The organism is Streptomyces sp. XY431 (assembly GCF_001279805.1).
GTDB classification, from domain to species: Bacteria; Actinomycetota; Actinomycetes; order Streptomycetales; family Streptomycetaceae; genus Kitasatospora; species Kitasatospora purpeofusca.
In genome coordinates this window covers 1-52,245 of sequence record NZ_LGDO01000369.1, presented here as the reverse complement: position 1 = coordinate 52,245, position 52,245 = coordinate 1, and the positions used below count along the sequence as shown (strand labels likewise).

The following is a 52,245-nucleotide window of genomic DNA, read 5'->3' as shown; positions in this document are numbered from 1 at the left end:
CCCCCCCCCCCCGCCCCTCCCCCCCCGCGCCGGATCAGCCCCCGGGCCCGCGCCTCCCGCACCGCCGCCGTCCGCGACTCCACGCCCAACTTGGTGTAGATGTGCACCAGATGCGACTTCACCGTGGCCAGGCTCAGGTGCAGCCGCCCGCCGATCGCCTGATTGGTCAGCCCGTCCGCGACCAGCCCCAGCACCTCCGTCTCCCGCGCGCTCAGCGCCGCCGCGGGCGTCCGCATCCGCTCCAGCAGCCGGTCCGCCACCGTGGGCGCCAGCGCCGGCCGGCCCGCCGCCGCCGACCGCACCGCCCGGGCCAGCTCCTCCGGCGGCGCGTCCTTCAGCAGGTACCCGGTCGCCCCGGCCTCCAGCGCCGGCAGCGTGTCCGCGTCCGTGTCGTAGGTGGTCACCACCAGGACCCTCGGCGCCCCCGCACCCCGGGCCGTGATCGCCGCCGTGGCCTGTGCGCCGTTCATCGCCGCCCCCGGCCCGAACTGCAGGTCCATCAGCACCACGTCCACCGCCACCTCCGCCGCCAGCTCGACCGCCCGCTCGGCGGTGGCGGCCTCCGCCACGATCGCGAAGTCCGGCTCGCTCTCCAGGACGGCCCGCAGCCCGGCCCGGACCACCGGGTGGTCGTCGGCGAGCAGCAGCCGGATCACCGCCCCGGTCACGAGGTCCCCTCCTTCGGGTCGCCCGCGTCCCCGGGCACCGGCAGCAGCACCGCGAGCGCCGTGCCCTCCCCCGGCGCGGACTCCACCGCGAAGGTCCCGCCCAGCGCCCGGGCCCGGGCCCGCATCGACGGCAGCCCGTAGCCGCCGTCCCCGCCACCGGTGGCGGTCCGCGTCCGCACGGCCTCCGGGTCGAACCCCGCACCGTCGTCCACCACGTCCAGCGCCACCTCGCCCGCCATGAAGCTGAGCGTCACCTCGGCATGGGCCGCCCCGGCGTGCCGCACCGTGTTGCCGAGCGCGGACTGCGCGATCCGTAGCAGCGCCACCTCGTGCGGCACCGGCAGCGGCACCCGCTCCCCCGACACGTGCAGCCGCACCGGCAGTCCGCCGCGCACCGACGTCGTGGCGCACAGCCGCTCCAGCGCCACCGGCAGGGTGTCGCTCTCCAGCGCCGGCGGGGTGAGCGCGCGCACGAAGCGGCGGGCCTCGTCGAGGTTGTCCTGCGCGGCCTGCCGGGCCTGCTCCACGTACTCGCCGGCGGCCTCCGTGCGCTCCGGCAGCGCGCGCTGCGCGGCCCGCAGCAGCAGCTGGATGCTGGTGAGGCTCTGCGCCAGGGTGTCGTGGATCTCCCGGGCCAGCCGCTCCCGCTCGGCGAGGACCCCGGCCGCGTGGTGGGCGGCGGCGAGGTCGGCGCGGGTGGCCGTCAGTTCGTCGATGAGCCGGCGGCGCTCCTCGCTCTCCCGGTAGAGCGCCTGGTAGCCGAACACGGTCGCGACGGCCACGGCGGCACCCAGCAGCGGCCCGATCGCCGGCGCGAGGCCGACGGTGTGCTGATGGGCGGAGTAGGCGACGATCGCCGCGACGGCGGTGAGCCCCACCGCCGCGACCCCGGCCCGCCGGCCGAGCAGGTGCAGCTCCAGGAAGTACAGCGGGAACGCCAGCCAGACCCCGTCCGGGGTGGCCACCAGCACGCCCGCCCAGGTGACGCCGAGCAGCGCCAGCCAGAGCGCGGCGGCCCGGCGGGAGCGGCCGACGGCGCCGATCAGCGGACCGGCCGCGTAGACGGCGGCCATCGCGGTGGCGGCGGCCGTGACCGCCGCCGGGTCCCCGTCGCGCCCGGCCAGGGCCCGGACCACGGCGAGCGCGAGCAGGCCCGCCACCAGCAGGTGCAGGCAGACCCGGAGCACGCGGGCGACGGGGGTGGTTCGAGGTCGATCGGTCGCCATCCGTCCAGCCTAGGGTCCGTGCCGCCGACCGGCATCAATCGAAAGGTTGAACTCCGCTTCCGCCCTTCGAAGCCGAGGATGCAATCCCCGGTGCGATGCCCGGAGGGCCGCCGTTCGGCCACTCTCGTCAGTGTCGCAGCGGATCGGACGAAAGGACTCGCGGTGTTCGTCGCCTGGAGGGATCTGGGGTTCGCCAAGGGGCGGTTCGCCCTGATGGGAACCGTCATCGTGCTGATCACCGTGCTGGTCGGCCTACTGTCGGGGCTGACCGCCGGACTCGGCCGGCAGAACACCTCGGCCATCACCGGCCTGCCCGCCGACCACCTGGCCTTCGGCCGCCCCGCCGACGGCCGGAAGCTGTCCTTCACCGACTCCCAGGTCACCCCCGAGCAGTGGCAGGGCTGGGCCCGGACGCCCGGCGTGACCGACGCGCAGCCGCTCGGCATCGCCACCACCAAGGCGGCCGCCGGACCGCGCACCGCCGCGCTCTCCGTCCTCGGCGTCCCCGACGGCTCCTCGCTGGCCCCGCAGGGCGACTCCCTGGCCCCGGGCCGGGCGGTGCTGTCGCGGACCGCCGCGAAGGACCTCGGCGGGCTGCGCCCCGGCGACGCCTTCACCGTCGCGGGCCACCCGCTGACCGTCGCGGCCGTCGCCGGGGACGCCTCCTACAGCCACACCCCGGTCGTCTGGACGACCCTGGCCGACTGGCAGTCGGCCGCCCCCGGCGGGGCCGGGCACGCCACCGTGGTCGCACTGACCACCGCGAAGGGCGCCGACCTGGCCGCCGCCGACACCGCCCTCGGCACCGAGACCCGCGGCCGGACCGACGCGCTCGCCGCGATCGGCTCCTACACCTCGGAGAACGGCTCGCTGCAGCTGATGCGGGGCTTCCTGTTCGCCATCTCGGCACTGGTGATCGGCGCCTTCTTCACCGTCTGGACGATCCAGCGCAGCGGCGACATCGCCGTTCTGAAGGCCCTCGGCGCCTCCACCCGCTACCTGCTGCGCGACGCGCTCGGCCAGGCCGTCCTGCTGCTGCTCCTGGGCACCGCGCTCGGCACCGCGCTCGCGGTCGGCGTCGGTGCGCTGATCGGCTCCGCCGTCCCGTTCGTCCTGGACGCCCCGACGGTGCTGCTGCCCGCCGCCGTCATGATCGCGCTCGGCGCGGTCGGCGCGGCCCTGTCCGTCCGCCGCATCACCTCCGTCGACCCGCTGACCGCCCTGGGGAGTGCCCGATGACCCTGCACCTCGACCGCGTCACCCTCACCTACCCGGACGGCGACGGCCGGCTGACCGCCCTCGACGAGGTGTCGCTGACCGTGCCGAAGGGCACCCTCACCGCCGTGGTCGGCCCGTCCGGCTCGGGCAAGTCCAGCCTGCTGGCGGTCGCCGCGACCCTGATCGCCCCGGACTCCGGACGGGTGGTGGTGGACGGCACCGACACCGCCGGGCTGGACCGCGCCGGGCTGACCGCGCTGCGGCGGCACCGGATCGGCATCGTCTTCCAGCAGCCCAACCTGCTGCCCGCGCTGACCGCCGCCGAACAGCTCCAGGTGATGGCCCACCTGGACGGCCGCTCCCCGCGCGGCGCGCTGCCCCGCGCCCTGGAACTCCTGGCCGCCGTCGGCCTGCGCGACCTGGCCGGCCGCCGCCCGCACCAGCTCTCCGGCGGTCAGCGCCAGCGCGTCAACATCGCCCGCGCACTGATGAACGACCCCACCGTGCTGCTGGTCGACGAGCCCACCAGCGCCCTCGACCACGAACGCGGCGCCGCCGTCCTCGACCTGCTGACCACCCTCACCCACCGCCGCGCCACCGCCACCGTCCTGGTCACCCACGACCGCAGCCACCTGACCGCGGTCGACCAGGTGGCCGAGGTCCATGACGGCAGGCTCACGGTGCCGGCGGCGGTGTGAGCTACTTCTTGGCGGCCAGCACCTCGTCCACCGAGAGCGTCACCGCCGCACCGATCGACTCCGGCAGCGCGAACGACTGCCCGGGGTGGTGGACGGCGTGCACCCGGTACTCGCCGTCCTGGGGGTCGGTGAGCACCATCACCCGCTGATTCGTCCGATCCACAATGACGTACACCGGAACGCCCGCCGATGCATACGCCGCGGGCTTCCGCTTCAGGTCGTCGCTGAGGTTGGAGGAGGTCACCTCCACCACGAGGCGGAAAATGGCCGGATCGTAGCTGTTGTACTCGATGAGCTTGTCGTCACTGTTCGCATCGACGATCGCCAGATCAGGAATGGCGAAGTCCGAGGGTCCATCGGGCAACCAGATTCCGATGCCCTGGAACACCTCAGTGTCACCATCATCGAGACCTGCTGCGAGAAAGACCCGGTCGAGCCTTTTGACCGAGCGACCGTGCTTCATGTTCGGCGACGGCGTCACGACGATCTGGCTCCCGATGATCTCGACCCGGTAGCCGGCGAACTGGTCGGAGATCAGCTCGGCGACTTCGAGCAGGGTGGGCTGCTCGAACGGTTCTTCCACTGCGGCGGCGGACACGGAATCCTCCTTGCTGCCGATGTCGGGAACATCATCGTAGGACCCGGGATCGACACCCCACCCGATCACGGGGATTCCCCCGAACGGGTGGTTTACCCCCGGGCGCGCAGGCGGAGCCCAGTACGGGACTCCTCCTCGGCCGCCTCCTCCTGGCCCTCCGCCCACAGCGAGCGGACGTGGCTGAGGTGGCGGGTCATGCAGGACTCCGCGGCCGGACCGTCGCCGGCGATCATCAGGTCCAGCAGCTCCAGGTGCTCCTCCGCCGAGGAGACCAGCTCGCCGCGCTCGGCCAGCCGGTTGAGGCCGTAGAGGCGGGAGCGCTTGCGCAGGTCGCCGACGACCTCGACCAGACGGGAGTTGCCGGCCAGGCCGAGCAGGTCGAGGTGGAACTGGCGGTCGGCCTCCAGGTAGCCGATGAGGTCCTGCTTGCCGGCCGCGACGACGATCGCCTCGGCCTGCGGCCGCAGCGCCTCCAGCTGCTCGGGGGTGGCGGTGCGGGCCACCCGGCCGACGGTCGGGACCTCGATCAGGGCGCGGATCTCGGTGAAGTCGTCGAGGTCCCGCTCGGTGAGCTCGGTGACCCGGAAGCCCTTGTTGCGGACGGCCTCGACCAGGCCCTCACGGGCGAGGTCCAGCATGGCCTCGCGGACGGGGGTGGCGGAGACGCCGAAGTCGGCGGCCAGGGCGGGCGCGGAGTAGACGACCCCGGGGCGCAGCTCGCCGGAGATCAGGGCGGCTCGCAGGGCGTGGGCGACCTGGTCGCGCAGCCGCTCCTGGACGGAGATCAGGGTGCGGGGTTTGAGGTCGGCCATGGTGTTCCTCCGGTGAGTGCAGAACACCAGCGTACAATGTCACGTTACGTTGAGTGTGCAACATTCCGTGATTTCGAACGACCAGTCAGCGCACGGCATCCATGGTCGGACCCCATGGTGGCAGGACCGCCGCCCGCTGACAACGGTCGGCGGCCCAACTCTTCATCCGGTCCCCTCACTCCCCCTTGAACAAACGGACCAGACCGGTCGCACTGGACCCTCCGTACCCGGCCCCGACCGCCGCCCGGAAGGTGTCGGCGAGCAGCCGCGGCAGCGCCCCGTCCACCCCGGAGGCCTCGACGGTGTGCAGGACGTGCTCGATGCTCGCGAGCGCCATGGTCAGCCGGTCGACGTCGCCCTCGTGGTTCCCGGCGGCGATCCGGGGCGCGTAGAAGGCGAGGAAGCCGGGCATCGAGGCGGCCGTCGACGTGGCGTAGGGCAGGAACTCGTCCGCCGGGATGCCGTTGGCCTCCGCGACGGCGGTGGCGTGCAGGTAGGCGGTCAGCGAGGTCCAGAAGAGGTCCATCTGGATCTGGTAGTAGAGCTGCGCCAGCCCCGGGTCGTCACCCCGGTAGTCGGCGCCGGTGAGCACCTCCAGGGCGGCGCGGTGCCGCCGGAACAGCTCGACCGGGCCGCTGTAGAAGGTGGACGACTCCGGCCGCCCGATGCCGGACGGCGGGACCTGCACCCCACCGGTGAGGTGCCCGGCACCCCGCTCGGCCAGCCAGCGGGCGGCCTCCCGGGCCCGGTCGGGGGTGTCCGAGCCGAGGTTGACCACGACCTTCCCGGCCAGCTCCGCCTCGGCGGCGGCCAGGACCGCGAACACCGCGTCGTAGTCGGTCAGGCTCAGCACGACCAGTTCGGCGGCCGCGACCGCCGCGGCCGCGTCCGGCGCGAGCACGGCGCCCCGGGCGACCAGGTCGTCGGCCCGGCCGGGGCTCCGGTTCCAGAGCGTCACGGCGTACCCGGCGTCCAGGTAGGCGCCGGCCATCGCCCGGCCCATCGGGCCGAGCCCGATCAGGGTGACGGACGGCCTGGTGTTCTCCTGCTGCTTGCCGTTCTCCTGCTGCTTGGTGCTCTCCTGCTGGGCGACAGACATGGGGATCCCCTCCGAAGGCGACTAGAACGAACGCTCTATCCAGGGAATGAAGCTAGCACAGCACTGGAACGAACGCTCTATCCAATCGACCGGCTAGACTCTCCCCCGTGAAGACGACCACCACCGGCACCCGGGAGCGGATCGTCCGGGCCACCTCCCGGCTGCTCCAGCGCCAGGGGTACGAGGGCACCGGCATCAAGCAGATCTCCCGCGAGGCGGAGGCCACCCTCGGCTCCGTCTACCACTTCTTCCCGGGCGGGAAGCAGGAACTGGCCGCCGCGGCGATCCGCCACGGCGACCAGGAGTTCGCGGAGCTGCTGCGCGAGGGGCTGGACAGTGCCGCCGACCCCGCCGAGGCGGTCACCGCCTGCACCCGGCTGCTCGCCGAGGCCCTGCGCGCGTCCGACTGGCAGGACGGCTGCCCGATCACCACCACCGCGCTGGAGACGGTCGGCCGGGCGCCGGTCATCGAGGAGGCCGTCACCGCGGCGTTCGCGCACTGGCGCGCCGTCGTCGAGGAGAAGCTGCACGGCGGCGGCATCGGCCTCACGGACGCCCGCGAGCTCGCCGCCACCGTCATCAACACCCTGGAGGGCGCCGAACTCGCCGCCCAGGTCGCCCGCAGCGAGGAGCCGCTCCACCTCACCGGCCGCCACCTGGCCCGGCTGATCAACACCTACCGGCCGCAGCCGACGCCCGCCCCCGCCACCGCTACCGCTACCGGCCCCGCCATCCCCTGACCGGAACGCAAAAAAGCGGCCGGCGTGGCGGGGGATCCCTTCCCACCACGCCGACCGCAACTCCGGCCGACACATCAACGACCAATCCCCGTCCGAGGTAACGGACTTGGGGACGGGTACCGACACAGCGCCGAGCGCCGGTACCCGATTGGCCGGGCCCCACAGCAGACCTGTGCCGACCGGAAGCCCTACCGGCCCGCCCCGCGCCGGTGCACCTCGGCCGCGACCGCGAGGTCCTGCCAGGCCATCCCGACGCTCTTGAAGAACCTCGGCCGGTCGGCCGGCACCGGAGCCTCGCCCCGCACCAGCTCGGCCAGGTTCCACAGCGGGTCTGCACCGGTCACACCCGCCATCAGCAGGTCGCCGGCCTCCCGCAGCGCGGCGGCCCGGGCCTCCACGTACAGCGCGGACCGGCCGACCAGCACCTCGTCCACCTCGCGGGCGTCCACCTCGTGCGAACCGACCGCGGCCACCGCCGCGTGGTCCGGCACCAGCGCGCCGTCGAACAGCGGCGAACGCGCGGTGGTGCAGCAGACCACCAGGTCCGCACCCGCCACCGCGGCCGGGGTGCCGACGGCGGCCTCCAGGCCGAGCCCCCGGGCGTACCGGACCAGTGCCTCGGCCGGCTCCGCGCTGCGGGCGACCACGGTCACCCGGGTCAGCCGGCGGACGGCGAGCAGGGCGTCCAGGTGCCCGTACGCCTGCGGGCCCGAGCCGAACAGCACCAGGTGCTCGGCCTCCGGCACGGCCAGCCGGTCCAGCGCGACGGCCGTGACCGCCGGGGTGCGCAGCGAGGTGAGCGCGATGCCGTCGAGCAGCGCGACCGGCTGCAGGGTCGGACCGTCCAGCAGCAGGTAGCTGCCGGTGATCCGGGGCAGCCCGACGGCGGAATTGGCCGGCGCGACACCGGCGATCTTCACCCCGACGAAGGCCGTGGAGGCGGCCGGCATCATCAGCAGCTCCCCGGCCGGCACCGGGATCGCCGAGCGGGCGGGGACGGTCTCCGGGTCGAGCCCGTCGAGCAGCACCCCCTCGATCGCCCGCGCCGCCTCCTCCGGCGTCAGGTCGACCGCGCCGGCCGGCAGCACCGCCGGCCCGGCGGTCGGCCCGACGGCCGGGGCGGCGGCGGGGGCAGAGCCCGGCGTGGCGGGCCGGAGCGGCTCAGCCGCCACGCCGGGCGGTTCCGGGGCGGTCCGCAGGTCGCCGCTCACAGCAGGAATCCCGCGCCGAGCGTGTCCTGCGGGTCGAGCACGAAGCGGTGCTCGCCGGTGCGGTGCGCGGTGCCGGTCACCTCGGTGACCACACCGTCGCCCCACGGGTCGCCGCCGGGCAGCACCCGCCCGCCGAAGACCGTGCCGACGATCGACTCGTGCCGCAGCTCCGCACCGGGGGCGAGCCGCCCCTCGGCGGCCAGCACGGCCAGCCGGGCCGAGCTGCCGGAGCCGCACGGCGAGCGGTCGATCTGGCCGTCCGCGAAGACGGTGACGTTGCGCTGGTTCAGCGTGCCGTCCACCGACGGGAGCTCGTCGAACAGGATGACGCCGTAGACACCGGACAGCCGCGGGTCCACCGGGTGCCGCACCGCCGGGGAGTCGGCCAGGGCGGCCCGGATCTCCCGGCCGGCCGCGGTGAGCTCGGGCAGCTGCTCGAGGGTCACCGAGAGCCCGAGGGCCGCGGCCGGCACCGAGACGTAGCAGGCGCCGGAGTGGGCGACGGCCACCTCGACGGTGCCGCGCGAGGTCTCGACCGGGAGCTTCAGCTCGCTCACCCAGGAGGGCACGTTGCGGAAGGTCACCCCGGTGGTCCGCCCGGCGGCCCGGTTGACCAGCGCGGTGACCCGGCCGGACGGCACGTCGATCCGGACCCGGGCGACGCCGTAGTCCGGCGCGGCGACCAGTCCGGAGTCGACCGCCCAGGCGCCGAGCGCGATGGTGCCGTGGCCGCAGGCCGTCGAGTAGCCGTCCTTGTGCCAGAACAGCACGCCGAGGTCGGCCTCGTCGTCGTCCGGCGGCACCAGGAAGCCGCCGTACATGCCGGCGTGGCCGCGCGGCTCACGGGTGAGCAGCTGCCGGATGCCGTCCAGCGGGCCCGGCCGGGGCGCGGTGGCGGTGCCGCCGGCCCCGATCGCGATCGCCCGCCGCTCGGCGACGCTGTCACCGGGGATGACGGGCGCGCCGCCGACGACGATCCGGAACGGCTCGCCGGCCGTGTGGTAGTCGACCGTGTCGACCTGCACCGCCGCGGGCGCCTCCCGGTCGGGGAGGGCCGTCGTCATCAGGCGCCTCCGCCCGGCAGCAGGGTGACGGTGCGGCTCTGGGTGTAGAAGTCCAGCGCGGCCTGCCCCTGCTCGCGGGCACCGTGGCTGGCGCCCTTGGCACCGCCGAACGGCAGGTGGAAGTCGACGCCGCTGGAGGGCGCGTTGACCCGGATCATGCCGGCGTTCAGACGGTCGGCGGTGGCGAGCGCCGCGTCCAGGTCCCGGGTGTGCACCGAGGCGGACAGCGTGTACGGGGTGTTGTTGGCGAGCGCGATCGCCTCGTCCAGGTCGGCCGCCGCGTGCAGCACGGCGATCGGGCCGAAGAACTCCTCGCGGCTCAGCGGGTGCTCGTCCGGGACACCGGCGACCAGGGTCGGCTCCAGGTACCAGCCGTCCCGGGCGGGCGCGCCGCCCCCGGTCAGCACCTCGGCGCCGGCCTCCCGGGCGGAGTCGACGGCCGCGGTGATCTCGTCCCGGGTGGCCTCGTTGATGACCGGCCCGCAGGAGGTGCCGTCGACCTGGCCGAGCGCCTTGACCAGGGCGGCCCGCAGCGGCTCGTAGGCTTCGCCGACCGCGACCACCCGGCTGGTGGCGGTGCACTTCTGCCCCGCGTAGCCGGCGATCGCGTTGGCGAGGTGGGCGGCGGCCTGGTCGATGTCGGCGTCCGGCAGGACGATCGCGGTGTTCAGCCCGCCGAGCTCGGCCTGGACGGGGATGCCGCGGTCCGTGGCGGTGCGGACGACCTGGCGGCCGACCCCGGTGGAGCCGGTGAAGGAGACCACGTCGGCCGCGCCGACCAGGGTGCCGCCCTCGGCACCGCCGCCCGGCAGCACGGTGAAGACATCGGCCGGCAGCCCGGCCTCGGCGACCAGCTCGGCCAGCCGGCGGGCGCAGCCGATCGCCTCCGAGGAGGGCTTGAGCACCACGGTGTTGCCGACGGCCAGCGCCGGGGCGGCCTTCCAGGTGGGGATCGCCAGCGGGAAGTTCCACGGCGTGACCAGACCGGCCACCCCGTACGGGCGGCGGCGGGTGAGCAGCAGGCCGGGCCCGCCGGCGGTCTCGTGCACCTCGCCGGAGGCGGCGAACGGCGCCTGCGCGTAGTAGCGCCAGATCGCGACGGTGCGGGCGACCTCGCCGCGCGCCTCGGCGATCGGCTTGCCGACCTCGCGGACGACCAGCTCGGCCAGCTCCTCGGCGTGCGCCTCGACGACCGCGGCGATCCGGGTGAGCGCGGCCGAGCGGCCGCCGGCGCCGGCGGCGAGCCAGCCGGGCTGGGCGGCGCGGGCACGGGCGACGGTGGCCAGGACGGCCTCGGCACCGGGGGCGGGCGCCTCGGCGACGAGGTCCGCGGGGTCGGCGGGGTTGTACGAACGGATCGTCACTGCAGGCAGCCCTTCGGGGGTTCGACGGGTTTTCGGAGCGGGTCGGATGGCAGGCCCCGCGGCGGTCGGCCGGCCCCGGGACGGGGGGCCGGCCGGCCGCGGGGCCGGGGCGGAGCAGGAAGCCGGCCGGAGCGGGAAGCCGGCCGGAGCGGGAAGCCCGGAGCGGCAGGCCGGGTCAGAGCAGGAAGCCGGCCGGGAACGGGTCGCTGGGGTCGAGGAAGTACTGGGCGGTGCCGGTGATCCAGGCCCGCCCGGTGACGGTCGGCACGACGGCCGTCCGCCCGCCCACCTCGGTCTCCTCCACCAGCCGCCCGATGAAGGTGGTCCCGATGAAGGAGTCGTTGCGGAAGTCCCGGTCCAGCGGCAGCTCGCCGCGCGCGTGCAGCTGGGCCATCCGGGCCGAAGTGCCGGTGCCGCAGGGCGAGCGGTCGAACCAGCCGGGGTGGATGGCCATCGCGTGCCGGGAGTGCTCGGCGGTCGAACCGGGGGCCAGTAGCTGCACGTGGTGGCAGCTGTGGATGGACGGGTTCTCCGGGTGCACCGGCCGGTCCGGGCTCGCGTTGATGGCGTCCATCAGGGCGAGGCCCGCGTCCAGGATCTCCTGCTTGCGCTCCCGCTCGAACGGCAGGCCGAACTCCGCGAGCGGCAGGATCGCGTAGAAGTTGCCGCCGTACGCCAGGTCGTAGGTCACCGTGCCGTAGCCCGGGACCTCGATCTTGCGGTCCAGCGCCTCCGAGTAGGACGGCACGTTGCGGATGGTGACCGCCGTGGCGGCACCGTTCTCGACCGCGACGTCCGCGACCACCAGGCCCGCCGGAGTGTCCAGCCGGACGGTGGTGACCGGCTCGACGACCGGCACCATGCCGGTCTCGACCAGCACGGTGGCCACGCCGATGGTGCCGTGGCCGCACATCGGCAGCAGGCCGCTGACCTCGATGTAGAGCACGCCGAAGTCGGCGTCCGGCCGGGTCGGCGGCTGCAGGATGGCGCCGCTCATCGAGGCGTGGCCCCGGGGCTCGTACATCAGCAGGGTCCGGAAGTGGTCCAGGTGCTCCTGGAAGTGCGTCCGGCGCTCGGCCATGGTGGCACCGGGAATGACACCGAACCCACCGGTGATGACCCGGGTGGGCATGCCCTCGGTGTGCGAGTCGACGGCGTGGAAGACGTGACGGCTGCGCATCTGCTGACGCTCCGTGGGTGGGGAGATGGCTGGCTTTCATCGAGGCCGGGACGGTCCGGACGGGGGCGGACCGGCGGGGCCGGAAGGTGGTCCGGAGGCCGGCTGCCCCCGCAGCCGGCCGTCCCGGACACTCGGAACCGGAATCCGGTTCGGATCAGGCGAGGCCCTCGGCCAGCGCCTTCTCGGTGGCCGCGCGGACGGCCGCCTCGATCTCCGGCGTCAGCGGCAGGCGCGGCGCGCGGGTCGGACCGCCGGGGCGGCCCGCGATGTCCATGGAGAGCTTGATCGCCTGGACGAACTCGGTCTTGGAGTCCCAGCGCAGCAGCGAGTGCAGCGCCTTGTACAGCGGCAGCGCGGTGTTCAGGTCGTGGGCGATGGCGGCCTTGTACAGCGCGGCGCTCGCCTCCGGCAGCGCGTTCGGGTAGCCGGCGATCCAGCCGACGGCGCCGGCCAGGGCCAGCTCCAGCAGCACGTCGTCGGCGCCGATCAGCAGGTCCAGGCCCGGGGCCAGCTCCGCGATCTCGTAGGCCCGGCGGACGTCGCCGCTGAACTCCTTGACCGCGACGATCGAGCCCTCGGCGTGCAGCTCGGCGAGCAGCGTCGGGACCAGGTCGACCTTGGTGTCGATCGGGTTGTTGTAGGCGACGATCGGCACGCCGGCCTTGGCGACCTCGGCGTAGTGGCCGCGGACGGCGTCGTGGTCGGCCCGGTAGGCGTTCGGCGGCAGCAGCAGCACGGAGCCGGCGCCGGCCTCGGCGGCCTGCTCGGCCCAGCGGCGGGACTCGGCGCTGCCGTAGGCGGCGACACCCGGCATCACGCGGGAGCCGTCGCCGGCGGCCTCGACCGCGACCTCGACGACCTTGGCACGCTCCTCGGCGGTCAGGGTCTGGTACTCGCCGAGCGAGCCGTTGGGGACGACACCGTCGCAGCCCGACTCGATCAGCCAGCGGACGTGGTCGGCGTACGCGTCGTAGTCGACGGAGAGGTCCGGGCGCAGCGGGAGCGTGGTGGCGACCATGATGCCGCGCCAGGGCCGGGTGGTGTCGTGCGAGATCTGGGACACGGATGACTCCTTGGTGAGGTGTGACATTTTATTAGAAGGCGCGCGGTGGAGACAAGAGCCACCACCGGGCGTTTTCGGTCGGATTCGGACCGACCGGCCGACGGGAGCGGCCGGTCCGTCCGATCCGGCCGGTGCTACCGGTCCTGCCGGTCGTCCTGGTGGTCCTGGTGATCCTGCTGGTCCTGGTGATCCTGCTGGTCCTGCTGGTCCTGGTCAGCCAGGTGGCCCCGGCTGTCCTGGTCAGCCAGGTCGTCCCGCTCGGCCGCGAGTTGCCCGAGCGGAACGGGACAGGAGAACGGCCGGCTGTCCGGCCGGACCTCGGCCCCGTCGGCGCCGCCCGCCAGGCAGGCCACCGCCGGACCGCACATCCGGCCCTGGCACCAGCCCATCCCGGCCCTGGTCAGCAGCTTGACGGTGCGCGCGTCGCCCGCGCCCAGCTCGTCCACCGCCTCCTTGATCCGCCCGGCCGGGACCTCCTCGCAGCGGCAGACATCGGTGTCCTCCCGCAGCCAGTCGGTCCAGCCCGGCCCGGGCCGGTGGGCGGCGGCCATCAGCTCGGCGAAGGCCCGCAGCCGGGAGCGCCGGCGCAGCAGCGCGGTGCGCACCGGCCGGTCCGCGACGGCGTGCGCCGCCAGCTCGCCCTCGGCGATCGCGAGATCCGCGCCGCCGACACCGCAGGCCTCGCCGGCCGCCCAGAGCCCGGGCACGGTGGTCCGCAGGCGGGCGTCGACCTTGAGCGCGGCCGTTCCGTCGGGGGTGGTCCTGGTGGCCGCGCCCAGCTCGGTGGCCAGCTCGATCTGCGGAATCAGACCGTGGCCGACGGCGAGCGCGTCGCAGGCGATCCGCCGCTCACTGCCGGGCACCGGACGCCACTCGGCGTCCAACCGGGCCACCGTGACGGCGGTGACCCGGTCGGTGCCGTGCGCCTCGACCACCGCGCTGCGCGGCCGCAGCCGGACGCCGTGGCGCAGCAGCGCCGAACCGTGCCCGGCGCCCTCGACCAGCTTGGCCGGGACGGCGGCCAGCACGCCGGGGCGTCGGGCGTACCCGAGGTACGCGGTGGCCTCCACCACCGCCGGCACCTCGGCACCGGCCGTGACCAGGGAGGAGGCCGCCGCGAGCAGCAGCGGGCCACTGCCCGCCACCACGATCCGCCGGCCGGGCAGCACCAGACCGGCCTTGAGCATGGCCTGCGCGCCGCCTGCGGTGACCACCCCGGGCAGGGTCCAGCCGGGGAAGGGCAGCTGCCGCTCGTACGCACCGGTGGCGAGCAGGACGGCGGCGGCGCGGACGGTGGTCCGGTCGTCGGCGTCCGGGCCGGTGGTGGCGTGCAGCCGCCAGTCGCCGTCGCCGGCCCGCTCCAGCGCCCAGACCTGGTGGCCGGTGAGCAGCTCGACGCGGCCGGCCGCACGGTGGGCGGCGAGCCGGTCGGAGAGGCCGGTGTAGACGGACCAGCCGTGGTGCAGCCGGTCGGGGCGGGCGGCACCGAGGCCGGGCGCGGGGTGGCGGTAGAACTGGCCGCCGGTGCTCCGGCCGGCGTCGACCAGGACGCAGCGCAGGCCGAGGTCGGCCGCGGTCACGGCGGCGGCGAGGCCGCCGGGGCCGGCGCCGATCACCGCGAGGTCGTGGAACGGGCCGCCGGAGCCGCGGGCTCCCGGGGACTGCGCGGGCTCAGACTTCGAGGTCGGCACGGCCGTGGCCCTCCTGGGTGGTGACGGTGGTGCCGGGCTCGGCCGGCAGCAGGCAGGTGCGCTGGTTGGGCCGCCCGTCGACGGTGGCCAGGCAGTCGAAGCAGGCGCCGATGCCGCAGAACGCCCCGCGCGGCTTCCCGCCGACCCGGGTGGTGCGCCAGGCGAGCACGCCGTCGGCCCAGAGGGCGGCGGCGATCGTCTGCCCGGGCAGCGCGGGCACGGGCCGACCGTCGAACTCGATGGTGTGGGCGGGCCCGGGCTCGGCCCGGACCAGCTCCGCGGGGGTGCGGGTACGGCGCATGGGTGGGGGTTCTCCGTTCAGCTCACGAGCCGATCGTGGGGTTGTCGGGGGGCAGCGACGGGCCGAGGGGCCCCGCCGGGCCGGGTGCTCGCGGCCCGGCGGGACACACGGTCCTGCCGCCACGCACGGTCCTGCCGCCGGCGGCCCCGCGGGTTCGCGGCCCTCCGGGGTGTCCGTCCTGCGGGTGTCCGTCCTGCGGGTGCCGTGCACTTTGCAAAGTGCACTTTGCAAAGTCCTCGCACACTTTGCAAAGTGCACGGCACCCCCCTCAGGCCGCGGCCTCCGCCGCCGGGAAGCGGTCGGGCCGGAAGGGCGCGAGGTCGCGTTCCGGGTCCTTGCCGGTGAGCTGCTGGGCGATCAGCGCCCCGGTGCCCGGGGCCAGGCCGATGCCGGCGCCCTCGTGGCCGCAGGCGTGGTACAGACCGGGCACCCGGGGGTCGGCGCCGATCGCGGGCAGGTGGTCCGGGAGGTACGGACGGAAGCCCCGGTAGGCGCGCATCACGTTCACCCCGGCCAGCACCGGGAAGAGCGCGGCCGCCTGGGCCGCCAGCCGGTGCAGCACCTCGACCGAGAGGGTGCGGTCGAAGCCGACCCGCTCGCGGCTGGCGCCGATCAGCACCGGCCCGCCCGGCGTCCCCTCGACCACGGCCGAGGTCTGCAGGGCGGCCGAGCCGCTGGCGACGTCGGCGACGTAGTCGGCGGCGTACACCTTGTGCCGGACGATCCGCGGCAGCGGCTCGGTCACCAGGACGAACCCGCGCCGCGGCAGCACCGGCAGCCCGACGCCGGCCAGCGCGGCCAGTTCCCCGCCCCAGGTGCCGGCGGCGTTGACCACGGCGGCCGTGTCCAGCCGACGCCGCTCGGTCTCGACCCCGCGGACGGCACCGTCGGCACCGATCCGCAGCGCCCGGACGGCCTCGCCGGTGTACAGCCGGGCACCCGCGCGGCGAGCGGCACGCAGCAGGTGGGCGGCGGCCAGCGCGGGCTGGACCTGGGAGTCCTGGGGGTAGTGGAACCCTCCGGCCAGCCCCGGGGCGAGGTGCGGCTCCAGTTCGTGGAGCCGCTCACCGGGGATCTCCTCGGCGAGGACGCCGGAGCCGGCCTGCCCGGCCGCGAAGGCGCGCAGCGCCTCCTGCCGTTCGGGCGTGCCGGCGACCACCAGACCGCCCTTGTCCTCGTACTCGACGGCGGTGCCGAACTCGGCGGCGAGTTCGCGCCAGAGTCCGCCGGAGTACAGGGCGAGGTCGAGTTCGGGACCGGGCTCCTTGTCGGAGACGAGCAGGTTGCCCTCGCCGGCGCCGGTGGTGCCGCCGGCGACCGGGCCGCGGTCGACGACGTCGACGGCGAGCCCGGCCCGCGCGGCGTAGTACGCGCAGGCGGCGCCGACGACGCCGGCTCCGACCACCACGACGTCCGGGAGTCTCTGTGAGTGGGACACGGCAGTAATATGTCACATGCCATCGAACCTGCCAAGACTGCCCCCGGTACGAACGGGCGAGTCGCACCAAAGAGCCCCGGACCACCGTAGAACGGCGGGCCGGGGCTCGGCGGGATCACCCGCGACGGATCAGGTGATGTCGTCCATCTGCTCGTGCCGCGCGGCTGGCACGTGGCCGGAGGCGCTCGGCGTGGCGGAGGCCTCGATCGCCTCGGCCCCGGCGACCGGTGCCACCGACAGGTCCACGTGCGAGGCCTCCTCGTCGTCCAGCGCGAGGTCCGGGTTGCGCCGGGCCCGGCGCCGGTCGTTCAGCATCGCCACACCGACCGCGACGAAGTACAGGCCCCAGATCGGCGCGGCCAGCGCCAGCATGCTCAGCGGGTCGGCACTCGGCGTCGCGAAGGCCGCGAACACGGTGATGCCCATCACCATGCCGCGCCACCAGCCGAGCAGCCGCTTGCCGGTGACGACGCCGACCAGGTTCAGCATGACCAGCAGCAGCGGGAACTCGAAGGCCAGGCCGAACACCATCACCAGCCGGGTGGCGATGTCGAAGTAGTCCGCGGGCGGCAGGATCGGCGTGGTCTCGTCGGGGGTGAACGAGAGCAGCACGTCGACGGTCACCGGCAGCAGCAGGATCGCCAGCGTCACACCGGCCAGGAACAACGGCGCGCCGCACACCATGAAGATGATCGTGTACTTGCGCTCGTGCTTGTGCAGGCCCGGCGCCACGAAAGCCCACAGCTGGTACAGCCAGACCGGGACCGTGGCGACCACACCGGCCGTCAGAGCGACCTTGAGCATCCAGTTGAAGCCCGCGGTCAGACCAATGGTGGAGACCTCCGCACAGCGGCCCGTGGGCGCCGCGAGGAACTCCGGCGTACACCGCTGGATCGGCTTGAGCAGCAGGGTCTCGATCTGCTTGTGGAAGATCAGCGCGATGATCGTGAACAGCACGATCGCCAGGACCGACTTGACCACGCGGTTGCGCAGTTCCCGCAGGTGGTCGGCGAGGGCCATCCGCCCCTCGGGATCCTTGGCCGTCTTCGGCGCCTTAGTGAGCTTGCTCAACCCCGGTCCTCAACTTGTGCGTCGGGGCCCGCCGGTCGACGGGCCTCCAGTGGTGGCGTGCGGCGCGCGCTCAGCGCGTCCCGCCCTCCGGGGCGGAGTGACTCGCGGACTGACCGGCGGCCGGCTCGCTCACCGGGCGGGCGCCCGCGGACGCACCCGGGGCGGACTGGATGGTCTTCGCGGCGACGCCCTCGGCCGCCGCCGGGGCGGGCGCGGCCGGGGTGTCGGCGGAGCCGTCGGTGCGCATCGCCTTGGCCTCGCTCTTGAGGATCCGGGCCGACTGGCCGAGCGAGCGCGCCAGGTCCGGCAGCCGCTTGGCGCCGAAGAGCACAATGGCAATGACCGCGACCACCAGGATCGCGGTGAACGAGACCCGCATGCTCGACCACCTTCAGTTTCGGCGGCACCGACCGGGCCGCTCGCTGCGGGGATGGTAACCGCTGCGGATGACACCGTGACGACGGCCGCCCGAACAGGACAGCGGCCCCCCGTTCGCGTTCAGGAGCCATCTGAGAGCGTAACGCGCCCCTACGGCCGAGCAGCAGCCCCCCGCAACCGCGGACCTGGGTTCAGGGCCGGGCCGCCGCCGAGGCCGCGAGGTCCTCGGCCGCCTCGGCCAGTGCCCGGGAGGCCGTGTCCACTCCCTCGGCCAGCGCCCGCACGTCCAGCCAGAGCCGGACCGCGAGGACGCCGAGCACCAGCAGGCCGGCGGTGGCGAGGAGGACGGCGGCGACGAGCATCCAGGACATGGCCCCACCCTATCGGCCCGCCCGGGCCCGGGAGTGCGCCGCTCGGACCCCGGCGTGCGCCGCCCGGACCCCGGCACACGTCACCGGGCTCCGGCGCACGTCACCGGGCCCCGCCCCCGTTCACTGCTCGGCCGGCACCAGCCGCATGGTCCGCACCCCGGCCTCGGTCAGCGCCGCGACGATCTTCTCCCCGGCCGGCTTGCGCACCGCCGCCCCGCACAGCGGGCAGGAGAAGCTGTAGTGCGTCCGGTCCGCCGTCCGGCCGAAGGTCAGCCGGAACCCCTCGGCGGGCACCTCCACCTTCTCCCGGCAGTCGGAGCAGTACACCTTGAATCTGGTACCGGGCTCCACGGCTCAGACCAGCCCGTCACCGTAGTGGGCGAGCGCCTCCAGCGCCGCGGCCCGCGCCTGCTCGACGAGCGCGGGCGGGGAGACGATCCGCCCGTCCCGGCCCAGCCGCAGGGCCAGCGGACGCAGCTGCGAGGGGTCGGCGCTGCGCAGGGTGATCCGCAGTCCGCCGTCGGGCAGTTCCTCGGCGTGGTCGTGGGTGTAGTACTCGGCGACCCAGCGCCCGCCGGAGGTGACCTCGACGACGACCTCGGGGTCGTCGGCGGAGGGGTTGACCAGTCCGCCGGAGAGGTCGCGCGGCTCGCGCTTGGGCGGGTCGGCGGGGACGTCCAGGACCTTGATCTCGGCGACCCGGTCGAGCCGGAACATCCGGTGGTCCTCGGAGGTCCGGCACCAGGCCTCGAGGTAGGTGTGGCCCTCGGTGAGCAGCCGGATCGGGTCGACCTCGCGCTCGGTCATGCCGCCGCGCCCGTGCGAGTAGTAGCGCAGCCAGAGCCGGCGGCCCTCGCTGAGGGCGCGGTCGATGTCGGCGAAGACGTGGCTCTCGGCCTCGAAGGTGACGCCGACCCGGGCGCTGCCCTCGGCGCTCTCCCCCGCCGCGTTCTCGATCTTGGCGACGGCCCGGGTGAGGGCCTCGCGGTCACCGGCCCGCAGGCCGGGCAGGCCGGCCACGGCGCGGGCGGCGACCAGCAGGGCGGTCGCCTCGTCGGCGGCGAGGCGCAGCGGCTGGGCGACGTCGTCGACGTTGTGCCACCAGATCCGCTCGCCGTCGGTGTCGATGTCGAGCAGGTCGCCGCCGCGGAAGCTGGTGCCGCACATCGGCAGCACGTTGAGGTCGGCGATGAGTTCGCGCTCGCTGATGCCGAAGGCGCGGGCGACCTCGGCCACCTCGGCGCCGGGGCGCTCGCGCAGGTAGGTGACCAGCGAGAGCATCCGCCGGGTCTGGTCGATCGCGTTGCTCATGCCCGCACGTCCTCGGTCTCGGTCCTGTCCACCCCAGCGGTACCCGCCACCCCGGCACCGGGCACCCCAGCGGTACCCGCCACCCCCGCACCGGCCACCGCGCGCAGCCGGTCGACGACGTCCGCCCGCAGTTCCTCGGGGCCGACGACGAGCACGTCGGGCCCGAACTCGGCGAGGTCGGCGCCGAGCCCGTTGCCGAAGGGGATGTCGAGTTCGTCCCAGGTGTCGTCGATCCGGCGGGTGCCGAGCGCCTTGGTGCGCAGCGGGAAGCCGGCGCCGCGGCGGACCCGGACGACGGCGGTGGCGGTGGCGCCCTCGCCGGCGAACTTGGCGACGGTGGCGCGGACGTCGACGTGCTCGGGCACGGAGCCGAGGAAGGCGCCGGAGCGGGCGCGGACCTTGCCGGTGATCCGGCCGAGCCGGAACACCCGGGCGTCCTCGCGGTCGCGGTCCCAGCCGGCCAGGTACCAGTGGCCGCGCCAGCATTCCAGGGCCCAGGGCTCGACGCTGCGCTGCTGGGCGGCGGCGGCACCGGCCTTGCGGTACTCGAAGGTGACCGGGCGGCGGTCGCGGGCGGCGGTGAGCAGCGGTTCGAACGCGGCCTCGCGGGCGGGGATGCGCGGTTCGAGGGCGGGCCGGCCCTCGGTCTCGGTGAACGGGACGCCGGCGGCGCGCAGCTTCTGGAGGGCGCCGCTGGCGGCGCCGGACATCTTGGCCTGCTGCCAGACGCGGGCGGCGAGGGTGAGCGCGGCGGCTTCCTCGGCGTCGAGGGCGATCTCCGGCAGGCGGTTGCGGTCGGCGCGGGCGAGGTAGCCGAGTTCGCCGTCGAGGGCGTTCTCGTCGACGTCGATGACCAGTCCGAGTTCGCGCAGGTCGTCCTTGTCCCGCTCGAACATCCGGTTGAAGGCTTCCTCGCTGCTGTGCTGCCAGGCTTCGCGGTAGGCCTCGATGGATTCCCGCAGCTCCTTCTTGGAGAGCGGACGTCTGGTGTTCATCAGGCACAGGGCGAGATTCATCAGCCGCTCTGCCTTGGCGATCGCCATCGCTGACCCTTCCGGTGTGCCGCGCCGCGCGCGGGGTGTGCCCGCCGGGGCGTCGTGGACCCGGCGGGACCGACCGTACCGGTAGCGGTACGCGGTGCAAAAGCCGAGCCGGGGAACGACCGGGGCCGCACCCCGCGGAGGGGGTGCGGCCCTGGTGGTCGGCGTGCTCGGACGCCGACCGGTCAGCGTGCTCGGACGCCGATGGGTCAGCGTGCTCAGACGCCGATCAGGTCGACCACGAAGATCAGGGTCGAGCCGGCCGGGATGGCCGGGGTCGGCGACTGGTTGCCGTAGCCCAGGTGCGGCGGGATGACCAGCTCGCGGCGGCCGCCGACCTTCATGCCGACGACGCCCTGGTCCCAGCCCTTGATGACGCGGCCGCCGCCGAGCGGGAACTTGAAGGTCGAGCCGCGGTTCCAGCTGGCGTCGAACTCCTCGCCCGTCGCGAAGGTCACGCCGACGTAGTGGACCTCGACGACCTGGCCGGGCTTGGCCTCCTCGCCGGTGCCGACCACGATGTCGCGGATCTGCAGCTCGGTCGGCGCGTCGCCGACCGGGAAGTCGATCTCAGGCTTGCTCACTTGATGCCTCGTTTCACGGTTGGTTCGGTCCATGACCAAGCGGCGGGCGCCCGCACCACGGTCCGTTTCCCGGACCACGGTACGGGCGCCCGCCGCCCGTCCGGGTCCGGCCACGCGGCCGGACCCGGAGGTCACACGCACACCATTGTCACCCGAAAGTGGATCAGCCCTGACCCGCGTCGAGGATGTCGACGACGAAGACCAGCGTGGAGTTGGCCGGGATGTCGCCCTGGGCCTGGTCCTTGTAGCCGAGGGAGGCCGGGATGACCAGCTCGACGCGGCTGCCGATGGTCTGGCCCTCCAGGCCCTGGTCCCAGCCGGCGATGACCTGGCCGCCGCCGAGCGGGAAGGAGAACGCCTGGCCCTTGCTGAGCGAGGAGTCGAAGACCTTGCCGTCCTTGAACAGCGCGCCGGTGTACTGGACGAGGATCTTCTCGCCCTTCTCGACCTTGCGGCCGTCGCCCTTGATCAGGACGTGGCTCTTGAGCTCGGTCGGATCGGCGGCGCCGGGCACCGGGGTGATGTCGGCGGGCTTCTTGCCGTTGTCCTTGACCTGCGGGAAGTCCGCGGGCGGCGGGGTCACGGTGCCGCTGACCACGGCGTCGGGGGCGTTGCTGTTGCGGATGTCGATGACGAAGACCAGGTTGTCCTTCGCCCCGATCGACATGCTGGGGTTGCCCTGGGCGCCGAAGGCGGCGGCCGGCGGGGCGACCACGAGCAGCCGGGAACCGGCCTTCTTGCCGACGACGGCCTGGTCGAGCGCCGGGATGAGGGCGTCGGTGCCGGCCTGGAAGATCTGCGGCTTGCCCTTGTCGTCGTACGAGGACGGGATGTCCTTGCCGGTGTTCCAGTCCTTGCCGGTGTAGTCGACCGAGGTCCAGGAGTTCTTCTCGACCTTGGGGCCGTTGCCCTCGGAGAGGACCTTCACCACGAAGCTGCCGTCGGCCTGGTCGGCGGGCGGCACCTCGATGGTGGCCTTCTTGCCGAAGTCGCCGGTGACGGTCGGCAGCACCTTGGCGCTGTCCTTGATCGGCGGGACGGGCTCGGCGCTCGGCGTGGCCGGGGCGGACTTGGCGGTGTCCGGCTTGGCGGCGGTGGTGTCGTCGGAGGAGCCGTCCTTGTTCACCAGGTACAAGGTGACGGCACTGCCGATGAGCAGGACGCCCAGGACGGTGCCGAGGATCACACCGAGCCGGCCGACGTTGCCGGGGTTCTCGTCGTAACCGGCCTCGGAACCGTCCTGGCGGCGGACGGTGGACGCGAAGATCTGCGGGACCTCGTCGGTCTTCGTCCCTCCGGTCCGCGGCGCCTCGTCGGTGCCGCCCCAGCCGGCCTGCTGCCGCAGGATCGCCGGGGGGACGATGATCGACTCGCCGTCGCCCGGGAGCGGGCCGCCGGGCCGCGAGTCGGCCGGGTCTCCGACGGAGTTACCGTGCGCGGTGCCGGACCCGCCCGGGCTCGACTCTTTCTCAGACATGACTCCCCATCCATCTCGCCACGAGGTATTCGAGGTCTACGGCCGGCGTGGTGGCGCCGGGGTGCTGTCGCACTGCCCGCCCGGACCCCGGACGCCGGCGGCGCCTACCACAGTGCGAGGGCAGTATGACAGGTCAGGATGAGGGCGGGCGCTTCCGTGTGCGAGCGCCCGCCCAAGCGTACGGAATCCCCCTGGGCCGAAACCAGCCCGGGTGAAGGATCTCCGCATTCCCCACGCCCGGGGCGGTCCGACGGAAAACCCCGACGGACGACCGACGGACGCTCCGACCGGGCGGACCGACCGGGCGGACCGACCGGACGGACCGACCGGACGGACCGGGCGGCGGCTAGACCGCTTCCAGGATGTCGATCACGAAGACCAGAGTGGAGTTCGGCGGCACCGAGCCCTGCGCCTGGTCCTTGTAGCCGAGGGCCGGCGGCACCACGAGCTCGACCCGGCTGCCGACGGTCTGCCCGACCAGCCCCTTGTCCCAGCCCTCGATGACGCTGCCGGTGCCGATCTGCAGGGCCTGCGCCCCGCCGTGGCTCCAGGAGGAGTCGAACTGCTGGCCGTTGGCCCACAGCACCCCGGTGTACTGCACGACCAGCGTCTGCCCGGACTTGACCTGCTTGCCCTCGCCCTTGATCAGCACGGCCTGCTGCAGCTCGGTCGGCGGGGCCTGCCCGGCCGGCACGGTGATGGTGACCGCGGCCTTGCCGTTGTCCTTGACCTGCGGCAGGTTGGCCGGCGGCGGCGTCATGGCGCCGGAGAGCGTGGCGTCCGGCGGCAGGCTCTCCATGATGTCCAGCACGAAGACCACGGTGTCGCCGCCGGCGACGCCCAGCTGGGTGCTGCCCTGGCTGCCGAACGCGGCGGCGGGCGGGGCGACGACCAGCAGCCGGCTGCCGACCTTCTTGCCGATCACGCTCTGGTCGAAGGCCGGCACCAGCTGCCCGCTGCCCGCCTGGTAGAGCTGCGGTTTGCCGCCGGAGTCGTAGGAGCTGGGCAGGTCCTTGCCGGTGGTCCAGTCCTTCGCGGTGTAGTTGACGGTCACCCAGTCGCCCTTGTTGACCGTGGAGCGGTCGCCCTCGCTGACGGTGTTCACCACGAACTGCCCGCTGGGCTGCTGGCCCTCGGGGATGGTGATGGTGGCCTTGCTCCCGAAGCCCCCGCCGGACAGGGTCGGCATCGGCGAGGCCTCGTTCACCGGGGCCGGCACGGTGGGCGCGGCACTGGCCGACGCGGTGGGCGTGGCCTGGCTGACGGGCTTGGGGGAACTGCTGCAGGCCACCGCCAGCAACAGGGGCAGGGTGACAAGCAACCCGGCGGTGCGGCGCACGGCTTTCCTCACTGTCGGTCAAAGTCGGCTCTCCGGACCCGGCTCCGGACTCGACGGACAGCGTATGCGCAGACGGTGCCCGGTCCCGGGAGGCACCACCGGGACCGGACACCGCGAAGATCACATCGGCGGGGGCACCGCTCCCCCGCCGCCGCACGTCAGCAGCACCGGCCGGACACCGGCGCCGCGCCGGTCACAGGCCGGCTCCCACCGGATCACATGCCGGCGATGAGCTTCTCCACCCGCTCGTCGACGGACCGGAACGGGTCCTTGCACAGCACGGTGCGCTGGGCCTGGTCGTTCAGCTTGAGGTGCACCCAGTCGACGGTGAAGTCGCGGCGCTGCTCCTGCGCCCGGCGGATGAAGTCGCCGCGCAGCCGGGCCCGGGTGGTCTGCGGCGGGATCGACTTGGCCTCGAAGGTCTTGAGGTCGGTGGTCACCCGCTGCGCCTGGTTCTTGGCCTGGAGCAGGTAGAACAGGCCGCGGCGGCGGTGGATGTCGTGGTAGGCCAGGTCGATCTGGGCGATCCGGGGGTTGCTCATGCTCATCTGGTGCTTCTCGCGGTAGCGCTCGATGAGCTTGTACTTCATGATCCAGTCGATCTCGTTCGCGACCCCGTCGAGCTGTTCGCTCCGGACCGCCTCCAGGGTGCGGCCCCACAGGTCGAGGACCCGGGCGATGGTGCCGGTGTTGATGCCCTTGCGGTCGGCGAACTCCAGCGCCTTGGTGTAGTACTCCTCCTGGATGTCCAGGGCGCTGGCCTCCCGGCCGTTGGCGAGCCGGACCTGGTGGGTGCCGGTGAGGTCGTGGCTGACCTCGCGGATCGCCCGGATCGGGTTCTCCAGGGTGAGGTCGCGCATGACCACGCCGGCCTCGATGAGCCGGAGCACCAGGTCGGTGGAGCCCACCTTGAGCAGGGTGGTGGTCTCCGACATGTTGGAGTCGCCGACGATGACGTGCAGCCGGCGGTAGCGCTCGGCGTCGGCGTGCGGCTCGTCGCGGGTGTTGATGATCGGGCGGGAGCGGGTGGTCGCGGAGCTGACGCCCTCCCAGATGTGCTCGGCCCGCTGGCTGACGCAGTAGACCGCGCCGCGCGGGGTCTGCAGCACCTTGCCGGCGCCGCAGATGAGCTGCCGGGTCACCAGGAACGGGATCAGCACGTCCGCCAGCCGGGAGAACTCGCCGTGCCGGGCCACCAGGTAGTTCTCGTGGCAGCCGTAGGAGTTGCCGGCCGAGTCGGTGTTGTTCTTGAACAGGTAGACGTCCCCGGCGATGCCCTCCTCGTGCAGCCGCCGCTCGGCGTCCACCAGGAGGCCCTCGAGGATGCGCTCGCCCGCCTTGTCGTGCGTCACCAGCTCGGTGACGTCGTCGCACTCGGGGGTGGCGTACTCGGGGTGGGAGCCCACGTCGAGGTAGAGGCGGGCACCGTTGCGCAGGAACACGTTGCTGCTGCGGCCCCAGGAGACTACGCGGCGGAAGAGGTACCGGGCCACCTCGTCCGGGGACAGCCTGCGCTGCCCGCGGAACGTACAGGTGACGCCGTACTCGTTCTCCAGCCCGAAAATTCGGCGGTCCATGGGCCATCCATTCTCTGATGGGAGCTGTCCGAAACCGCCTCCGCGACGCCGTCCGGGCCGCCGCAGGGGCACCGGGGTCCCCGCGGCGGACGTCGCCGGCCGCCGCGGGGACCCCGCAGGCACTACTGGTCGGAGTCGGCCGGCGGGGTGGCCGCCGGCTTCTCCTCGTCGTCCGTCTCGGCGGACTGGTCGCCGTCGAGCAGCCGGGCGAGCTGACCGCCCAGGATCCGCTTGAACTTGCGCTGCTGGAAGCGCTCGCGGTCGAGGACCGCCACCTCCAGCTGGTCGGGGGTGAGGGTGCGCGGGCTGCCGCCGTTGGGGTCGCGGGCAAGCGAGTCCACGGCGACCTTGATGGCCTCGGTGAGCGAGAACCCGGCCCGGTGGCGCTGGCCGAGGTAGTTGCCGATCGAGTCGGCGTTGCCGCCGACCACCACGTAGTTCTTCTCGTCGACGACCGAGCCGTCCGGGGTCAGCCGGTAGATCTGGTCGTCCTCGGTGCTGCGGCCGACCTCGGCCACGATCAGCTCGACCTCGTAGGGCTTCTCACCGACCGAGGAGAAGATCGTGCCCAGCGTCTGGGCGTAGACGTTGGCCAGGCCCCGGGCGGTGACGTCGGCCCGGTCGTAGGTGTAGCCGCGCAGGTCGGCGTAGCGCACGCCGCCGATGCGCAGGTTCTCGAACTCGTTGTAGCGGCCGACCGCCGCGAAGGCGATCTGGTCGTAGATCTCGGACACCTTGTGGAGCGCCCGGGAGGTGTTCTCGGCGACGAAGACGATGCCGTCGGCGTAGGTGAGCACGACCACGCTGCGACCACGCGCGATGCCCTTGCGGGCGTACTCCGCGCGGTCCGCCATGGCCTGCTGGGGGGAGACGTAGAACGGTGTCGACACCGGCGGTCGTCCCTTCCTTCTCGGTTGACGGCTAGAGCAGCGGGGCCTGGGGCCCGTTGGGGTGGGTCAGGCGCTGGTCGGTGATGGAGACGGCGATCGCGGTGACCTCCGCCTCGGTGAGCCGGCGGAAGCCGTCCTCGGTGATCAGCGAGACGATCGGGAAGATCTTGCGGGCGAGGTCGGGGCCACCGGTCGCGGAGTCGTCGTCGGCCGCGTCGTAGAGGGCCTGGACGACCATGGTGGACGCCTGCTCGGCCGTCAGGTCCTCGCGGTAGAGCTTCTTCATCGAGCCGCGGGCGAAGACCGAGCCGGAGCCGGTGGCGGCGAAGCCGCGCTCCTCGGAGCGGCCGCCGGTGACGTCGTAGGTGAAGATCCGGCCGCGGCCCAGGTCGGTGTCGTAGCCCGCGAACATCGGGACGACCGCGAGGCCCTGCATCGCCATGCCCAGGTTGCCCCGGATCATGGCGGTCAGCCGGTTGGCCTTGCCCTCCAGGGAGAGGACGGCGCCCTCGATCTTCTCGTAGTGCTCCAGCTCCAGCTGGAACATCCGGACCATCTCGATCGCGAGGCCGGCGGTGCCGGCGACGCCGACCGCGCTGTACTCGTCGGCGGGGAAGACCTTCTCCATGTCGCGCTGGGCGATCACATTGCCCATCGTCGCGCGGCGGTCACCGGCCAGCACCACACCGCCGTCGAAGACCGCAGCGACGATGGTCGTCCCGTGCGGGGCCTCGATGACGCCCTCGGGCAGGCGCTGCCGCCCGGGGATCAGCTCGGGCCGGTGGGCCTCCAGGAAGTCGAGGAACGACGAGGAGCCCGGGGTGAGGAAGGCAGCCGGTAGACGCCCGGTGCCACGAGTGTTGGCTTCCACACGATTCCTTCCAGGTAGCTTGAAGCGCGCACTGCCCGACCCTATCGGCCGGGCGATCACTGTCCAGCGGGCCCGTGGGCCGGGACCGGGCGGACGGGCGGCTCGCGCCGCCCGTCCGCCGTCATCGGCCGCGACCGTGAATTCCCGGAATGCCCGCCGGGCGCCCGGCCGGTTTCCGGTCCGGTTACTGTCCGCCCTTTTGCACGAACTGCCGCACGAAATCCTCGGCGTTCGATTCCAGGACCTCGTCGATTTCGTCCAGAACCGCGTCGACGTCGTCGCTCAGCTTTTCCTGGCGTTCCTTGAGCTCGTCGGAATTCTGCGCTTCCGCGGCCTGCTCCTCGACCTCCTCGGAGGAGCGGTTCGCCCGCTGCTGGCCGCCGCCGGTGTCCTTGCTCGCCATTTACCTCACCCCGCTCGATCATCTGGCACGGTTTGGTCGCTGCTTGCTGCATCGACCCTATACACAAGCTGCGACAACCCGCTTCCGGTTTGCCGGTGGCGCTTCCTCTCCAACACCCGCCGTCCCCCCGGATGATTCCCATTTGCCCGGGCTTCACCCGTGGTGATCGAAAAGTTACCCGCCGGAGAGCACCCGCAGCAGGTCCTCCGCCGTGCGGCAGCGGTCCAGCAGCGCCTTGACGTGGTTGCGGGTGCCGCGCAGCGGCTCCAGGGTGGGGACCCGCTGCAGCGAGTCCCGGCCCGGCAGGTCGAAGATCACCGAGTCCCAGGAGGCCGCCGCGACGTGCTCCGCGTACTGCTCGAGACAGCGCCCCCGGAAGTACGCCCGGGTGTCCTCCGGCGGCTTGGTGACGGCCCTGACGACCTCTTCCTCGGTCACCAGCCGGTCGAACCGGCCACGGGCCACCAGACGGTTGTAGAGGCCCTTCTCGGACCGCACGTCGCTGTACTGGAGGTCGACCAGGGCGAGCCGCGGGTTGTCCCACTCCAGCCCGTCCCGGTTGCGGTAGCCCTCCAGGAGCTCCCGCTTGGCGATCCAGTCCAGCTGCCGGGAGAGCGACATCGGGTCCCGCTCCAGCCGGCCCAGCACGTCCTCCCAGCGGGCCAGCACGTCCACGGTCTGCTCGTCGGCGTCGGTGCCGAAGCGGTCCTCGACGTACTTGCGGGCCAGCTCGAAGTACTCCAGCTGGAGCTGGACGGCGGTGAGCCGGCGCCCGCTGCGCAGTGTGACCAGGTGCTTCAGCGAGGGGTCGTGGGAGATCCGGTGCAGGGTGCGCACCGGCTGGTCGACGGCCAGGTCGGAGGTGATGAAGGCGTCCTCGATCATGGCCAGGACCAGCGAGGTGGTGCCGAGCTTGAGGTAGGTGGAGATCTCGGAGAGGTTGGCGTCCCCGATGATCACGTGCAGCCGGCGGTACTTCTCGGCGTCGGCGTGCGGCTCGTCCCTGGTGTTGATGATCGGGCGCTTGAGGGTGGTCTCCAGTCCCACCTCGACCTCGAAGAAGTCGGCGCGCTGGCTGATCTGGAAGCCGTGCGCGGAGCCGTCCTGCCCGATCCCGATCCGGCCGGCGCCGGTGACCACCTGGCGGGAGACGAAGAACGGGGTGAGGTGGCGGACGATGTCGGCGAACGGGGTCGCCCGCTTCATCAGGTAGTTCTCGTGGGTGCCGTAGGAGGCGCCCTTGTTGTCGGTGTTGTTCTTGTACAGGTGGATGGTCTGCCCGTTGGGCAGCTCCAGGGCGCGCTGTGCGGCTGCCGCCATGATCCGTTCGCCGGCCTTGTCCCAGAGCACGGCGTCGCGCGGGTTGGTCACCTCGGGCGAGCTGTACTCGGGGTGCGCGTGGTCCACGTAGAACCGCGCGCCGTTGGTGAGGATGATGTTGGCGAGGCCGATGTCCTCGTCCGTCAGCTGGCTGGCGTCGGCGATGTCCCGTGCGAGGTCGAAGCCCCGGGCATCGCGCAGCGGATTCTCCTCCTCGAAGTCCCAGCGGGCCCGCCGGGCCCGGTGCATCGCCGCCGCGTACGCGTTGACGATCTGGGACGAGGTGAGCATGGCGTTGGCGTTGGGGTGCCCGGGCACGGAGATCCCGTACTCGGTCTCGATGCCCATCACGCGCCGTACGGTCATGCGGCCCTCCTTGCCCCGGTGCGCCGCCCCCGACGGACGGCACACGCTGACGTACCGCTGATCAACACCGACGCCGGGCCGTCTGCCCGCGAACGGTGGGTCGAGCCTAGAACGCCGTACCGACCGGCGGGCCCCGAGACGCGCCGTCCGGCTGCGGGGCCGCGAGGCGCCACAGCCGGACGGGGTGCGTGCGTTCCGGAGGTCCGGACCGGACCGGTTACAGGTACTGCCCGGTGTTGGCGACAGTGTCGATGGAGCGGCCGGACTCGGCGCCCTGCTTCCCGGTGACCAGGGTGCGGATGAAGACGATCCGCTCGCCCTTCTTGCCGGAGATCCGGGCCCAGTCGTCCGGGTTGGTGGTGTTGGGCAGGTCCTCGTTCTCCTTGAACTCGTCCACGCAGGCGTTGAGCAGGTGGGAGACCCGCAGGCCCCGCTGGCCGTGGTCGAGGTAGTCCTTGATGGCCATCTTCTTGGCCCGGTCGACGATGTTCTGGATCATCGCGCCGGAGTTGAAGTCCTTGAAGTACAGGACCTCCTTGTCACCGTTGGCGTAGGTGACCTCCAGGAAGCGGTTCTCCTCCGTCTCGGAGTACATCCGCTCCACCACGGACTGGATCATCGCGGCGACGGTGGCCTCCAGCGAGCCGTCGTGCTCCTTGACGTCGTCCGGGTGGAAGGGCAGCGAGCCCTTGAGGTACTTGGAGAAGATGTCCTTGGCCGCCTCGGCGTCCGGGCGCTCGATCTTGATCTTGACGTCCAGACGGCCGGGCCGCAGGATCGCCGGGTCGATCATGTCCTCGCGGTTCGAGGCGCCGATGACGATGACGTTCTCCAGGCCCTCCACGCCGTCGATCTCGGCGAGCAGCTGCGGGACGATGGTGTTCTCCACGTCCGAGCTGACGCCGGAGCCGCGGGTGCGGAAGAGCGACTCCATCTCGTCGAAGAAGACGATGACCGGCGTGCCCTCGCTGGCCTTCTCGCGGGCCCGCTGGAAGACCAGGCGGATCTGCCGCTCGGTCTCGCCGACGTACTTGTTGAGCAGCTCCGGACCCTTGATGTTGAGGAAGTAGCTCTTCCCCTGGGGCCGGCCGGTGACCTCGGCGACCTTCTTGGCCAGCGAGTTCGCCACCGCCTTGGCGATCAGCGTCTTGCCGCAGCCGGGCGGGCCGTAGAGCAGGACGCCCTTGGGCGGGCGCAGCTCGTACTCCTTGAAGAGGTCGGCGTGCAGGTAGGGCAGCTCGACCGCGTCGCGGATCTGCTCGATCTGGTTCGCCAGGCCGCCGATCTGGCGGTAGTCGATGTCCGGGACCTCTTCGAGGACGAGCTCCTCGACCTCGGCCTTCGGCACGACCTCGTACACGTAGCCGGACCGCGGTTCGAGCAGGAGGGCGTCCCCCGCCCGGAGGGTGATCTCGCGCAGCGGTTCGGCGAGGCGCACCACCCGCTCCTCGTCGGTGTGGCCGACGACCAGGGCCCGCTCGCCGTCCTCGAGGACCTCCTTGAGGGTGACGAGGTCGCCGATGCTCTCGAAGGCCATCGCGTCCACGATGTTGAGGGCCTCGTTGAGCATCACTTCCTGGCCGCGCCGCAGTTCGTCGAGGACGACGTTGGGGCTGACGTTCACGCGGAGCTTGCGGCCGCCGGTGAAGATGTCGGCGGTGCCGTCCTCGTTGGAGCTGAGGAACACGCCGAATCCGGCCGGGGGCTGTGCCAGCCGGTCCACTTCCTCCTTGAGGGCCACGATCTGGTCGCGGGCCTCGCGCAGGGTGGAGGCGAGCCGTTCGTTCTGGGCGGTCACGCCGGCCAGGTTGGTCTGGAGCTCGACGATCCGCTCTTCGAGGATTCTCGAATTGCGCGGCGAGTCGGCGAGCTTGCGGCGCAGTCCGGCGATTTCCTGCTCAAGGTACGAGACCTGAGCGGCCTCGTCGGAACCACGAGCGGGCCTGCCGGTGCTGCGGTTGTAGTCGTCATCGTGGGCTGCCACGGTCCTCACCTCCTCCGGGGAGCTGGACGCTTCCAGACCCTACCTGGGACCAGGGGTCCGTAAACCCCTAGATCAAGAAAGATGGAACGGGCGTGTCCGATCTTCGCCCTCGCGTGCTTCCCCTCTGCTAGGGGGATACCCACCGCGCACCGGCCAAAGCGGACCAGATGTATCGTCGATCGAGTCGATATCCGATCGCGACCGACGCCCGAGGTCCGATCGTTGTACGAATGGCGGGAATGCCCCAGGACGGGGCGTCCCGGGACAGAAACGGCGGACGAAACATGTCGGTGAGCGGGACGACGGCAGCGGCAGAGCCGCTGGAAGTCTGGATCGACCAGGACCTGTGCACCGGCGACGGCATCTGCGCGCAGTACGCCCCGGAGGTCTTCGAGCTGGACATCGACGGCCTCGCCTATGTGAAGGGCGAGGACGACGAGCTGCGCCAGCAGCCGGGCGAGACGGTGCGAGTGCCGCTGACGCTGCTTCAGGACGTGGTGGACTCGGTGAAGGACTGCCCCGGCGACTGCATCCACGTGCGCCGGGTCAACGACCGGGTCGAGGTCTTCGGGCCTGACGCCGAGTAGGCCGAGCAGGCCCGGGCCGGCACGGTCCGGGCACGGCCTAGGTGAGGGCCAGTGGGGCGGCGGTCTGGGAACGGTCCCAGGCGCCGCCCTTGTGCGTCCAGGTGAGGTCGAGCGAGATGTCGGGGGCGAAGCGCGGCACCTCGTCGCTCGAGTACCCCTGCGCGTGGCCGGTGATGGCGCCGTCCGAACGCAGCGCGAGCCGACTGACGATCAGGTTCTCGCGCTCCGAGAGCAGGGTGGCGAGCACGGCGGGGCGGCCGCCGGGGCCGGGGCCGAGCAGGAAGACGCCGTCGGGCGGGGTGCCGTTCCCGGCCGCGCAGTGCGCGGCGGTGACGGTACCGGGCCGGCCGTCGCCGAGGTCGGCGGCGAAGCTGACGGCTATGGTCACCGGGAACGGCCCGCAGTCGAGCGGGAGTTCGGCCCGGGCCGGATCGGGCGCGGCGGCCGCGGGCAGGGCCTTGGGGGTGGGCCGGGCGGGCCCGGTGGTGCCGCCGGCGGGGCCGGCGGCGAGTGCGGCCGCCACCACGGCGGCGCAGCCTCCCACCGTCACGCCCCAGTGCCAGGGGGTGGTGCGCCCCCGACCGGGGCCGGTGCGGCCCGTCGCGGTCCGCTGTCCAGCCGTCGTCCCGACCGCGGTCTCCACCAGGCGTCCCCTCCAGTGGTCTGTGTGAGCGAGCATCGTCCCACACCGGGGCGGCCGGGAGGTGTCACGGGTGTGCGGGAACGCGGGAGGGGTGGTACGGCGATGCCGTACCACCCCTCCGGGAGGTGTTCTCAGCCGAGGTCGACCTGGTCGGCGCCCTCGGTGCGGGCGGCGGCCCGGGCGGCCGCGCGCTCCTGCAGGGTGGGCTCGGGGGCCCCGTTGTCGTACTCCTCGCCGTAGGCGCCCTTGGCCGGGCGGCGGCGGCGCAGCGGCGGCTCGACGCCGTCGGCGAGGCGCCGGGCGGTGAGCAGGAAGCCGGTGTGGCCGATCATCCGGTGGTCCGGGCGGACGGCCAGGCCCTCCAGGTGCCAGGTGCGGACCATGGTCTCCCAGGCCTGCGGCTCGGTGTAGGTCCCGTGCTCGCGCAGCGCCTCGACGGTCCTGGACATCTGCGTGGTGGTGGCCACGTAGCAGCAGATGAGGCCGCCGGGGACGAGCGCCTTGGAGGCGACGTCCAGGCACTCCCAGGGGGCGAGCATGTCCAGGATGACGCGGTCGACGTCGGACTCGACCAGGTTGTCCTGGAGGTCGCCGACGGTGAGCTTCCACGCCGGGTGCGGGCCGCCGAAGTAGCGCTCGACGTTGGACTGCGCGATGTCGGCGAAGTCCTGGCGGCGCTCGTACGAGGCGAGCAGGCCGGTGTCGCCGACGGCGCGCAGCAGGTACGTGGACAGCGCGCCGGAGCCGACGCCGGCCTCGACCACGCGGGCACCCGGGAAGATGTCGGCCATCGCCAGGATCTGCCCCGCGTCCTTGGGGTAGATCACGGCGGCGCCGCGCGGCATGGACAGGACGTAGTCGGGGAGCAGGGGGCGCAGCGCGAGGTACGGGACGTTCCCCGTGGTGCGCACGACCGTGCCCTCGGGGGCGCCGATCAGCTCGTCGTGGGGGAACGCACCCTTGTGGGTGTGGAACTGGTTCCCGGCCTGGAGCGTGAACGTGTAGTGGCGGCCCTTGGGGTCGGTCAGCTGGACCTGGTCCCCGACCTGGAAGGGCCCGCGTCGGCGGGTGGCACCGGTCGGTTCGGACATGCGGACAATCCTAAGGGAAGCGCGCCGTCCGCCTGACCAGGTGATCGTCCCCGCCTTGCCGGGCGGTGGTCTCAGCGGCCGCTGACGGCGGCGGTCAGCCGCTGTTCGATGTCGGTGAGCGTGGCGACGCCGAACACCCGTCCGTCCTCCTCGACCACCAGGTACTCCCCGGCGGGGGTGGCCCGGACGGCGCGCAGCAGGTCCTCGCCGGCGAGGTCGGCGGAGAGCCGCAGCCCGGGTTCGAGGTCGCGGGCGAGCGGGCCGACGGCGACCCAGGGGCGGCGGTGCTCGGGGACGGCGCGCACGGCGGACTCGCGGACGAGGGCGATCGGCTCGCCGCGCCCGTCGACGACGACGACGGCGCCGGCCTGGGCCTCGTGGGCGCGCCGCATGGCCTCGCCGAGCGGGGTGTCGGCGGTGACCTCGACGGCCCGGCGGGCGAGGTCGCGCAGCCGCAGGCCGGGCAGGACCTCCTTGAGCCGGGCGTTGCGCAGGGCGCCGGTGGCGCCGTTCCAGATGATGGCGGCGAGGACGGCGGCGAGGACGGCGTCGACCAGGGTGTCGGTGCGGCTGCGGTCGAGTTCGCGGGCGGAGCTGACCAGCGGCAGGCCGATCAGGACGGCGACGGCGAGCACCCGGCCGGCCCAGGCGGCGGCGACGGTGCCGGTCATCGGCCGTCCGGTGACCGCCCAGACGACGGCGCGCAGCATCCGGCCGCCGTCGAGCGGCAGGCCGGGCAGCAGGTTGAAGGCGGCGACGACGAGGTTGGAGACCATCAGGCCGGTGAGCAGGACGCCGGGGACGGTGGACAGCTCGACGGCCTGGAGGGCGAGGTAGAACACGCCGCCGAGGACGAGCGAGAGCAGTGGGCCGACGAAGGCCAGCCAGAACTCGCGCCAGGGGCGTTCGGCCTCGTTCTCGATCTCCGAGACGCCGCCGAAGAACTGCAGCTGGATGCGGCGCACGCCGAGCTTGTAGCGCAGGGCGACCAGGGTGTGGGCGAGTTCGTGGATCAGCACCGAGCCGTAGAAGGCGACGGCGAAGAAGAAGGCGAGGAGGTAGCGGGCGGCGCCGAGCTCGGGCAGGACCCGGTCGAGCTGGCCGCCGAAGACCCAGGTGATGAGGGCGGCGATGACGAACCAGGACGGGGTGACGTAGATCGGTACGCCGAAGGGGCGGCCCATCAGGATGCCGCCGCGGGGCTCCGGGTCCTCGGGCGGCGGGGGCCCGGGCCGGGTGCCGCTGTCGTGCGGTGGCTGGTCGGAGGTCCGCCGGCCACTGGAGTCGCTCACCGTGTTCCCTTCGTCCGTCTGCCACCGGCGCGCGCCGCGCGCCGGTGCGCCCACGCTACGTGATCGGGGCGGTCGTCCGGCGCGCGCCCCTCGCCTTCCCACTGCCTTCATACCCACCCGCGGGCGGCTTGCGGCAGCACCGTGGCAGCGGGATGACAGCGCAGGGCAATAGGGTCTGGGGTATGCAGCAGACCGAGACCAGCAGCGCCGTCGTGGCCCCGGCGCGGGCGGCGGCGGCCCCGACCGGGCTGTCCCCGTCGCGCGCGGGCGACTTCCTGACCTGCCCGCTGTTGTACCGGCTGCGGGTGATCGACCGGCTGCCGGAGCCGCCGAGCTCGGCGGCGACCCGGGGCACGCTGGTGCACGCGGTGCTGGAGCGGCTGTTCGACTCCCCGGCCGCGGACCGTACGCCGGAGCGGGCGCTGGGGCTGCTGCGCCCGCAGTGGGAGCGGCTGCTGGGCGAGCGGCCGGAGCTGGCCGGGCTGTTCCCGGAGGACCCGGACGGCGCGGCGCTGACGCGCTGGCTGGGGGACGCGGAGAAGCTGGTCGCCCAGTGGTTCCGGCTGGAGGACCCGACCCGGCTGCACCCGGTGGAGCGCGAGCTCTACGTGGAGACGGCCCTGGAGTCGGGGCTGCTGCTGCGCGGCTACATCGACCGGGTCGACGTCGCACCGACCGGCGAGGTCCGGTTGGTGGACTACAAGACCGGCCGGGCGCCCTCGAGGGATTTCGAGGGCAGGGCGATGTTCCAGATGAAGTTCTACGCGCTGGTGGTCTGGCGCTGGAAGGGCGTGCTCCCCCGGCGGCTGCAGCTGGTCTACCTGGGCGGCGGCGGGGACGTGGTCAGCTACGACCCGGACGAGGCGGACCTGCTGGCCGTGGAGCGCAAGCTGCTGGCGCTGTGGGAGCGGATCGGCCTGGCGGTGGCGACCGGCGACTTCCCGGCGACCCGCAACCGGCTCTGCGACTGGTGCGACCACCGGGCCAGCTGTCCGGAGTTCGGCGGCACGCCCCCGCCGTACCCGCTGCCACTGGCGCGTACGCCCGACGAGGACGATCCCACGGGGGATCCGACGAGCAAGGAGTCCTAGGTGACGATCCGAGTGCTGCTGGTCGACGACCAGCCGCTGCTGCGCACCGGTTTCCGGATGATCCTGGAGGCCGAGTCCGACCTGGTGGTGGTCGGTGAGGCCGGCGACGGCCAGCAGGCGCTTGACCAGGTGCGGGCGCTGCAGCCCGATGTGGTGCTGATGGACATCCGGATGCCGCGGATGGACGGGGTGGAGGCGACCCGCCGGATCGCCGGTCCGGGGCGGGACGGCCCGGCGAAGGTGCTGGTGCTGACCACCTTCGACCTGGACGAGTACGTGGTGGAGGCGCTGCGCGCGGGTGCGAGCGGCTTCCTGCTGAAGGACGTGCCGGCGGAGGAGCTGGTGCAGGCGATCCGGGTGGTGGCGGACGGCGCGGCGATGCTGGCGCCGTCGATCACCCGCCGGCTGCTGGACATGTACGCCACCAAGCTGCCCTCGGGCGAGGAGGCGCCGCCGCAGGCGCTGAACGCGCTGACCGAGCGGGAGCTGGAGGTGCTGAAGCTGGTGGCGCGCGGGCTGTCGAACGCCGAGATCGCGGCGGAGCTGTTCGTCAGCGAGACGACGGTGAAGACGCATGTCGGCCATGTGCTGACGAAGCTGCAGCTGCGCGACCGGGTGCAGGCGGCGGTGTACGCGTACGAGAGCGGCCTGGTGCGGCCGGGCGCGCTGTAGGCGCCGGGAACGGACGGCGGCCCGTCCGCCACCGCCCCGGTCCGGGGTGGTGGCGGACGGGCCGCTTCGTCGTGGGCGGGGCGCCGGCCCCTAGGGTCACTTGCCCTTGCCGACCCGGCCGATCTCCCAGAAGCGGAAGAAGCCGGTGGTGTCGACGGTCGACTCCACGCCGGTGATGTTGGACCGGGAGGTGTAGAACGCCTTGTTCTGGAACAGCGGGATCAGCGGGACGTTCTCGGCCACGATGCCCTGGATCTGGGCGTAGAGGCTGCTGGCGGTGGCCCGGTCGGTCTGCTTGAGGGTGTCGGGCACCAGCTTCTGGCTGATCCGCGGGTCGTCCCAGCCGTGGTGGTAGGAACCGCCCTCGACGATCAGCGGCGCGACGTAGTTGTCCGGGTCCGGGTAGTCCGCGAACCAGCCGATCAGGTACATCTGGTACTTGCTCTCGTTCCAGCCCTTCTTGAAGGCGTCCCAGTCGGGCTCCTGCTGGACGGTGACCTGGAACAGGCCGCCGGCCTCCAGCTGCTTCTTGAGGGTCTCGGCCTCGACGGCCTCGGCGCGCGAGCGCGACCAGGTGAGGTTGAGCTTGACCGGGGTGGCCACCTTGGCGGCGGCGAGGATCGCCTTGGCCTTGGCGGGGTCCTGGTCGCCGTAGCGGTCGAAGAAGGCCGTGTTGTGGCCGGTGACGCCGGCCGGGACCATCGAGTACAGCGCCTGGACGGTGCGCGCGAAGACGTCGCGGGAGAGCGACTTGCGGTCGACCAGCTGGGCGGCGGCCTGACGGACGGCGACGTTGCCGGCGGTGGCGTCCTTGGTGTTGAACACCAGGTAGCGGGTGTCGTTGCTGTCGCCCTCGACGACGCGCAGGTCGGTCTTGCCGCCCTGCTGGTCGGAGAGGATCTGCGCGGCGGTGTTCGGCTCCAGGCTGTTGTCGGCCAGGTCGACCTCACCGTTGTCGATCGCGGTCTTGAGGTCGGTCGGCTTGTCGAAGTAGCGCAGCACGAACTTCTTGTTCCGCAGCTTGGCGTCGCCGGTGTACTTGTCGTTCGGCAGGAGCACGACCTTGGCCGGGCCGCTCTTGGGGGTCGCCTCGATGGAGTCGATCCGGTACGGGCCGGAGCCGACCAGCTTGTCGTTCGACAGCGCCCTGTCGGCCGGGAAGACCTCCTGGTCGACGATGGCGCCGGCCGGGCCGGCCAGCTTGGCCGGGAGGGTGGCGTCGGGCTGGGCGAGGTGGAAGAGCACCTCGGTGTCGTTGACCGCCTCGACCGTCTTGATCGACGACAGCAGGCCGGCCGGGCCGTTGGCGTCGTTGATCTTCAGGGTCCGCTGGATCGAGTGGACGACGTCGGCGGAGGTCAGCGCGTGGCCGTTGGAGAACTTCAGCCCGCTCTTGAGCGTGCAGTGGTACTGGGTGGCGTCGCCGGCGGTGAACTCGCAGGCCTGGGCGGCGTCCGGGGTGGGGGCGCTGGACGCGGCCGGGTAGCTCAGCAGCGACTGGAAGGTGTTGCGCAGCAGCAGCCAGGAGCCGGCGTCGTAGGCGACGGCCGGGTCCAGGGCGGTGGTCGTCGCGGTGGTGCCCAGGGTGATCGCCTTGTCGCCGTCGCCCTTGACGGCGTCGGTCACCGAGCCGCAGCCGGCCACCGACACGGCCACGATTCCGGCGCAGCCGAGCGCGGCCAGTCGTTCAGCGGAGTTCTTCACGGGTCGCGTCCTTCTGGGTGCGGGGCTGCGACCGCGGGCACGACGGGGGTGCCCGTCAGCGGCGGTGCCTGGGCTCGGGGGTGGAACGAACTGGAGTAGCGTGCCATATCGAACACACACCCCCGATACCCGCACAGGTGACAGTTGGGACACGGGCGGGTGCGCTGGGCTGGCCTCTCCTACGAGTTGTCAGGCAATGCCCGTTTTCTCCCCGGGCAGTCTCCCGGCCCGGCCGGATCCGTCCGCTTACCGGTCGGTACTGGCGCTCCGCAATGAGACGACAATCACACTCGCGAGGCGACCAGCGAGCGCAGCAGCTCCAGATCGACCTGTTCCAGCGAGGACAGCACCAGGCGCCCCGGTGCGGGCTCGATCGGCGCCACCGAGGGGACGGCGATCACCGGGCAGCCGGCCGCCTCGGCGGCCCGCACCCCGGTCGGCGCGTCCTCCACCACCACGCAGCGGGCCGGTTCGGCGCCGAGCCGGCGGGCCGCCTCCAGGTACGGGTCCGGGTGCGGCTTGGTGCGGGCCACCTCGTCGCCCGCGACCGAGAAGGCGAAGTGCTCGGCGCCGAGCGAGCGGAGCACGAGGTCGATGATGTGCCGGTGCGAGGCGGACACCAGGGCGGCCGGGATGCCGTGCGCGGCCAGCGTGTTGAGCAGCCGCTCGGCGCCCGGCATCAGCGGCACCCCGCCGTCCAGCAGGTCGACGAAGCGCCGGTTGATCAGCACCGTCAGCTCGGCCGGCGAGAGGTCCACCCCGGTGCTGGCCAGCAGGTGGTCGATGACCCGGGTCATCGGGCCGCCGACCACCTGGGCGCGGTCCTCGGCGGTCAGCTCGTGGCCCAGCTCGGCGAAGAGCGAGGCCTCCGCCTGCCACCAGTAGTCCTCGGTGTCGACCAGCGTCCCGTCCATGTCCAGCAGCACCGCCTGCAGGCCCCGGTCATCGTCGCCGCGGCCGAGGGTCGGGGTGGCGGTGGAGATGGTGGTCATTGGCGGGATCCTTCCGTCCGTGCCCGGATCGGACCCGGGGATGGCACAGGCCGGCCCGCATTTGAGCGGACCGGCCCGTTCAGGATCATCAAGGATACGCCCGGGTACCCCGAATGAAGCGAACGCTGCGCAGCGTGGGCATTACCGGGCGTTGAAGTACTTGGCCTCCGGGTGGTGGATCACGATCGCGTCGGTGGACTGCTCGGGGTGCAGCTGGAACTCCTCGGAGAGCACCACGCCGATCCGCTCGGGCTTGAGCAGCTCGGCGATCTTGGCGCGGTCCTCCAGCTCCGGGCAGGCCCCGTAGCCGAGCGAGAACCGGGCGCCGCGGTACTTGAGCGCGAACATGTCCTTGACGTCCTGCGGGTCCTCGTCGCCGAAGCCCAGCTCGTAGCGGACCCGGGCGTGCCAGAACTCGGCCAGCGCCTCGGCCAGCTGGACGGACAGGCCGTGCAGCTCCAGGTAGTCCCGGTAGGAGTTGTCGGCGAACAGCTCGTTGGCCGCCTCGGAGATCCGGTTGCCCATGGTGACCACCTGGAGGCCCAGCACGTCGCGGACCCCGGACTCCTCCGGACGGAAGAAGTCGGCCAGGCAGAGCCGGCGCCCGCGCCGCTGGCGCGGGAAGGTGAAGCGGGTCCGCTCGCTGCCGTCCTCGTGGAAGACGACCAGGTCGTCGCCCTTGGAGTTGGCCGGGTAGAAGCCGTAGACGACCGCCGCCTCCAGCCAGCCCTCGGTCTGCAGCCGGTCCAGCCACATCCGCAGCCGCGGCCGGCCCTCGGTCTCCACCAGCTCCTCGTACGAGGGGCCGTCGCCGCTCCGGGCGGCCTTGAGGCCCCACTGCCCCTTGAACAGCGCGTCCTCGTCCAGCCAGGAGGAGTAGTCGGCGAACGGCACGCCCTTGACGATCCGGTCGCCCCAGAACGGCGGCTCGGGCACCCGGTTGTCGACCGCGACGTCGGAGCGGATCTGGCCGAGGTTGACCTCCTCCGGCTCCTCGACCTCGACCCGGGCGTGCCGGCGCTGCTTGAGCTCCGGCAGGGTGGCGCCGGGCACGCCGCGCTTGACCGCGATCAGCGCGTCCATCAGCCGCAGGCCCTCGAAGGCGTCCCGGGCGTAGCGGACCTCGCCCTCGTAGATCTCGTGCAGGTCCTGCTCGACGTAGGCGCGGGTCAGCGCGGCGCCGCCGAGGATCACCGGGTAGTCGGCCGCCAGCTTGCGCTGGTTCAGCTCCTGCAGGTTCTCCTTCATGATCACGGTGGACTTCACCAGCAGGCCGGACATCCCGATGACGTCCGCCCGGTGCTCCTGGGCGGCGTCCAGGATCGCCGAGACCGGCTGCTTGATGCCCAGGTTGACCACGGTGTAGCCGTTGTTGGACAGGATGATGTCGACCAGGTTCTTGCCGATGTCGTGGACGTCGCCCTTGACGGTGGCCAGCACGATGGTGCCCTTGCCCTCGTCGTCGGACTTCTCCATGTGCGGCTCCAGGTGGGCCACCGCGGTCTTCATGACCTCGGCCGACTGGAGCACGAACGGCAGCTGCATCTGGCCGGAGCCGAACAGCTCGCCGACCACCTTCATGCCCGCCAGCAGCGTGCTGTTGACGATCTCCAGTGCCGGGCGCTCCGTCAGCGCCTCGTCGAGGTCGGCCTCCAGGCCGTTCCGCTCGCCGTCGATGATCCGGCGCTGGAGCCGCTCCTCCAGCGGCAGCGCGGCCAGCTCCTCCGCCTTGGAGGCCCTGACCGAGGAGGAGGAGACGCCCTCGAACAGCTGCAGCAGCTTCTGGAGCGGGTCGTAGCCCTCGCTGCGCCGGTCGTACACCAGGTCGAGCGCGACCTCGCGCTGGTCCTCGGGGATCCGCGCCATCGGCAGGATCTTGGAGGCGTGCACGATCGCCGAGTCCAGGCCCGCCTCGACGCACTCGTTCAGGAAGACCGAGTTGATCACCATCCGGGCGGCCGGGCTGAGGCCGAAGGAGATGTTGGACAGGCCGAGGGTGGTCTGCACGTCCGGGTGGCGGCGCTTGAGCTCGCGGATCGCCTCGATGGTCTCGATGCCGTCCCGGCGCGACTCCTCCTGACCGGTGCCCAGGGTGAACGCCAGGCAGTCGACCAGGATCGAGCCCTCGTCGACGCCGTACTCGCCGGTCAGCTGGGCGATCAGCCGCTCGGCGATCTCGACCTTCTTGGCGGCGGTGCGGGCCTGGCCCTCCTCGTCGATGGTCAGCGCGATCAGGCCGGCGCCGTGCTCGCGGGCCAGCGAGGCGATCCGGCCGAAGCGGGTGTCCGGGCCGTCGCCGTCCTCGTAGTTCACCGAGTTCAGCACGGCGCGCCCGCCGAGCGACTCCAGACCGGCCCGCAGCACCTCCGGCTCGGTGGAGTCCAGCACGATCGGCAGGGTGGAGGCGGTGGCCAGCCGGCCGGCGATCTCCTTCATGTCGGCGACGCCGTCCCGGCCGACGTAGTCCACGCAGAGGTCCAGCAGGTGGGAGCCGTCCCGGATCTGGTCCCGGGCGATCTCCACGCAGGCCTGCCAGTCGCCGGCCAGCATCGACTCGCGGAACTTCTTCGAACCGTTGGCGTTGGTGCGCTCGCCGATCGCCAGGTACGAGGTGTCCTGGCGGAACGGCACCGACTGGTACAGCGAGGACGCGGCCGACTCGGGGCGCGGCTCGCGCGGGGCGACCGGACGGCCCTGCACCCGCTCGACCACCTGGCGCAGGTGCTCGGGGGTGGTGCCGCAGCAGCCGCCGACCAGCGAGAGCCCGTAGTCGCGGGTGAACAGGTCGTGCGCGTCGGCCAGCTCGGACGGGCTCAGCGGGTAGTGCGCGCCGTCCTTGCCCAGCACCGGCAGGCCCGCGTTGGGCATGCAGGACAGCCCGATCCGGGCGTTCTTCGCCAGGTAGCGCAGGTGCTCGCTCATCTCGGCCGGGCCGGTGGCGCAGTTCAGACCGATGTAGTCGACGCCGAGCGGCTCCAGCGCGGTCAGCGCGGCGCCGATCTCCGAGCCGAGCAGCATGGTGCCGGTGGTCTCCACCGTCACCTGGACCAGCACCGGCAGGTCCAGGCCCGCCTCGGCCAGGGCCTGCTTGGAGCCCAGGATCGCGGCCTTGGTCTGCAGCAGGTCCTGGCTGGTCTCCACCAGCAGGGCGTCCGCGCCGCCGGCGATCAGACCGGCCGCGTTCACCCGGAAGCCCTCGCGCAGGACCTCGTACGGGGCGTGGCCCAGGGTCGGCAGCTTGGTGCCGGGGCCGATCGAGCCGAGCACCCAGCGGGTGCGGCCGTCCCCGGCGGCGTGCGCGTCGGCGGCCTCGCGGGCCAGCCGGGCACCGGCCTCGGAGAGCTCGAAGATCCGGTCGGCGATCTCGTACTCGCCGAGCGCGGAGAAGTTGGCGCCGAAGGTGTTGGTCTCCACGCAGTCCACGCCCACCGCGAAGTAGGCGTCGTGGACCGAGCGGACGATGTCGGGCCTGGTCAGGTTGAGGACCTCGTTGCAGCCCTCCAGGTTCTGGAAGTCCTCCAGCGTCGGGTCCTGCGCCTGGAGCATGGTGCCCATCGCTCCGTCGGCGACCACCACCCGGGTGGCGAGTGCCTCACGCAGCGCGTTCGCGCGGCTCTGCGGGGTGACGGACGGGCTGGCGGCAATGGCCATGGGGCTTCTCCCTGGGTGCGACGGCTGTCGGCTTTGCGAACCCGCTGAATCGGGGACGCACGTGGCCAGGGTATCCGGCCCCCGCCGGGAGAAGGCCACCTATTCCGTATCCTGAACGCTCGGCCGAACAGGGGGGAACGACCGGGTGACCAGGATTCGGACACTGATACGAGATGGCGTCCGGCGGACCGGGAGCGCCGCGGCCGCCCGGACGCGGGCGCTCCGGTCCCGCTGGCGCGGCTGGTCGCGATGGCGCAAGAGCCTGGTCGTGGCCCTGACGGCGCTGGCCGTGGTGCTGGTCCCGGTCGGCTCGGCGGCGCTCGCGCTGCGCCTGCAGTACGTCGGCGACCCCTCCCCCGAGGCCCGCAGCCGCGGCCGTGACGCACTCTGGCTCGGCCACGCCTGGGTGGACGGCCGGAAGAGTGACGCGGACCTCGCGGCGCTCGCCGAACGGCTGGCCGGCACCGGCGTCCGCGACCTCTATGTGCACACCGGTCCGCTGGAGCACGACGGCTCGCTGCCGCCCGCCGTGCACCCCCGGGCCCGCTGGTTCACCGAGGCCGCGCACCGGGCGCTGCCCGGGGTCCGGGTGCAGAGCTGGCTCGGCGACGAGGTGAAGCCCGAGAAGGACGCCCTGGACCTGGAGGACGCCGCCACCCGCGACCGGGTCACCGCCTCCGCCCGCCAGGTCCTGGACCTCGGCTTCGACGGCGTGCACTTCGACATGGAGCCGATCCGGCCCGGCTCCGCCGGCTGGCTCGCCCTGCTCGACCAGGTCCGCCCGGTCACCGCCGGGCGTGGCGCGAAACTGTCCGTCGCCGCCCCGCAGATCGACCCGCTGCCCTACCAGCACACCGTCGCCATCGCGCTCACCGACCACGGCAAGTGGTGGGACCAGGCGTACTTCACCGCCACCGCCCGCCGGGTCGACCAGATCGCGGTGATGACCTACGACTCCAGCATGCCGACCGAGGGGTTCTACGGCGCCTACAACGCCTACCAGACCGAACTCGCCCTGGAGGCCACCCCGGCGGAGGTCGACCTGCTGATGGGCCTGCCGTTCTACTGGGAGGACAAGTGGGGCCACTGGGGCCGCGCCGAGACGGTGACCGCCGGGATCCGGGGCGTCCGGCTGGGCCTGGGCCGGCAGGACCCGCACCGGCCGAACTTCGGCGTCGGCCTGTACGTGGACTTCGCCGCCACCGAGCAGAACTGGGCCGACTACCGGCGCGACTGGGTCCGCTGACCTAGCCGGACGTGGCCATCCGGTGGGCGAGTGCGCTCAGGTAGCGGTGGACGGTGGCGCCCTCGCCGGTCAGGTAGTGGGAGACGGCCCGGTACAGCGGCTGGTACACCTCGCCGTGCTCGGTGACGGTGAGCGTGCAGCCCCGGCCCGCCGGCGTCAGTACGTACGTCCAGGTGCCGCCGTAGGGCAGGTCCGGGTCGGCGATGCCGGTCACCAGGCGGTGCGGGGCGGCGCTCTCCACGACCTCGTAGGTGGTGTGGCCGTGCTTGCCGTACTCGCGCCAGCGGGGGTGGCCCGCGGCGGTGGCGGGCAGCCGCTCGACGTGCGCCAGCCCCGGGCGCCAGGCCGGGAAGAAGTCGACGGCGGTCAGGACGTCCCAGACCTCGTCGGGCGGCCGGTCCAGTTCGAGCCCGCCCTCGCTGACGTGTTCCACCGGCAGCCGCCGGCCCGCGGCCAGCACCGCCGCCGCCAGCCCCGCCGTGACCGCCACCACCGCGGCCGCCCCGGCCGCCGTCCACCGCCATCCGCTCATCCGCCGGCTCCTCACACCCTGCGCGCCCGGCCCCACCACCCATCATCGCGCCGTCCCGCCGCCCGGGCGCGGCCGGACCCGGGGCGGTCCCCCGGGGCCCGCCGGGATAACCGCTGGATCGTGGCCGCCCCCTCGCCCAGACTGTCCCGGTGGCCCGGCGGAACGGCGCTTCAAAGCCCGTAGGCTGGGCAGGTAGGGACCATGGAGCGAGGCGTTCCATGGGTGACGAGAGGTTCGACCGTCGGCTTCCGACCGCCGGCACCCGGGCATTCCCGGCCGGGTGGCACGGTGGCTGCCGACCGGAGGGAGACGCTGGGTGATCGAGCTGGAGGAAGTTCCCGAGTTGATCGACCCGGTGATGGTGTGCGCCTTCGAGGGGTGGAACGACGCGGGTGACGCCGCCTCGGCCGCGCTGGCGCACCTGGACGAGACCTGGGGCGGCAAGGTCTTCGCCGCGCTCGACGCGGAGGAGTACTACGACTTCCAGGTCAACCGGCCCACCGTGTGGCTGGACGGCGGGGTGCGCCGGATCACCTGGCCCACCACCCGGCTCTCGGTGATCCGCGTCACCGAGCCGACCACCCGGGACGTCGTGCTGGTCCGCGGCATCGAGCCGAGCATGCGCTGGCGCTCGTTCTGCAACGAGCTGCTCGGCTTCGCGCACGAGCTGGGCGTGGAGCTGGTGGTGATCCTGGGCGCGCTGCTCGGCGACACCCCGCACAGCCGCCCGGTGCCGGTCAGCGGTGTCACCTCGGACCCGGAGCTGGCCCGCCGGCTGGAGCTGGAGGAGAGCCGCTACGAGGGACCGACCGGGATCGTCGGGGTGCTCCAGGAGGCGTGCACGCACGCCGGGGTGCCGGCCGTGACGCTGTGGGCGGCGGTGCCGCACTACGTCGCGCAGCCGCCGAACCCCAAGGCCACCCTGGCGCTGGTCAACAAGCTGGAGGACCTGCTGGACCTGCGCATCCCGCCGGGCGAGCTCGGCGAGGACGCCCGGGCGTGGCAGCTGGGCGTGGACCAGCTGGCCGCCGAGGACAGCGAGGTCGCCGAGTACGTCCAGCAGTTGGAGGAGGCGCAGGACACCGCGGAGCTGCCGGAGGCCTCGGGCGACGCGATCGCCCGGGAGTTCGAGCGGTACCTGCGACGCCGGGAGAACGTCGGGCCGACCGGTGAGAAGCCCGTCTCCGGGCACGCCACCGCGGAGCGGCCGGCCGAGCCGGAGCCGCCGTCGGCCCGGGAGAGCCAGGACGGCGCCGAGGAGGACTGAGCCCCCGGCAGGGACGCCGCAGAAACGCCGGAGGGGCGTCGGGGCCAGTGGCCTCGACGCCCCTCCGGCGTTCGTACGACGACGCGCCCTACAGCGCGACGCCGAGCAGTGCGTCCACGGTGCGGGTGACCAGGCCCGGGGCCCCGATCCCGGTACCGCCGTCGCTCTCCTGCGCGGCGGCCCAGCGGTCCACCGCGGCCAGCGCGGCCGGGGCGTCCAGGTCGTTCGCGAGCGCGGCGCGGACCTCGGCGAGCAGCTGCTCGGCGGGCGGGCCGTCCGGGCGGGAGACCGCGGCGCGCCAGCGGGCGAGCCGCTCGACGGCCTCGTCCAGGGTGCCCTTGGTCCACTCCCAGTCCTCGCGGTAGTGGTGCGAGAGCAGGGCCAGCCGGATCGCCGCCGGGTCGACGCCCTCGCGGCGCAGGGCCGAGACGAAGACCAGGTTGCCGCGGGACTTGGACATCTTGTGGCCGTCCAGGCCGACCATGCCGGCGTGCACGTACGCCTGGGCGTACGGGTGGGCGCCGGTGGCGACCTGGGCGTGCGCGGCGCCCATCTCGTGGTGCGGGAAGGACAGGTCGCTGCCGCCGCCCTGGATGTCGAAGGACATGCCGAGGAACTGCAGGGCGATCGCGACGCACTCGATGTGCCAGCCGGGGCGGCCGTGGCCGAGCTCGGTGTCCCAGGCGGGCTCGCCGGGGCGGGCGGCCAGCCACAGCAGGGCGTCCAGCGGGTGGCGCTTGCCGGGGCGGTCCGGGTCGCCGCCGCGCTCGGCGAAGACCGGGTGCATGGCCTCGCGGGTGAGGCCGGAGACCTCGCCGAAGGTCGGGTCGGACTCGACCGAGAAGTAGATGTCGCCGTCCAGCTCGTAGGCGGCGCCGCTCGCGAGCAGCTTCTGGACCAGCGGGACGATCCACGGGATGGACTCGACGGCGCCGATGTAGTGGGCCGGCGGGAGCAGCCGAAGCGCGGTCATGTCCTCGCGGAACAGCGCGGTCTCGCGCTCGGCGAGGGCCACCCAGTCCTGTCCGGTCTCGACCGCGCGCTGGAGCAGGGGGTCGTCGACGTCGGTGACGTTCTGCACGTAGAGGACGTCGTGGCCGGCGTCCTTCCACACCCGCTGCACCAGGTCGAAGGCGTTGTAGGTGGCGGCGTGGCCCATGTGGGTCGCGTCGTAGGGCGTGATGCCGCAGACGTAGATCCGGGCGGGGCCGTCCTGCGGCACGACCTCCCGGATGCCTCCCGTCGCGGTGTCGTGGATTCGAAGGGGGAGCCCCTGACCAGGCAGGGCGGGAACCTCGGAGGCGGGCCAGGCATGCATGGCATCGACTTTAACCTTGAGAACATTTGAAAGCCTAACCAGTCGGCAAGATCGACTGGATTCGTCTGCTTTCGCGGCCCGGGCGGTTCCTGATCGATTGTGTCCGACTGCCCCCGCCGGGCCGCCGGCGCGGAATTACGCCGGAACCACGCCGGAAGCACGCCGGAACCGCCCCGCGCACGGCCACGCGGGGCGGTCCGGGCGGACGGGCGGCCCGGTCGGCCCTGCCGCCGACCGGGCGCCCGCGACCCTCCGGGCATACGGCCGGAGCCGCTACAACCGCTGCCAGAGGGCCGGCACGTTCGGCGGCTCCCACCCCGTGATGGCGGTGTGCCCCTGGAGGCACCGGTAGGAGACGCCGCCGTAGGTGACGCGGTCGCCCGCGTTGTAGAAGGTGCCCGCGGCCCAGGTCCCGCCCGGCGGCGTGGTGGGGGGCGTACTGGTGGGCGGGGTGGTCGGGCCGGTGGGGGTGGCGGTCGGGGTCGGGGTCTGCGGCACGTTGAGCACGAAGTCGTAGGTGCCCTCCTTCGCCGAGCCGACCTGACGGACGTTCATCAGCAGCCGCGCGTCGTAGATGGTGTCGGTGCTGTTGCGCGGCTCGTTCGGGAAGTACAGCTGGGTGGTGAGCACCGGCCGGCCGGGCGCCTGGAGCTTGACGTGGATGTGCCGGGTGCGGCCCGGGTAGAGGCCGGGCACGATCGTGGTGAGGCTGAACGCGCCCTGGGCGTTGGTGAACTGGTGCCCGCGGAAGGTGAACCCGACGTTGTCGTAGGCGCCGTTCACATCGGCCTGCCAGAAGTCCAGCAGGACGCCGGACAGGGGCAGGCAGGCACGGCCGAAGACGTAGCCGCTGACGGTGAGCCTGGTGCCCGGGGTGCTGTCGGTGATGAGCGAGGTGCGCAGCGGCGAGTTGGGCTTGAAGTACGGCCCCTCGGTTTGCTCTACGGTCGGGGCGTCGCCGTCGTGGCACTCGGGGGTGTAGTCCGGCATCTCGCCGGTGCCGACCCGGTCGCGGGCCAGCGCGACGCCGCCGCCGACCAGCAGGGGGGCGGTGCCGAGAACGGCGGCTGCCCGGAGGACGGTCTTGCGGCTAATCCGGCGGTCGGTGGGACCGTCCGTCCCGGTGACGGGCTCTTCGGACGCGGGCATGCGCCGACTCCTTCGCTGTGGGTGTGGGGGATCTGCCGGTGTCGATGGGAATGACGGCCCTTGCCATGGTGGGGGCATGACAAGGACCGGGCCGGCGGGCCGCCCGCTCGCGCCGGGCGGTCCGCCGGTGGCCGACAGTCAACCTACGGGCCGTCCGGACCCGCCGCGATGGACGTGATCCGGGGATCGTGGTGATTTCCTCCGACCCTCGCCCGGAACTCCCCGGGCGTCATCCCGGTCTCCCGGCGGAAGAACCGGCAGAAGTACGCCGGATCCCCGAACCCGGCCTCGCGGGACACCTGTCGGACCGTCAGTTCGGTGCAGGCCAGCAGGCGCTTGGCCTCCAGCGTCTGCTGCTGGCGGATCAGCCGCCCCGGCGTCCGGCCGGTCGCCTGCTTGACCGTCGCCTGGAGGTGCCCCGGGGAGACCCCCAACTCCTGGGCGCAGGAGGCGACCGAGCGTTGCACTCCGCCCGGGGTGGCGATCAGCCGGGTGAACGCGGCGGCGAGGTCGCCGGTGCGGCCCGGCAGCGCCCCCGGGCCGGCCGGCGAACAGGCCCGCAGGGCGCGGACGACCAGGATGTGCAGACTGGCCCGCAGCACCCCCGGATAGCCCGCCGGGCGGGCCCGGTACTCGGCCTCCATGTCCGCCAGCAGCGCGGCGATCGGCCCGGCCTGGTCGCCCAGCCGCACCGCCGGGCGGACGGCCAGGGCGCGCAGCGCGGCGAGGTCCTGCGGATTGGTCAGGAGGAAGTCCTCGTTGAACAGCACGACCTGGCCGGTGAGGTCGTCCGCGTCCACCCAGTGGTGCACCTGGCCGGGCGCGATCACGCACAACTGCGGCGGCCGCAGCGGCCGCTGGACCAGGTCCAGGACGTGGGCGCCGCGGCCGCCGGTGACGTAGACGATCTCGAAGAAGGAGTGCCGGTGGGGGAAGCCGGCCCGGGACAGCGGGCCGATGGTGTCGAAACTGCCGATCGCGAACGGGAGCAGATGCGGCAGCGGGACCTGGAGGCGGTGCAGCGGCAGGTCCAGGTGGGGGGTGGTCCGTCGCTCGTCCATCGTCGCAGTGTGCGGCCAGGGCCTGGCACCGGTCCAGACCACTGTCCGGTACAAGGACCCGCGGACGGGTGGTCCGACGGGCCCGCCGGCCCGGGCTTCGAAGGCCGGGCGGCCCGCCGGACCGTCAGATCGGCGGCCAGGGGATTGACGGCCAGTCCTCGGAGGGCAGCGGATGGGTGCCGGCGGCGAGCAGCGCCGCGACCCGGGCCCTGGTCGCGTCCAGTTCGGCCGCCGTCAGGTGCGGGGCCAGCCGCTCCCCCAGCGCGCCGTCCAGCTGCCCGGCCAGCCCGGCCAGCACCGCCGCCGCCTCCTCGGGCAGCGGGCTCCCGGCCCAGCCCCAGAGCAGGGTGCGCAGCTTGCCCTCGCTGTGGAAGGTGACGCCGTGGTCGATGCCGTAGATCCGGCCGTCCGCGGCCGGGATCAGGTGGCCGCCCTTGCGGTCGGCGTTGTTGAGGACGGCGTCCAGCACCGCGAGCCGGCGCAGCCGCGCGTCGTCGGGGTGGACCAGCAGCGCGGTGCGCCCGTCGCCGACCTCGGCCCGGACGATCGGCAGCCAGCCCTCCTCGGGGCCGCCCGGGTCCTGGAGCGCGAGCAGCGGGTCCGCGTCCGGATCGGGCTCCACCCACAGCTGCACCATGCCGGGGCCGTGCGGGCCGTCCCGCAGCACGGTGGGCGGGACCAGCCCCCAGCCGGTGGCGGCGGACAGCTCGTAGGCGGCGACCTCGCGGCCGGCCAGGGTGCCGTCCGGGAAGTCCCAGAGCGGGCGCTCGCCGGCCACCGGCTTGTAGACGGCCTGCGCGGCGAGGCCGTCGGTGCCGTCGAGGCCGACGGTGCAGTAGAGGGCCGCGTTGGAGGCGTCGGTGAGCCGGCCGTGCACGGTCAGCGCGCCCTCCCGCAGCAGCCGCAGCGCGGTCGGCGGGTCGGCGGCGAGGGCGGCGGCCCCGGCGGGGTCGGCGCGCGGCGGCTCGACCTCGCCGGCCGGGGCGGGCGGCGTGTTCAGCGCCGGTACCCGTTCGCGCGCGGGCACAGGTGGCCCTCCGGGTCGAGCGGCAGGTTGCAGAACGGGCAGGGCTTGCGGCCGGCCGCGACGAGGTCCAGCGCGCGCCTGGCGAACACCCGGGCCATCGCGCCGGAGAGCCGCACCCGGAGCATGTCGGGGCCGTTCTCGTCGTCCTCGAAGACGGCGGCGCCCTCCTCCTCGCCCTCCTCCTCGATCAGCGCCTGCGCCTCGACGACCAGGCAGCTGTCCACGGTGTCCCAGGCCAGCGCCATCGTGCCGACCCGGAACTCCTGCTCCAGCGGCAGGTCCAGCGGCGCGGTGTCCAGCAGCTCCTGCGGGGCGCCGGCCGGGATCGCGGCCTCGCCGCCGCTGCGGCGCAGGGCCTCGTCGAGGACCTCCTCGATCCGCTCGGCGAGCGCGGCGACCTGGGTCTTCTCCAGCAGCACGCTGGTGATCCGCCCCCGGGCGCTGGCCTGGAGGTAGAACGCCCGGGCGCCGGGCTGGCCGACGGTGCCGGCCACGAACCGTTCGGGCTGGTCGTAGAAGTGGACCTGACGGGGCACGCTCTCGCTCCGGATCGTATCGATCGTCGTGGACGTCGGGGACGCCACGGGGTTCGGGGTCGGGCCCGGTGGTCCCGGGGTGCGCGGCGGGGTGCGCCGGGGCCCACTGGTCACCCTACGACCTCCCGGGCCGGGCCGGGGAGCCGAGCCCGGGGGCGGGCGGCTCAGGGTCTGTCCTCCTGGATCCTGTCGGATCAGGCCGCGCCGGTGGAACCGCCGACCACGGCGTCCCCGCCCTCCCGGGCCCGGCCGGGGCGGGCGGCGGGCCGCGGGGCGAGCGAGGCGAGATCGCCGGTGTCGCCCATCCGCAGCACGAACGGGCGGCGCGCGGTGTAGCGGATCGCGGTGACCGAGCAGGGGTCGACGTTGATCCGCTGGAAGTGGTCGAGGTGCAGGCCCAGCGCGTCGGCCACCACGGCCTTGATCACGTCGCCGTGCGAGCAGGCGATCCAGACCGCGTCCTCGCCGTGCTCGGCGGCGATCTTCTCGTTCCACTCGCGGACCGCGTCGACGGTGCGGTGGCTCAGCTCGCGCAGCGACTCGCCGCCGGGGAAGGCGGCGGCGGCCGCGTGGTCCTGGACGGTGCGCCAGAGCGGCTCCTTGGCGAGTTCGGCCAGCGGGCGGCCGGTCCACTCCCCGTAGTGGCACTCGCCGAGCCGCTCGTCCAGCGCGGGCTCGCCCGGCGCGGCGCCGCCGCGCTCGGGACCGGCCAGCCCGGGGCGCGCGGTGAGCAGCGGCTCCAGGGTCTGCCGGCAGCGCTCCAGCGGGCTGCTGACCGCCTGGACCAGCGGGACCGGGGCGAGCCGGTCGGCGAGCGCGGCGGCCTGCGCGCGCCCGGTGTCGTCGAGCTCCACCCCCGGCGTCCAACCGGCCAGGATTCCGGCGGTGTTCGCGGTGGAGCGGCCGTGGCGGACGAGCAGCAGGGTGGGCATGGGCCCACCCTACGGCCTCCCGGACCGGGGCGGGCGGGCTTCCGGATCTTGGTCGGGGCGCTGCGGCGGGCGCGGGGCGGGGTGCTGCGGCGGGCACGGGC

General features: G+C 73.2%; 48 protein-coding genes and 1 pseudogene. 8 read left to right on the top strand and 41 right to left on the bottom strand.

The window, feature by feature from the left end:
- Both ADK60_RS26680 and ADK60_RS26675 read right to left on the bottom strand, forming a co-directional pair.
- The coding region (locus ADK60_RS26680) for a response regulator (RefSeq protein WP_063783271.1) at positions 1 to 668 on the bottom strand (668 nt) is incomplete at its 3' end.
- Positions 665 to 1,894: a sensor histidine kinase gene (locus ADK60_RS26675; protein ID WP_053649344.1), complete on the bottom strand. Its 1,230-nt coding sequence runs from the start codon at positions 1,892 to 1,894 to the stop codon at positions 665 to 667. The genes ADK60_RS26680 and ADK60_RS26675, both read right to left, overlap by 4 nt.
- A 162-nt stretch (positions 1,895 to 2,056) precedes the next feature.
- Here ADK60_RS26675 and ADK60_RS26670 point away from each other — a divergent pair, with 162 nt between their 5' ends.
- Together ADK60_RS26670 and ADK60_RS26665 are read left to right on the top strand one after the other, a co-directional pair.
- The gene (locus ADK60_RS26670; protein ID WP_053649342.1) at positions 2,057 to 3,133 is read left to right on the top strand and encodes an ABC transporter permease; all 1,077 of its coding nucleotides are present in this window, start codon (positions 2,057 to 2,059) and stop codon (positions 3,131 to 3,133) included.
- Positions 3,130 to 3,810 carry an ABC transporter ATP-binding protein gene (locus tag ADK60_RS26665; RefSeq protein ID WP_045944373.1) on the top strand — a complete coding sequence of 227 codons (681 nt, stop codon included), beginning with the start codon at positions 3,130 to 3,132 and terminating at the stop codon, positions 3,808 to 3,810. Before ADK60_RS26670 ends, ADK60_RS26665 begins: the two co-directional genes overlap by 4 nt.
- A gap of 1 nt (position 3,811) precedes the next feature.
- On the opposite strand, the gene ADK60_RS26660 is transcribed toward ADK60_RS26665, so the two are convergent.
- From ADK60_RS26660 to ADK60_RS26650, 3 genes are all read right to left on the bottom strand, one after another.
- Positions 3,812 to 4,408, bottom strand: coding sequence for a Uma2 family endonuclease (locus tag ADK60_RS26660; RefSeq protein ID WP_053649351.1), 597 nt, complete (start codon positions 4,406 to 4,408; stop codon positions 3,812 to 3,814).
- A gap of 92 nt (positions 4,409 to 4,500) precedes the next feature.
- Positions 4,501 to 5,220 (bottom strand): GntR family transcriptional regulator, encoded by a 720-nt coding sequence (locus ADK60_RS26655; protein WP_045944372.1) that lies wholly within the window; start codon positions 5,218 to 5,220, stop codon positions 4,501 to 4,503.
- Between the two features lie 175 nt (positions 5,221 to 5,395).
- Positions 5,396 to 6,319, bottom strand: coding sequence for an NAD(P)-dependent oxidoreductase (locus ADK60_RS26650; protein WP_053649340.1), 924 nt, complete (start codon positions 6,317 to 6,319; stop codon positions 5,396 to 5,398).
- A gap of 107 nt (positions 6,320 to 6,426) precedes the next feature.
- Here ADK60_RS26650 and ADK60_RS26645 point away from each other — a divergent pair, with 107 nt between their 5' ends.
- Positions 6,427 to 7,059, top strand: coding sequence for a TetR/AcrR family transcriptional regulator (locus ADK60_RS26645; RefSeq protein WP_053649338.1), 633 nt, complete (start codon positions 6,427 to 6,429; stop codon positions 7,057 to 7,059).
- 188 nt (positions 7,060 to 7,247) lie between these two features.
- Here the strand turns inward: ADK60_RS26645 and ADK60_RS26640 are convergent, their stop codons facing one another.
- The 23 genes and pseudogenes from ADK60_RS26640 to arc all read right to left on the bottom strand — a co-directional run bounded on the left by ADK60_RS26640 (position 7,248) and on the right by arc (position 31,353).
- On the bottom strand, positions 7,248 to 8,270 hold the full coding sequence (locus tag ADK60_RS26640; protein ID WP_353651777.1) for an ornithine cyclodeaminase family protein: 1,023 nt from the start codon (positions 8,268 to 8,270) through the stop codon (positions 7,248 to 7,250).
- Positions 8,267 to 9,334, bottom strand: coding sequence for a proline racemase family protein (locus tag ADK60_RS26635; protein WP_053649336.1), 1,068 nt, complete (start codon positions 9,332 to 9,334; stop codon positions 8,267 to 8,269). The genes ADK60_RS26640 and ADK60_RS26635 overlap by 4 nt, the downstream gene beginning before the upstream one ends.
- Positions 9,334 to 10,707, bottom strand: coding sequence for an aldehyde dehydrogenase family protein (locus tag ADK60_RS26630; protein ID WP_030395923.1), 1,374 nt, complete (start codon positions 10,705 to 10,707; stop codon positions 9,334 to 9,336). The genes ADK60_RS26635 and ADK60_RS26630 overlap by 1 nt, the downstream gene beginning before the upstream one ends.
- A gap of 166 nt (positions 10,708 to 10,873) precedes the next feature.
- On the bottom strand, positions 10,874 to 11,878 hold the full coding sequence (locus tag ADK60_RS26625; protein ID WP_045939674.1) for a proline racemase family protein: 1,005 nt from the start codon (positions 11,876 to 11,878) through the stop codon (positions 10,874 to 10,876).
- A gap of 154 nt (positions 11,879 to 12,032) precedes the next feature.
- Positions 12,033 to 12,896, bottom strand: a complete 864-nt coding sequence (locus tag ADK60_RS26620) for a dihydrodipicolinate synthase family protein (protein WP_478329083.1) — start codon at positions 12,894 to 12,896, stop codon at positions 12,033 to 12,035.
- A 179-nt stretch (positions 12,897 to 13,075) separates the two neighbouring features.
- Positions 13,076 to 14,632 carry an FAD/NAD(P)-dependent oxidoreductase gene (locus ADK60_RS26615; RefSeq protein ID WP_079008698.1) on the bottom strand — a complete coding sequence of 519 codons (1,557 nt, stop codon included), beginning with the start codon at positions 14,630 to 14,632 and terminating at the stop codon, positions 13,076 to 13,078.
- Positions 14,613 to 14,933 (bottom strand): (2Fe-2S)-binding protein, encoded by a 321-nt coding sequence (locus ADK60_RS26610; RefSeq protein ID WP_030299963.1) that lies wholly within the window; start codon positions 14,931 to 14,933, stop codon positions 14,613 to 14,615. Before ADK60_RS26610 ends, ADK60_RS26615 begins: the two co-directional genes overlap by 20 nt.
- A gap of 268 nt (positions 14,934 to 15,201) precedes the next feature.
- Entirely contained in the window at positions 15,202 to 16,371 is a 1,170-nt protein-coding gene (locus tag ADK60_RS26605) for an NAD(P)/FAD-dependent oxidoreductase (protein WP_079008697.1), read from the bottom strand.
- 129 nt (positions 16,372 to 16,500) lie between these two features.
- Complete coding sequence (tatC, locus tag ADK60_RS26600) at positions 16,501 to 17,391, bottom strand: twin-arginine translocase subunit TatC (protein ID WP_053649332.1); 891 nt, start codon at positions 17,389 to 17,391, stop codon at positions 16,501 to 16,503.
- A gap of 121 nt (positions 17,392 to 17,512) precedes the next feature.
- Positions 17,513 to 17,821: a Sec-independent protein translocase subunit TatA gene (gene tatA, locus ADK60_RS26595; RefSeq protein WP_053649331.1), complete on the bottom strand. Its 309-nt coding sequence runs from the start codon at positions 17,819 to 17,821 to the stop codon at positions 17,513 to 17,515.
- A gap of 190 nt (positions 17,822 to 18,011) precedes the next feature.
- Positions 18,012 to 18,191, bottom strand: coding sequence for a hypothetical protein (locus ADK60_RS26590; protein WP_053649329.1), 180 nt, complete (start codon positions 18,189 to 18,191; stop codon positions 18,012 to 18,014).
- A gap of 120 nt (positions 18,192 to 18,311) precedes the next feature.
- Positions 18,312 to 18,518, bottom strand: coding sequence for a hypothetical protein (locus ADK60_RS26585; protein WP_353651776.1), 207 nt, complete (start codon positions 18,516 to 18,518; stop codon positions 18,312 to 18,314).
- 27 nt (positions 18,519 to 18,545) lie between these two features.
- Positions 18,546 to 19,502 (bottom strand): helix-turn-helix transcriptional regulator, encoded by a 957-nt coding sequence (locus ADK60_RS26580; protein WP_045939668.1) that lies wholly within the window; start codon positions 19,500 to 19,502, stop codon positions 18,546 to 18,548.
- Positions 19,503 to 19,594: 92 nt separating this feature from the next.
- Positions 19,595 to 20,545: pseudogene (locus ADK60_RS26575) on the bottom strand (helix-turn-helix transcriptional regulator); the annotation flags it as partial.
- 215 nt (positions 20,546 to 20,760) lie between these two features.
- Positions 20,761 to 21,159 (bottom strand): FKBP-type peptidyl-prolyl cis-trans isomerase, encoded by a 399-nt coding sequence (locus tag ADK60_RS26570; protein WP_045939667.1) that lies wholly within the window; start codon positions 21,157 to 21,159, stop codon positions 20,761 to 20,763.
- Between the two features lie 130 nt (positions 21,160 to 21,289).
- Positions 21,290 to 22,603 (bottom strand): FKBP-type peptidyl-prolyl cis-trans isomerase, encoded by a 1,314-nt coding sequence (locus ADK60_RS26565; RefSeq protein WP_052709020.1) that lies wholly within the window; start codon positions 22,601 to 22,603, stop codon positions 21,290 to 21,292.
- Positions 22,604 to 22,949: 346 nt separating this feature from the next.
- Positions 22,950 to 23,942 carry an FKBP-type peptidyl-prolyl cis-trans isomerase gene (locus ADK60_RS26560; protein ID WP_053649326.1) on the bottom strand — a complete coding sequence of 331 codons (993 nt, stop codon included), beginning with the start codon at positions 23,940 to 23,942 and terminating at the stop codon, positions 22,950 to 22,952.
- 215 nt (positions 23,943 to 24,157) lie between these two features.
- A complete protein-coding gene (gene pafA, locus ADK60_RS26555) occupies positions 24,158 to 25,519 on the bottom strand; it encodes a Pup--protein ligase (RefSeq protein ID WP_045939666.1) in 1,362 nt (453 codons plus the stop codon).
- A 122-nt stretch (positions 25,520 to 25,641) separates the two neighbouring features.
- Entirely contained in the window at positions 25,642 to 26,409 is a 768-nt protein-coding gene (gene prcA, locus ADK60_RS26550) for a proteasome subunit alpha (RefSeq protein ID WP_045939665.1), read from the bottom strand.
- Between the two features lie 31 nt (positions 26,410 to 26,440).
- Positions 26,441 to 27,280: a proteasome subunit beta gene (prcB, locus tag ADK60_RS26545; protein WP_045939664.1), complete on the bottom strand. Its 840-nt coding sequence runs from the start codon at positions 27,278 to 27,280 to the stop codon at positions 26,441 to 26,443.
- 184 nt (positions 27,281 to 27,464) lie between these two features.
- Complete coding sequence (locus tag ADK60_RS26540) at positions 27,465 to 27,683, bottom strand: ubiquitin-like protein Pup (RefSeq protein WP_030299936.1); 219 nt, start codon at positions 27,681 to 27,683, stop codon at positions 27,465 to 27,467.
- A gap of 174 nt (positions 27,684 to 27,857) precedes the next feature.
- Positions 27,858 to 29,369 carry a depupylase/deamidase Dop gene (gene dop / locus ADK60_RS26535; RefSeq protein WP_053649324.1) on the bottom strand — a complete coding sequence of 504 codons (1,512 nt, stop codon included), beginning with the start codon at positions 29,367 to 29,369 and terminating at the stop codon, positions 27,858 to 27,860.
- A gap of 217 nt (positions 29,370 to 29,586) precedes the next feature.
- Positions 29,587 to 31,353: a proteasome ATPase gene (gene arc, locus ADK60_RS26530; RefSeq protein ID WP_053649322.1), complete on the bottom strand. Its 1,767-nt coding sequence runs from the start codon at positions 31,351 to 31,353 to the stop codon at positions 29,587 to 29,589.
- A 290-nt stretch (positions 31,354 to 31,643) separates the two neighbouring features.
- Here arc and ADK60_RS26525 point away from each other — a divergent pair, with 290 nt between their 5' ends.
- Positions 31,644 to 31,940 carry a ferredoxin gene (locus ADK60_RS26525; RefSeq protein ID WP_234371251.1) on the top strand — a complete coding sequence of 99 codons (297 nt, stop codon included), beginning with the start codon at positions 31,644 to 31,646 and terminating at the stop codon, positions 31,938 to 31,940.
- Between the two features lie 37 nt (positions 31,941 to 31,977).
- Here the strand turns inward: ADK60_RS26525 and ADK60_RS26520 are convergent, their stop codons facing one another.
- From ADK60_RS26520 to ADK60_RS26510, 3 genes are all read right to left on the bottom strand, one after another.
- A complete protein-coding gene (locus ADK60_RS26520) occupies positions 31,978 to 32,583 on the bottom strand; it encodes a hypothetical protein (RefSeq protein WP_052709018.1) in 606 nt (201 codons plus the stop codon).
- Positions 32,584 to 32,714: 131 nt separating this feature from the next.
- Positions 32,715 to 33,674, bottom strand: coding sequence for a tRNA (adenine-N1)-methyltransferase (locus ADK60_RS26515; protein WP_053649320.1), 960 nt, complete (start codon positions 33,672 to 33,674; stop codon positions 32,715 to 32,717).
- 71 nt (positions 33,675 to 33,745) lie between these two features.
- A complete protein-coding gene (locus tag ADK60_RS26510; RefSeq protein ID WP_045939659.1) occupies positions 33,746 to 34,966 on the bottom strand; it encodes a site-2 protease family protein in 1,221 nt (406 codons plus the stop codon).
- 182 nt (positions 34,967 to 35,148) lie between these two features.
- Here ADK60_RS26510 and ADK60_RS26505 point away from each other — a divergent pair, with 182 nt between their 5' ends.
- Together ADK60_RS26505 and ADK60_RS26500 are read left to right on the top strand one after the other, a co-directional pair.
- Complete coding sequence (locus ADK60_RS26505) at positions 35,149 to 36,057, top strand: RecB family exonuclease (RefSeq protein WP_053649318.1); 909 nt, start codon at positions 35,149 to 35,151, stop codon at positions 36,055 to 36,057.
- Complete coding sequence (locus ADK60_RS26500) at positions 36,058 to 36,729, top strand: response regulator (RefSeq protein ID WP_030299918.1); 672 nt, start codon at positions 36,058 to 36,060, stop codon at positions 36,727 to 36,729.
- Between the two features lie 96 nt (positions 36,730 to 36,825).
- On the opposite strand, the gene ADK60_RS26495 is transcribed toward ADK60_RS26500, so the two are convergent.
- The 3 genes from ADK60_RS26495 to metH all read right to left on the bottom strand — a co-directional run bounded on the left by ADK60_RS26495 (position 36,826) and on the right by metH (position 43,076).
- The gene (locus ADK60_RS26495; protein WP_045939658.1) at positions 36,826 to 38,433 is read right to left on the bottom strand and encodes an ABC transporter substrate-binding protein; all 1,608 of its coding nucleotides are present in this window, start codon (positions 38,431 to 38,433) and stop codon (positions 36,826 to 36,828) included.
- A 284-nt stretch (positions 38,434 to 38,717) separates the two neighbouring features.
- Positions 38,718 to 39,425 (bottom strand): HAD family hydrolase, encoded by a 708-nt coding sequence (locus tag ADK60_RS26490; RefSeq protein ID WP_045939657.1) that lies wholly within the window; start codon positions 39,423 to 39,425, stop codon positions 38,718 to 38,720.
- Positions 39,426 to 39,566: 141 nt separating this feature from the next.
- The gene (metH, locus tag ADK60_RS26485; protein WP_053649316.1) at positions 39,567 to 43,076 is read right to left on the bottom strand and encodes a methionine synthase; all 3,510 of its coding nucleotides are present in this window, start codon (positions 43,074 to 43,076) and stop codon (positions 39,567 to 39,569) included.
- A gap of 268 nt (positions 43,077 to 43,344) precedes the next feature.
- On the opposite strand from metH, the gene ADK60_RS26480 reads away from it, so the two are divergent.
- Positions 43,345 to 44,322: a glycoside hydrolase family 18 protein gene (locus ADK60_RS26480; protein ID WP_353651775.1), complete on the top strand. Its 978-nt coding sequence runs from the start codon at positions 43,345 to 43,347 to the stop codon at positions 44,320 to 44,322.
- Between the two features lies 1 nt (position 44,323).
- On the opposite strand, the gene ADK60_RS26475 is transcribed toward ADK60_RS26480, so the two are convergent.
- Complete coding sequence (locus tag ADK60_RS26475) at positions 44,324 to 44,854, bottom strand: SRPBCC family protein (protein ID WP_053649314.1); 531 nt, start codon at positions 44,852 to 44,854, stop codon at positions 44,324 to 44,326.
- A 316-nt stretch (positions 44,855 to 45,170) separates the two neighbouring features.
- On the opposite strand from ADK60_RS26475, the gene ADK60_RS26470 reads away from it, so the two are divergent.
- Positions 45,171 to 46,121 carry a PAC2 family protein gene (locus tag ADK60_RS26470; protein WP_053649312.1) on the top strand — a complete coding sequence of 317 codons (951 nt, stop codon included), beginning with the start codon at positions 45,171 to 45,173 and terminating at the stop codon, positions 46,119 to 46,121.
- 88 nt (positions 46,122 to 46,209) lie between these two features.
- On the opposite strand, the gene mshC is transcribed toward ADK60_RS26470, so the two are convergent.
- The 6 genes from mshC to ADK60_RS26440 form a co-directional block, all read right to left on the bottom strand.
- Entirely contained in the window at positions 46,210 to 47,439 is a 1,230-nt protein-coding gene (mshC, locus tag ADK60_RS26465; RefSeq protein ID WP_053649310.1) for a cysteine--1-D-myo-inosityl 2-amino-2-deoxy-alpha-D-glucopyranoside ligase, read from the bottom strand.
- Between the two features lie 273 nt (positions 47,440 to 47,712).
- Positions 47,713 to 48,588: a dioxygenase family protein gene (locus ADK60_RS26460; RefSeq protein ID WP_045939650.1), complete on the bottom strand. Its 876-nt coding sequence runs from the start codon at positions 48,586 to 48,588 to the stop codon at positions 47,713 to 47,715.
- A gap of 143 nt (positions 48,589 to 48,731) precedes the next feature.
- On the bottom strand, positions 48,732 to 49,649 hold the full coding sequence (locus ADK60_RS26455; RefSeq protein WP_107094723.1) for a helix-turn-helix domain-containing protein: 918 nt from the start codon (positions 49,647 to 49,649) through the stop codon (positions 48,732 to 48,734).
- 124 nt (positions 49,650 to 49,773) lie between these two features.
- Positions 49,774 to 50,556 (bottom strand): SCO1664 family protein, encoded by a 783-nt coding sequence (locus ADK60_RS26450; RefSeq protein ID WP_045939651.1) that lies wholly within the window; start codon positions 50,554 to 50,556, stop codon positions 49,774 to 49,776.
- 89 nt (positions 50,557 to 50,645) lie between these two features.
- Positions 50,646 to 51,212 carry a DUF3090 domain-containing protein gene (locus tag ADK60_RS26445; protein ID WP_053649308.1) on the bottom strand — a complete coding sequence of 189 codons (567 nt, stop codon included), beginning with the start codon at positions 51,210 to 51,212 and terminating at the stop codon, positions 50,646 to 50,648.
- Positions 51,213 to 51,406: 194 nt separating this feature from the next.
- The gene (locus ADK60_RS26440) at positions 51,407 to 52,144 is read right to left on the bottom strand and encodes a histidine phosphatase family protein (RefSeq protein WP_053649306.1); all 738 of its coding nucleotides are present in this window, start codon (positions 52,142 to 52,144) and stop codon (positions 51,407 to 51,409) included.
- Positions 52,145 to 52,245 lie beyond the last annotated feature (101 nt).

Coding starts and splice junctions, on each gene's coding strand:
- ADK60_RS26675 (WP_053649344.1), bottom strand. CDS start 1,894: ATGGCGACCGATCGACCTCGAACCACCCCCGTCGCCCGCGTGCTCCGG.
- ADK60_RS26665 (WP_045944373.1), top strand. CDS start 3,130: ATGACCCTGCACCTCGACCGCGTCACCCTCACCTACCCGGACGGCGAC.
- ADK60_RS26655 (WP_045944372.1), bottom strand. CDS start 5,220: ATGGCCGACCTCAAACCCCGCACCCTGATCTCCGTCCAGGAGCGGCTG.
- ADK60_RS26650 (WP_053649340.1), bottom strand. CDS start 6,319: ATGTCTGTCGCCCAGCAGGAGAGCACCAAGCAGCAGGAGAACGGCAAG.
- ADK60_RS26635 (WP_053649336.1), bottom strand. CDS start 9,334: ATGACGACGGCCCTCCCCGACCGGGAGGCGCCCGCGGCGGTGCAGGTC.
- ADK60_RS26625 (WP_045939674.1), bottom strand. CDS start 11,878: ATGCGCAGCCGTCACGTCTTCCACGCCGTCGACTCGCACACCGAGGGC.
- ADK60_RS26620 (WP_478329083.1), bottom strand. CDS start 12,896: ATGGTCGCCACCACGCTCCCGCTGCGCCCGGACCTCTCCGTCGACTAC.
- ADK60_RS26610 (WP_030299963.1), bottom strand. CDS start 14,933: ATGCGCCGTACCCGCACCCCCGCGGAGCTGGTCCGGGCCGAGCCCGGG.
- tatC (WP_053649332.1), bottom strand. CDS start 17,391: ATGGCCCTCGCCGACCACCTGCGGGAACTGCGCAACCGCGTGGTCAAG.
- tatA (WP_053649331.1), bottom strand. CDS start 17,821: ATGCGGGTCTCGTTCACCGCGATCCTGGTGGTCGCGGTCATTGCCATT.
- ADK60_RS26590 (WP_053649329.1), bottom strand. CDS start 18,191: ATGTCCTGGATGCTCGTCGCCGCCGTCCTCCTCGCCACCGCCGGCCTG.
- ADK60_RS26580 (WP_045939668.1), bottom strand. CDS start 19,502: ATGAGCAACGCGATCGACCAGACCCGGCGGATGCTCTCGCTGGTCACC.
- ADK60_RS26570 (WP_045939667.1), bottom strand. CDS start 21,159: ATGGACCGAACCAACCGTGAAACGAGGCATCAAGTGAGCAAGCCTGAG.
- ADK60_RS26565 (WP_052709020.1), bottom strand. CDS start 22,603: ATGTCTGAGAAAGAGTCGAGCCCGGGCGGGTCCGGCACCGCGCACGGT.
- pafA (WP_045939666.1), bottom strand. CDS start 25,519: ATGGACCGCCGAATTTTCGGGCTGGAGAACGAGTACGGCGTCACCTGT.
- ADK60_RS26540 (WP_030299936.1), bottom strand. CDS start 27,683: ATGGCGAGCAAGGACACCGGCGGCGGCCAGCAGCGGGCGAACCGCTCC.
- dop (WP_053649324.1), bottom strand. CDS start 29,369: ATGACCGTACGGCGCGTGATGGGCATCGAGACCGAGTACGGGATCTCC.
- ADK60_RS26515 (WP_053649320.1), bottom strand. CDS start 33,674: ATGTCCGAACCGACCGGTGCCACCCGCCGACGCGGGCCCTTCCAGGTC.
- ADK60_RS26505 (WP_053649318.1), top strand. CDS start 35,149: ATGCAGCAGACCGAGACCAGCAGCGCCGTCGTGGCCCCGGCGCGGGCG.
- ADK60_RS26490 (WP_045939657.1), bottom strand. CDS start 39,425: ATGACCACCATCTCCACCGCCACCCCGACCCTCGGCCGCGGCGACGAT.
- metH (WP_053649316.1), bottom strand. CDS start 43,076: ATGGCCATTGCCGCCAGCCCGTCCGTCACCCCGCAGAGCCGCGCGAAC.
- ADK60_RS26475 (WP_053649314.1), bottom strand. CDS start 44,854: ATGAGCGGATGGCGGTGGACGGCGGCCGGGGCGGCCGCGGTGGTGGCG.
- mshC (WP_053649310.1), bottom strand. CDS start 47,439: ATGCATGCCTGGCCCGCCTCCGAGGTTCCCGCCCTGCCTGGTCAGGGG.
- ADK60_RS26460 (WP_045939650.1), bottom strand. CDS start 48,588: ATGCCCGCGTCCGAAGAGCCCGTCACCGGGACGGACGGTCCCACCGAC.
- ADK60_RS26455 (WP_107094723.1), bottom strand. CDS start 49,649: ATGGACGAGCGACGGACCACCCCCCACCTGGACCTGCCGCTGCACCGC.
- ADK60_RS26440 (WP_053649306.1), bottom strand. CDS start 52,144: ATGCCCACCCTGCTGCTCGTCCGCCACGGCCGCTCCACCGCGAACACC.